Below are 57671 nucleotides of genomic sequence, written 5' to 3'. Positions count from 1 at the left end.
TGGTCAGGCGGTGTGGTGCGCCTTCCCCAGCAACAATGGCGATAGTTCTCAAACCCCTGGAATTTGGACAAGCGATCGCTCTGGTGTACTGGGTTATAATTCCGGTAATCGGAATCTGGGTGAGGCCGCAGGTAACTACACAAACGAATTCGGCGGAACTTCTAGTTCTTGTCCAGGTGCAGCCGGTGTAGCAGCCCTGATTATTGCCAGAAACCCAAATCTGCGTTGGGAGGAAGTGCGAGATATTATTAAACGCTCTAGCGATCGCATTGATCCATCTGGAGGTAAATATGATACAAATGGTCGCAGCCCTTTCTACGGTTACGGTCGAATGAATGCTCTCAAAGCTGTAGAATTGGCCAAGCCGACTCAGAGATCGCCCATTAGCATATTCAAAGCAGTCCAAGATATCCCGATTAACGACTTACAAACATCAACATTATCGTTGGCGATCGCTAATACCAGCCTTGTCAAATCCATCAAAGTTAATGTAGACATTGAGCATACTTTTATTGGTGATCTTGTAGTTACTCTCCTTCCCCCAGTGCAAATAGGCGTACTTCCGATCATTCTGCACGATCGTCAGGGTGGAGGTACAGATAATATTAAAACAACTTATGATGAGGTAAACACCCTTAAACTTGCTGCCTTTAAAGGTAAAAATCCCCAAGGAACCTGGACTCTGGAAGTTGCAGATAAAGCTGAGACAGATACAGGAAAGATTCGCAGCTTGACCATTGAAATTGAATTTTAATTGGGAGACAGTGCAGCCAGTCGTTGGAATGCCGATGGTACTGGACTATTTGCGAGGTGCTGGCGTATCACCTCGGCACACACCCCCGGACTTAACAACGAGGTATCGACTTCAAGGTCATAGATACCAGGGATGTGGACTTCACGTTGCCATAACTCAACCGGAGGTGGCACCGGGGAGTCGGCTGCACTTACTACGTTCCACTCCGTATTTTGTCGTCTTTTCATAATTATCTCGATGGGGCAGCGAACGCCTACGAACAAGACCGGCAATCCGTTTAAACGTCGGGCACTATCGGTTAGAATGCCCCGTTCCATTGCGTATGCGTCATGGTGTCCGACATCAACCACGACATTCAGTCCCAAGCGGCTATGGGCGGCGATGGATTCATACATGGCGCTGTACAGAATGGGAACGAGGGGTTCGAGATCCTGGCGTTCTCCCCCTGGCCGCAAACCAATCCCAGGCAGGTATCGTGCAGGAGTCATTTGCATAAATCTATCGACACCCAAGTTCATCCATACGCCATCAAACGTCTCCTGGATCAGTGCCACAATGCTCGACTTCCCTGATCGCGGGGTACCATTCAGGATGATAATCTGTCCTAGCTCCTGTGTCTGTCCCACCATCGCTCCTCCCATCCTTAGTAACTCTTAATAAATAGGCGGCGCAGTGGTTAAGAATGCGTTACCCCCAAGCGTAACGCACCCTACAAAACTGGTGACTTATCGAGTCTCCAATTCCCCATGCCCCATGCCCCATGCCCAGCGTAAGAGCGTCAATTAGCTTTGAGTCACAGGCTCTTTCGCCAAGAACTTCTCTAATTCTGTCAGCGCATCAGCATCAACCTTAGTTTGCATTGGGCAGAACTTCGGCCCACACATTGAACAAAACTCAGCAGTTTTATAAATGTCTGCTGGCAAAGTTTCATCGTGATATTCCTTAGCTCTTTCTGGATCGAGTGATAATTCAAACTGACGGTTCCAATCGAAGTTGTAACGCGCCTTAGAAAGTTCATCGTCTCTATCCCTAGCACCAGGGCGATGCCTAGCAATATCCGCCGCATGAGCTGCTATTTTATAGGCAATTAACCCATTTCTGACATCTTCGGCATTTGGCAGACCCAAATGTTCTTTAGGTGTTACATAACACAGCATTGCAGTACCGTACCATCCCGCCATCGCTGCTCCAATGGCTGAAGTGATATGGTCATAACCGGGAGCAATGTCTGTCACCAATGGCCCCAACACATAGAAAGGTGCTTCAGAACACTCTTCCATCTGCTTACGGACGTTGAACTCAATTTGATCCATTGGCACATGTCCAGGCCCTTCCACCATCACCTGAACATCATCTTCCCAGGCTTTGCGAGTTAGCTGTCCAAGGGTTTTCAATTCAGCTAATTGTGCTTCATCTGAGGCATCATGGGTGCAACCGGGACGCAGAGAATCTCCTAAACTGAAGGAGACATCATATTTTTTGAAAATCTCAATAATGTCTTGGAAGTGGGTATAAAGCGGGTTTTGTTTATGGTGATGTAGCATCCACCGCGCCAAAATACCGCCGCCGCGAGAGACAATACCAGTAATCCGATTTCTCACCAAAGGCAAATGCTCAATCAAAATCCCTGCATGGATGGTTTGATAGTCTACTCCTTGCTGGGCGTGCTTTTCGATGATATGGAGAAAGTCATCAGCAGTCAGATTCTCCATTGTGCCATGGACACTTTCTAAAGCTTGGTAAACTGGCACCGTACCAATGGGAATAGGTGAAGCCTTAATAATGGCGCTGCGAATTTCATCCAAATTACCGCCGCCTGTAGATAAGTCCATCAGGGTATCAGCACCATACTTTACCGCCAGATGCAGCTTATCAACTTCTTCCTGAAGATTAGAAGAGTTGGGGGAAGCGCCGATATTAGCATTTACCTTACATTTGGAGGCGATGCCAATAGCCATCGGCTCTAAATTAGTATGATTAATATTAGCCGGGATAATCATTCGTCCCCGCGCCACTTCCTCACGAATGAGATCGGCAGGGAGATTTTCGCGTTGGGCGACGTAGTGCATTTCTTCGGTGATAACACCTTGGCGGGCGTAGTGCATTTGAGATACATTACCCTGCCCACGCCGTTTAGCAACCCATTCTGTCCGCATATTATAATTCCTCGATAAACAGCTTCCCTCCGCTGGTATTACCCAGACTCAGGTGTTAAGGGTGTGATCTCAGCCTGGTTATGTAGGCACCCCTAGCATGGATGTAGTGTAGCACCTTGGTTGTATCTCAGAGCAAGGGGGTTAAAAATTTATGCTGTTTTTTCAGGGTACAGCGATCGCAGTTTTAACCCAGTTGAGGTTAGGTATAAAGTTGCGATGCCAACGGCGGGCGCAGCCATCGCTAAAACTAAACATCAGGGGAAGTTTACGGCGAAATACCTAAAATTGCTACGCACCTCCCCGCAATTTATCCAACACGCTTCGATCTTCTAATGTGGAAGTATCCCCAGATACTTCTTCTCCAGCAGCTAGATTCCGCAATAAGCGGCGCATAATCTTACCCGATCGCGTTTTCGGCAAAGCCTCTGTAAAGCGAATTTCTCCCGGACGCGCGATCGCACCAATTTCTTTGACAACGTGCTGTTTGAGTTCTCTATTCAGTTCCTCACTTTCCTGATAACTGCCTTCTAAAGTTACAAAAGCAACTATTTCTTCACCCTTGAGTTCATCCGGTTTACCCACTACCGCCGCTTCTGCAACTGCTGGGTGAGAAACCAAGGCTGATTCTACTTCCATTGTACCGAGGCGATGTCCTGATACATTCACTACATCATCTACCCGACCCATTACCCAGAAATAGCCGTCTTCATCAAGTCTTGCGCCATCACCAGCAAAGTAAATATAGTTACCATCCTTGGGAGGAATATGTTCCCAATAGGTGCGGCGGAAGCGTTCTGGATCGCCGTAGACTGTCCGCATCATTCCTGGCCAAGGATGTCGCACCGCTAGATAACCGCCTTCCTTATTGGGTACGGTGTTTCCTGATAAATCTACGATATCTGCGATAATTCCAGGGAATGGAAGAGTTGCTGAACCGGGTTTGGTGGGAATTGCTCCTGGTAGTGGTGTAATCATGATACCGCCGGTTTCTGTTTGCCACCAAGTATCAACAATTGGACAGCGATCGCCACCAATTACTTTGTGATACCACATCCAAGCTTCTGGGTTAATCGGTTCGCCGACGGTTCCCAGCAAACGCAATGAAGACAGGTTTCGCGCATTCGGATGTTGTTCTCCCATCTTAATAAATGCGCGAATTGCCGTAGGTGCAGTATAAAAAATATTAACGCCATATTTTTCAATTACATCCCATGTACAACCAGGATTAGAAGCACGGGACACACCTTCATACATTAAGGTTGTTGCACCGTTGGAAAGGGGACCGTAGACAATGTAGCTGTGTCCAGTAATCCAACCTACATCCGCAGTACACCAATATACATCTGTATCTTGCAGATCGAATATCCACTTGCTGGTTATATGGGTATATAAATTATAACCAGCAGTTGTATGTACTACACCCTTCGGTTTGCCGGTGCTGCCAGAAGTGTAGAGGACAAATAGCATATCTTCGCTGTCCATCGGTTCGGCGGGACAATCGGCTGATACACCTTTTTGTAAATCATGCCACCAATGATCGCGTCCCCCCAACTGCATATCAGTTTCTTGTCCAGTACGCTTGACAACTAGGACATTTTCGAGACTGGGAACAGCACCATCAGCTAAGGCTTTGTCTACCTGTTGCTTGAGAGGAACGATCACATCTTTGCGCCAACCACCATCAGCCGTGATTACCACTTTAGCTTGAACATCGATTAAGCGATCGCGCAAAGCTTCGGCACTAAAACCACCAAATACGACAGTGTGGGGTGCGCCAATTCTCGCACAAGCTAACATAGCGATCGCAGCTTCGGGAATCATTGGCAGATAAATACCAACGCGATCGCCTTTTTTTACACCTAGTTGCTTCAATACATTGGCGAACTGGCAAACTTCCCGGTGCAGTTGGGAGTATGTGAGGGTACGCGAATCACCTGGTTCTCCTTCCCAAATCAATGCTGCTTTATTTTTGCGCCAAGTAGTGAGATGTCTGTCAAGGCAATTGTAAGAAATATTAATTTTACCGCCAACAAACCACTTAGCAAAAGGCGGTTGCCAATCTAATACTGTGTCCCATTTTTGGAACCATTCTAATTCGGTTTCAGCCAAATCTGCCCAAAATTGCTGCGGATCGGCTTTGGCTTGAGCGTAGATACGCTGATAGTCATCCAAGCTTTTGATATGGGCGTTTTTTGAGAATTCAGAACTAGGATGAAAGAGGCGGTTCTCTTGTAGGATTGATTCTATAGTTGGTTGAGACATAGTTATGAGTGCGATCGCTATTGTTAGAGTCATCCTAATATATGTAGTGAGGCTGTCAGAAAATACATCGAAGATCCTGATCATGCTTCAAACTAAAAAGAAAATACCACTGCGACTCTGATTCGCTCGTTCCGGTTCCTTCTCAGCACCCTTGGTGGTCATCGCTTCCAACTTCCGACCCTTCGGCGTAGCTCAGGGCACCGCTTCCGACTTCTTTAATTGCTTGCCTGTTGTTAGCCACCATCTCCCGATAAATTTAGCTGCCCATAGACATTGATATTAAATGTAAATTGAATATCGATGTGGTTGTTCGTATATCCTGTGGGCAAAGGTGCAAAAGGTGCAGCTCGTTGTATAGCGTTGAGCGCCGCTTTATCAGTGAGGCTGAATCCAGAAGTTTGTGCGAGCTCGAGATTGCTTAGTTGCCCGGAACGGTTAATAGTGAAGTTAAGCACTGTTCGCCGGGAAGACTGGCTCACTTCTGGTAGCCACTGCTGCTTGACTCGTTGCTGAAGTTGGTTTAAGTAAGAGGTGATATCTATATTTTGACTGCTGGCATCAATACCAGAAGTGGCTTGACGATCGCGGTTGGAATTAGGTAAGGCTGCCAGATAATCACCGCTAAAATTCCGACTAGATACACCCACAGTACCACCCAGCAAGCTTGCTCCACCTGTTTTCCGAGATGAATGAGCTTGAGATCGTGTTTGTCCACTATTTAATCTAGTTCCCGACTGGCCTAAGTTCTTAGGATTGGGTACTGGTGGTATAGTTGCAGGTGCCGCAGCTACGCCCCTGGTAGACATCGCTGTTTTTCGCGGTAGGGCTGGTGATGGTGTAATATTAGGCACTACTGCTATTTTTTTTGGTTTGGGTGCTGGTGATCTAATCGCAGGTGCGATCGCTATTGGCTGTGGCTTGAGTATTGGTGATCTAATCGCAGGTGCGATCGCTGTTGGCTGTGGCTTGAGTATTGGTGATCTAATCGCAGGTGCGATCGCTGTTGGCTCTGGCTTGAGTACTGGTGATTTAATCGCAGGTGCGATCGCTGTTGGCTCTGGCTTGGGTGCTGGTGATTTAATCGCAGGTGCGATCGCTGTTGGCTGTGGCTTGGGTTGTTCAGGAGATAGATTTGGTGATTCCGCTTTCTGTTGCCTTGGTTCTGGTTGCAATATCTTTGCTGGAGATAAAGCTGTTGAGTCAAGAGGACTCTTGCTAGAGGCTTTATGTGCATCAGAATTAGTTGACTTTACAGCCGAAACAGGTCTTTTCGGTAAAGCTTTACCACCTGCAATTGAATCTTTAGTAGCCCGGAATGAGGTTTTTTGGGGTATGTGTGTTTCATTAGGATAAACTTCAACTACCTCAACTGGAATCTCTTCCTTAGGCTCAGGCGTAAAAGCTCTGAGCCAATATTTGCTCCCAATCATTAAAGTACAGTGTAGGAGGATTGAAATAACTAGACCTTGGAGCATCTGCCCTGGACGCACGCTCCGATAACGCTGAAATTCATGAGAAAAAGCCATATTATTATGCTTTCGCGTGATAGATAACAGCTTCAATGAGTTATTTTTAATTCATTCAGCACTCCTGAAAACATCAGTAAGTGTGTGTTGTCTGTCTCAAGTATTAATGTGGATATAGGCACAGTACAATAACTTGCATTATAGGAACTACTGATGAACCGCTCGAAAATAATTGCCATTCTTACAGGTGCGATTTCGATCATTTTAGCGATCGCCTACCTTATCCTAGTCCAACTGCTGGACTATCGGGACATGAAACCCGCTCCCATCAGCCAATTTGACCAAGCCCCTGCGATTATTTCTGATTATTGGCAGATTGACAAAATTACCGAAATGTAAATTAGATTTAGCAACACGCGGTAGGGGCAGATGCGCTTACCCTGTGTTCAGAAGTCGAGTGTTTCTATAAAATTTCTTTGAGAAAAATCAAAATTTTAAACTTGATTGCGATAATACGTTTAGCTAACTCAAACCTGTTTATCCTAAGAGTGTTAAAGTTCCCCGTACTACAAGCGAGTAGGGTCAATGACTGCTTCATTACCAGATAATTTGATCAGTTCCTCAAGCACTCATACTCTAGATATAGCTAGGCAAGAGTATCAATATAACTACACTCATATTCCATCTATTGCTATGGTGGATCAGCTTTCTCTTGCGGAAGAGTTCGCCACTAACTGGTATTTTTTATTAGCCCAGCAGTTACGAGTTATTTTTATTAATACCCTGATCGTCAACCGAGGCAATCAGGGTTCTAAATCGATTCGTGATGATGTCGAAAAGTTTATTTTAGAAGCCTTGCTCAAGGGAGCAATCCCAGTCCGAATCAGTATTCTGGCGAGAATCCTGCAAATTATCCCCCAGTTTTTACTTAAAGCGATATCCAAGGATGTTAGAGAACTCGACGATCTTTTCTTTCATATTCTTAAAGAAAACGGACTTGTGATCCTTAGAGATACTCTAAATCGGGTAATTACCCTTCTATATGAAGGACAGCCCACAGGACACGCAACCAGTCTCAAGGACTACGAAAATTTGTTTCCGGTGATTGGTGTACCAGCGATCGCCAAAACTTACCACGAAGATGAAGTATTTGCCTACATGCGAGTAGCTGGCTACAATCCCGTGATGATCGAGCGAGTAACCACTCCAGGCGATCGCTTCCCAGTCACAGACGAACATTACCAAGCAGTGATGGGAAATGACGATTCATTAGCAGCAGCAGGACTTGAAGGAAGGCTCTACTTAGCTGACTATAAAATGTTAGACGGTGCGATCAACGGTACATACCCGAATGAGCAAAAATATGTCTATGCTCCCCTAGCACTGTTTGCCTTACCCAAAGGCTCAGACTCCACCCGTCTATTGCGGGCGATCGCCATTCAATGCGGTCAAACCCCAGGATCAGATTATCCCATCATTACCCCTAACTCCGGTAAATACCCTTGGCTATTTGCCAAAACAATTGTCCAAATAGCAGATGCCAACTTCCACGAAGCGATTACTCATTTAGGAAGAACTCACCTGTTTGTTGGTGCTTTTGCGATCGCCACCTATCGACAACTGCCGCTTACCCATCCTCTAAGAATTCTGCTGCACCCGCATTTTGACAGCACCTTAGCAATTAACGATGCCGCCCAACGGATTCTCATTGCTCCAGGCGGTGGCGTCGATAGATTACTCTCAGCATCAATCGATAACGCTCGCGTTTTCGCAGTGCTTGGGTTACAAAGCTATGGTTTCAATAGTGCCATCTTACCCAAGCAATTCCAACAGCGCGGTGTGGATGATCCCAACCTATTGCCTATTTATCCTTACCGCGATGATGCACTATTAGTCTGGGATGCCATTACTAAATGGGTTTCAGACTACCTGAACCTTTATTACATCACAGATGAAGACATTCAGCAAGACACAGCCCTGCAAGCTTGGGCAGCCGAAATCTCAGCTTATGATGGTGGTCGCATCCGCGATTTTGGCGAAGATGGGAGTATCAAAACGTTCAATTACCTAATTGATGCCACTACACTGATTATTTTCACTGCCAGCGCTCAACACGCAGCCGTTAACTTTCCCCAAAAAGATTTGATGAGTTATGCCGCAGCCATACCAACGGCAGGTTATTTACCAGCCTCAACTCTCAAAAGAGAAGTTACTGAGCAAGACTACCTCAATTTGCTCCCCCCTTTAGATCAGGCGCAACGGCAATACAACATACTCAGCTTGTTAGGGTCTGTATACTACAACAAGCTGGGCGAATATCAGCAAGGATACTTTATAGACCAGAAAGTAAAACCATTCTTACATGCATTCCAGAGTAATCTTCAGCAGGTGGAAAATACTATTAAGCAACGTAATTTGCACCGTCCAACTTATGAGTATCTGCTTCCTTCTAAAATTCCTCAGAGCATCAATATCTAAATTGGGGACAAGGGGACAAGGGAGACAAGGGAGAATAACTTTATGCCCAATGCCCAATGCCCAATGCCCAATGCCCAATGCCCAATGCCCAATGACTCAAAGTAAATATTATGACACTTAAAGATAAAGTTCTCAAAGGTCACGATCGCCAGCTCTGGCTTGCACCTATACTAGCCAAAGTAGGTTATGACACTGCGATCGGTAAGTTTCTACGCTTGATTTTCTATTACATGGATGCATTAATCATGCTCAACGCATGGCGGGACTTTCTCTACATCCGTAAGGACAATATTGGCGACAAGTATTTTGCAGTAGACCAAGCAATTATGCATTCCTCTCACGCCCAGGTGAGGGAACTAATGCAAACCCAACCACAACTGCGGGGAAATGATTTAGGCATCATCAGAATATTAGCTCCTAGTTACCTACTCGATAATCCTCTGAGCTTGGGGACGAACGGTAACGAACACACAGGACTCCGTACTGTGTTCTTACAAGCCTTACCAGAACCGTCAGAGCAGATAGACTTTTTAAGCTATCTAGTTGAGCAAAGCCTGTTAGAGGCTGCTAGACAGGGTAAATTACACATCGGCAACGATTTGCCAAAGATCATGCTGTCGATTTTGCACCAACTGGTTTTTCAGATATCTTTATCTGAGGAAGAAATCACAGCATCAAGTAATTACATTAAAGGTATGCCTCTGGCATCATTACCAAATTTTATTAGCAAGTATCTGCTGGCAATATTAACAGCGCCAAAAATTCACCATCGTCAATATTTAACCAAGCGATATCAACAATCTACTAAATGGGCATCTTACTTTGAAACAGGCGCTCAGTATCAGTTGAACGAACACCAAATCGCTAATAGCCTTTTCGATATGATTCATCTTGCCGGTACTGCTGGTACGAGTGGGCTTTTGGGATCTGTTATTGGTGTTTTATGCTTGGATAATGCCCTCAGAAATAATGTAGTATCAGAAGTCAATGCAGTTTGGAATGGCAAGGAAAGTTTAGACTCAGACGCTCTAGAACAGTCAACACTTCTCAATCAAGTGATTCTGGAAACGGCTCGTCTCTATCCACCTGTGCGATTTGTTAGCCAACTCACCACTGAAGCGGGTGAAGTTGAGATTGCAGAACAAAAATGTCCATTCCAAAAAGGTACTCGCTTGCTTGGCTCTATTTTTACAGCTAATCGGGATACCAATAGATACCAAAATCCAGATAATTTTGACGTAACACGAAATTTTTCCGATATCTTATCTTGGAACGGTGAAGGGCATGAGCGAGCCTGTCCTGGTAAATCCTTATCAATTGGCTTTATCAAGATTTTCTGTTTACATCTGTTCAATAACTATCAATGGGACTCAATTACAGAAGTCAAGTGGGATTTTGAAAAAGTGACTGCCGTTACTCCTAATAGTTTAGTGTTACAAGGTTTTGCTCAACGATTGTGAGTAGTTAGTGCTGAATTATGAGTTGGTAATTGTTATGGCTTTTTGAGTTTGTCTTAATTACAAATTACAAATTAGTATGAGTGAATTAATCGAGAAAAAACAACTCAATAATATTGCAACCTGGATGATTCCAATCAAACAAACAAACTTGCCATCTGTCCTTAAAGGTGTGTTTTTTTTGGATGGCAATCCACTGCCAGATACTTGTATCACTATGTACAATTTAGAATGGGATACATACAACAGAGCTTTGGTATTACCAGTCTTTGCACCGTTGCAGTGGACTTTTCATAACTCGATTCCTGGGTGGATATTACTACGTTTAGTTCAATGGTTTGAGGTAAGTTACAAAATTCAGTTTGAAGATGAAACTTTGCAGCAAGCTCAAATCATACCTATTTTGCTAGGAATACCAATTTCAAGATCGATTGTAAATTTTACAATGTCCCAAGACAAAAATTCTCTCAATGGAGATATTTGGCACAGAAAAAACCTTTGGTTCGGCGGACTTTCTCCCGCTGGTGAGTATACTCTCCGTAGGGTTGTTGATGAAAATGGTCATTACACTCCAGCTTTTAACGATATGCTCCCCAGAGTTCCAAATGAGTGTTTAGTAATTGGAATAAACTCAAAAGACAACGCCTCTAGTAATATTATTAACAGCCAATTGCTCAGGTAAAAAAATGCAGTAGTAATCCCGATAGTGATATCTAAATTAGCTTATTGTCTCATAAAATCCGTTGATTCCTTACCTTCGGAATGTGAGCAGATGCAGTCCCTAAGCGATATACTTAACCTAAGTTGTCAAGAAAAATAGACATGACGAACTCTCCTGATAAGAAGAATCTGGCAGATAATGAACCGTATAAAATTTATGAATTTAAGAAAAACAACCAAGAAAAAATATCTGGTTATTTAGTAGTTAGTACTGCAAAACTCAATGTTGAGACAGAAGAATCTAACAACTATTTATCAAAAGTTATTAATCAAAACTTTTTTAATATTAATGATGGACAAGCTGAACCTTCAGCCCAAGAGATGCTTGAGAAAATTGCTGAAAGCTTACAATCAAGCCCAGAACCAGAAATTATTATAAACATTCATGGATATAGTTCGACACCATCGGATACAGAGACAGGCTGCAAAAAGATTTATGAATATGTCAATACACATATTCAGCAACCAAATAAGTATATTTTTATAGGATATAGATGGCCTTCTGAAAATCCTATAAAAACAGATGAATCTGGTTCCTTTGGGCAAAAGCTAATGAACGCCCTATATTCTCTACCAACTTTACTAGCTATCAATTTAGTTGTGGGACTGACAATTAGTATATGGTCTACCATAGTTTTGTTGTTCCTAAATATTTTGAGTAATAGCGCTGTCCACTTTTTCACCGTGTTGTTAATTTTATCTGGCATTGTATCTTCAATTATTTTGACATTAATTATTCTCAGAATATCTACTTATTTTCGTGATACTTATAGAGCGGTTAATTATGGTGTAACAGACTTAGTTGAATTGATCAGACAGCTTGATGTTACAGTAAAGTTACCCCCTAATAAACGCATTAAATTGTCATTTATTAGTCATAGTATGGGGTGTTTTGTAGTTACAGATGTAATTCGTATCCTCTCTGATGTTTTTGACGTTAAATCTATTAATAAAGAACCTAATTCAGATATTGGCAATGTATTTCGCTTAGGCAGACTTGTGCTAGTTGCACCTGATATTCCTGTAGAAACCATCTTGCCAGGACGAGCTAATTTTCTTCGTTCTTCTTTACGTCGGTGTGAAGAAGCTTATATCTTTTGTAATGAGGGAGACTTAGCGTTACGAATTACCTCCACTGCTGCAAATTACTTTAGTTTCCCTGCGCGAACTCGTATAAGTGGCTACAGGCTTGGTAATATCACAGTTAAGCATTTCAACAACAAAAATGATAAAGTTGGTCAGACACCCAGATATGGAGTTGTGAATTTTCAGAAACAATACTATGAGAAAGATTACACACTTGATAAACCTTATAACTATTTAGAAATTCGTTCTTCTAGTAGCGAACATAGAAGACTTGAAGAGATAACTGAAATTTCCGAAAATGAGGTTCAACCCGCAGATTTATTTACATATTTTGACTGTACAGATTATAAAGATGATCGAAGTCTTCAGATAGGAGTTGTTAGTTCTGCCCTCCAACAGCCAGCGATAGATTTTGGGAATTATATTTTACTAACTTTGGCATTTATTCGGAAGTCTATTAACAATAGAGATCCTCAAGGTGTTGATACCCACACAGGCTATTTTGAAGGTGGTTTTAGTCAAAAAGCTATCTACGAATTAGCTTTTTTAGGATTTCAGGGATTTTTAAAATCTTTATCAATTCAGGGAGATAAGGAAGCTCAAATTCGCGCTTTTTCTCAAAAATGCCAGGAAAAGCAAATTCAAGTTATTCTTGCACCGCAAATTTATCAACAAAAGACTCAAGATTAGACGAGACGGCTCAACAGTCGCACTGTCATAACGTGAGTTCGACTAAGCTCAATTCTCAATTGAGAGCATGGCAGATATATTGGCGGATTTAGTGTGAGTATGCCTTTAGATATACTCATATATGAATATGCTTTATCGCTCTCATCTCAGCAATTAGATGGTTGTAAAGAGATTTACCTGAGTGTTTTAATGATATTAAAAGATTACTTATATGTCAGCCTATTCTTAATAGGCAACCTAGTAATTTTGGTAAATTAATAATTTCTACCTAAGTGGCAATTTCAAATGATGCAAAATACATTAGTTGATAAAACCTTCCGTGACAGCGATGGCAAAATAGTTTTAGCTCAGATGCCAAATCTACCGATTATTGTTTGGACAGTAACCAGTTTACTAGCTCTAATTTTTACGAGTGGCAAAATCAATACAGTATTAGAAGTACTGGCAAATGGCTCCTTGTTTACTTGGGCTTGGCTGGAGTTATTTCAAGGTGTCAATTATTTTCGCAGAGCGTTAGGTCTTGCCGTATTAATTGGGATTATCGCATTAAAAATTAATAGTGATAACGGACTCACTAATTAAGCAAAATTATTTATATATCTTCGGCGAGAACTTTCATAATCGTTTGACTATTCATCTCACAGTTATCGAGATAGAGAACTTTCACCGAATTTTAGATTTTAAATTTTAGACTTCGGCATTAACGCTCACGCCGAAGTCTAAAATCCAAAATTGTATGACTATAGGCTGCGATCGCACCGAACACATTTTGCAAGTTGAGTTTCAAAATGGAGATGCTGATCAGTAGGGGCACAGCAATGCTCATTGGTGTCAACTTAAGCTAGAAATCGCTTGTTGACTTCCACGCCCGCCCAGAAATAAATTTCTTTGGCTTTTAGCCCAAGTCTACTGAAGTAGACTAAAGACTTTTCAGATTATTTAGTCATCTTTGGTAAGGTGTAGTGCTGATTGCAGATATGTTTCTAAGTTGCGTTGTCCTGCTTCTGTTTCCAGGATGTTTTTGATCAGTTTTATTTCTAGTCACTGACGGTTAATTAAGTATAAATCAGTAGTAGCAAAGTCTCTCCAGACACTTTCTCTAGTTGCAGCTAATTGCCGTCCAACCCAATCCATAAAGGCGAAAACCGCTTGAATGCGAATAACATAGCGGTTGGCGATGGGAAGCGATCGCTTTTCTAAAATTGGGTTAAACAGCATATCGTAGCTTTGATAGGCGATTCTGTCCCGTCCGTAATCAGAAAGCACTACCACCGTCCAAGGTCGCATAGTTCTGCGTCGTCCCGCCCGTCCCTTGCGTTGCAGAAATGAGGCCATGTCTCGCGATGCTTTGTGCTGGATGACACCTCTAACTTCTGGGTCGTTAAATCCCACTTCCAGAGATCAGTAGCCACAATCACATCTGCATTTGGCGTAACTCCGGTATTTTGGGAACTGGTGCGTCCAATATTCAAAGGAAGTTGCAAACTTCTGACTGTAAAGCTTGCAATCAGGGTCGGCGAAAGCTTTATTAAGTTTATTTGTTTAATCGTTGAGTTAAGATATCAGAGTGCGATCGGCCTTATAGTTAGTGCTGCGATCTGAGAAAATTAAAGTAATATTTAAAACTAAAAATAGCTTGATAATGGGGAAAGGACAAGAGGTAAAACATCTTTATCCTTTAAAGAGCCAAGTTTCCTTGGCAGACTACTGGAGGGTACACTACTGGTTCGGGTTCCCGCCTTAGTCGCGTCTGGGCTAAGGTGTTCAGCATTTGTCACAATAAGAGGACGGTTACATCACTTCCAGGAACTTGTCGGCAACAAAATCAGCCCCAGTGGCAAGTCGTGGATGACGACGGTCGCCAGCTGTGGAGATACACTGCCATAAATAGCATCTGGAATGAGTAGACAATAATGGATGAAAATAAACAGATAAACAACACAAGCCAGCAATTGGGTGAACCAACAGAGGTAAAGCAAGCAATGAAGAGTGACTCCCCAGCCCAAATTAATTTCAATGAATCTGGTAACGAGGTTACAGAGCAAGTGGCAGCCCAAACAAATGTATCGGGGGATACGGCTACTTTCAATCCAGAAAATGGCGGCACGGCAACCGAGAAAACTGAAGTGGAAACAGCAGCTTTGGCAGAATTGACTCAACAAATCGAGTCCCTGAAAACGCAATTAGAAGAGCGTAGTACTCAATATATGCGGATTGCCGCTGATTTTGAGAATTACCGGAAACGCACTAGTAAAGAAAAAGAAGAACTAGAAGCGCTGATGAAGCGGAACACGATTTTAGAATTGCTGCCAGTGGTCGATAATTTTGAGCGGGCGCGATCGCACCTCAAACCGCAATCTGATGGCGAAATGACCATGCACAAAAGTTACCAAGGCGTTTACAAACAATTAGTAGATAGCCTGAAGCGCTTGGGTGTAGCACCAATGCGTCCTGAAGGTGAAGAATTTGATCCTAACCTGCATGAAGCAGTAATGCGGGAACCTACGGATGAACATCCTGAAGGAAGAGTGTTAGAAGAGTTAGTGCGCGGATATTACTTGGGCGATCGCGTGCTGCGCCATGCAATGGTCAAAGTAGCTGCTCCCAAGGAAGATACACTTTCTGCACCAGAAGATCAGTCGAGTCAAGCCTTCAGTTAAGCTGTAGTCGTTCGCCTCTCTGACCAAAAGTGCCTGGGTTCTAGCAAGAACGAGCATCGCGTATCTAAACAACGACAAGGCTTTGGATAACTCTGTGTGTTTAAACTTATCTTTTGCTACCAGCAACAGGGGTTACACAGACGTTATCCGCTAGCCTTGGTTCAAAGCCACAAACTTAGTCCGCGACAGATTACAGCAGAAAAAGTCAGTAAAAATACTGGTAATTATGGGAAAAATTATTGGGATCGACTTAGGCACTACTAACAGTTGCGTTGCAGTTTTGGAGGGCGGTCAACCACTTGTGATCGCCAGTTCTGAAGGTGGACGAACTACTCCTAGTATTTTGGGATTTGGCAAGAGTGGCGATCGCTTGGTTGGTCAATTGGCAAAGCGCCAAGCCGTAACCAATGCCGAAAACACAATTTACAGTATTAAACGATTCATCGGTCGGCGTTGGGAAGACACTGAAACAGAACGCAATCGCGTTCCCTACAACTGTGTCAAAGGTCGAGATGATACTGTTGATGTCCAAATTCGCTCCAAAAATTACACGCCACAAGAACTATCCGCCATGATCCTGCAAAAGCTCAAGCAGGATGCAGAAAACTTCTTGGGTGAGGAGGTGACTCAGGCAGTGATCACCGTACCCGCATATTTCACAGATGCCCAAAGACAAGCAACTAAAGATGCTGGCACGATTGCAGGGTTAGAAGTCCTGCGAATCATCAATGAACCAACAGCCGCGGCTTTAGCTTTCGGATTGGAAAAGCAAGACCAAGAGCAGCTAATTTTAGTATTTGACTTGGGAGGCGGTACCTTCGACGTCTCGATCCTACAACTTGGGGATGGCGTTTTTGAAGTTAAGGTGACTTGTGGTAACAACCACTTAGGTGGAGACGACTTTGATAATGCGATCGTGCTTTGGATGATGGAACGCTTCGAGCAAGAGGAAAAAATCAACCTTTCCCAAGATAAGATGGCACTACAACGCCTGCGGGAGGCAGCAGAAAAGGCAAAAATTGAACTCTCCAGCACCGTCAATACCTCCATCAACTTGCCCTTTATCACGGCTGATGACACCGGGCCAAAGCATCTGGAGATGGAACTCAGCCGCTCTAAATTTGAAGAACTCACAGGAAAATTAATTGAAGCGACCATCGAACCAATGATCCAAGCGCTCAAAGATGCGGATATCAAACCACCAGCGATAGATCGGATTATTTTGGTAGGTGGTTCTACCCGTATTCCCGCAGTTCAAAACGCGCTAATTAAGTTTTTCAATGGCAAAGCTCCCGATCGCTCTATCAACCCTGACGAAGCTGTAGCATTGGGAGCGGCGATCCAAGCAGGTGTGTTGGGTGGCGAAGTCGATAATCTCTTACTATTGGATGTCACCCCTCTGTCCTTGGGAATTGAAACCTTGGGTGAAGTGTTGACCAAAATCATTGAACGCAACACTACAATTCCTACGAGTAGATCACAAGTTTTTTCCACAGCAGTTGATGGGCAAACCTCAGTCGAAATTCATATCCTCCAAGGTGAACGGGCAATGGCACGAGATAACAAGAGTCTCGGCAAGTTTTTGCTAGCCGGAATTCCCCCATCTCCCCGTGGTGTGCCGCAAATTGAAGTCGCCTTTGAAATCGATGTCAACGGCATCCTGAAGGTTTCTGCCCAAGACAAAGGTACAGGTAGAGAACAGAGTATTCGGATTACCAATACAGGTGGCTTGAGTACCAACGAAGTCGAACGGATGCGCCAAGAGGCCGAACTGTTTGCCGAAGAAGATAGAAAACGTAAAGAACTGGTTGAACTCAAAAACCAAGCAGATAATCTGTTGTTCAGTTACCAATCCACCATCAAGGATAATGGCAACCTTATCGGTGAACAGATGAAAACCTTGGCCAGTGAAAAAGTTTCACAACTCCAAGCTGCCATGATTGACTCCAGTGTTTCCACAGTGGAATTTAAACAGCGCTTAGACGACTTCCAACAAACCCTGCTGGCAATTGGTGCTGATGTCTACAATAGAGCTAACAGCCAAAGTGATGACAGTGAGGAGGCTTCAGCTAGTCTCTTAACACCAGAAATGGAGTCACCAATGAATGGCACACTAATAGCACAATTCAACTTTGATTTTGAGGAAGAAAATACCGCACAGGCTGATTATGAGGCGATAGATTAGGGGTTGGGCACTTGTACTGAGCGAACGCGAACAGCGTCTCGTAGAGAAGTCGTTGGCGCAGCCTCTGGTAGAGAAGTATTGGGCATTAGGCATTCGTTATTTTCTCTTTGTCCCCCTTGTCCCCCTTGTCCCCCTTGTCCCCCTTGTCCCCCTTGTCCCCCTTATCTCCCTCATCTCCCACTCCCCATCTCATAAAATTGATTATAAATTTAGTGAAGTTTCACAACACCCCAGCAGTTTGCTAGATTGTAGAAGCAAATTACTTTGGGCTAGGCAGTGCGCCAGTTCAGATACAATCCAAAGCATATGGGTGGTTTTCCACACCTAATGGTGCGGCTAGCTCCTCTGGTTGATGGGCGGGGTTTTCTTCTGGTACGTAGCACAATTGTAAAAGAGACAGCCGACTCCGCAGTGAGAAGTTTCAGCAGAGGCTTACAACCAGCTCTAAACTTCTATAGCTTTTGTCGTCTCCCACGAGGAAATCAACTGTTGCTCAAGATTTGTCGGTGATTTTTGTGAAAGGGAAAGGGTAAAATCAGTTATTAACAAAAATTAATTTTATCTTCTGCCTGACATTTCCCAAGCCGCCCTCTGAAGGACACTGCATTGCTCTTCTAGAGTCTTTAGGCAATAACGCCTTCCCGTAGGGTAGCAACTGACCGTGAGTGACGTTCTACTGCCCTTCTCCTGACGGAGACGCTACGCGAACGGGTGACGCTCCTAACGTCGCTAACGCTGCGCTAACGCCAGTCGCTAATGGGGAGCCACTGCGGTCTTGGGGTCTTCCCAAGTGAAGCAAGTGGCGTGGAAACCCCCTATTCCCGCGCAAGCTCACCTTCTGCTTTCTTCCTTCTAACTTTTACCTTTGCTATATGGCCCGCGACTATTATGAAATTCTGGGTGTCTCTCGTGACGCCGACAAAGAAGAAATCAAACAAGCCTATCGCCGTTTAGCCCGGAAGTATCACCCAGATGTGAACAAAGAACCGGGGGCGGAGGATCGCTTTAAAGAAATTAACCGCGCTTATGAGGTACTCTCGGAAGCAGAAACTCGCGGTCGTTACGATCGCTTTGGCCCAGAGGGTGTGTCTGGTGCTGCTGGCGCGGGCTTCCAAGATGTCGGCGATATGGGTGGTTTTGCCGATATCTTTGAAAGCATTTTTAGTGGCTTTGGTGGCGGTATGGGTAGTCCCACGCAACAAAGACGGCGCAGTGGGCCTGCCAGAGGTGATGACCTGCGGCTAGACCTGAAGTTAGACTTTCGGGAAGCGATATTTGGCGGTGAAAAAGAAATTCGCATTTCGCATCTAGAAAATTGTGAAGTCTGTAGCGGTTCTGGTGCTAAACCTGGAACTCGCCCTCGAACTTGTTCGACTTGTACCGGTTCGGGTCAAGTACGCCGTGTCACTAGAACACCCTTTGGCAGTTTCACCCAAGTCTCGACTTGTCCCACCTGTAATGGCACAGGGATGGTAATTGAAGATAAGTGTGATGCCTGTGATGGTAAGGGGGCAAATCAAGTCACAAAGAAACTCAAAATTACCATTCCAGCTGGGGTGGATAATGGCACACGCTTACGGATTTCTAGTGAAGGAGATGCAGGTCAACGTAGTGGACCGGCTGGGGATTTGTACGTTTACTTGTTCGTGAATGAAGACGAGGAATTCCAACGGGATGGCATTAATATTCTCTCGGAAATCAAAGTTAGCTACCTGCAAGCGATTTTAGGTTGTCGGTTAGAGGTAGATACGGTAGATGGTCTGGTGGAACTGATAATTCCAGCAGGAACCCAGCCCAATACGGTGATGAAGTTGGAAAATCGCGGCGTACCCCGCTTGGGCAATCCCGTCAGTCGTGGGGATCATATGCTGAACGTATTAATTGATATTCCTAACAAAGTAACCCCAGAGGAGAGGGAACTGTTGGAGAAGCTAGCTAAAATTAAGGGAGATCGCACTGGTAAAGGCGGTCAAGGATTCTTGGGAAATCTATTTAAGTAATGAAGCCCTCTGTTGTTTTAACTCCTGATGCTCAACTTGATTTACGCGGCACACCTTGCCCAATTAATTTTGTGCGGACAAAACTTCGTCTAGAAAAAATGCCATTGGGAGATTTGCTAGAAGTCTGGCTAGACCCTGGTGAGCCGATTGAGCAAGTTCCCGATAGTCTGACAATGGCAGGCTATCAGGTGGAACAAATTACAGATTGCACTAGTTATTTTTCTCTGTTAGTGCGCCGTCCAGTTGCTAGCCAATGACAGGTGAAAATTTTGCCGCAACTGGACAGTTGTTGGGTACGGTGGTTGCTGTACAGGCTAATTTTTACCGAGTACAGCTAGATGCAGAAGATGGGGAGATGAGGGAGATAAGGGAGATGGGGGAGCAATATCTTTCTCATCTTCCTTATCCCCCTCTCCTGCTTTGTACCCGGAGAACACGCCTGAAAAAAATCGGGCAACAGGTGATGGTAGGCGATCGCGTTGTCGTAGAAGAGCCAGATTGGGCTGGAGGACGCGGAGCGATCGCTGAGGTTTTAACCCGCCAAAGTGAGTTAGATCGTCCAGCGATCGCCAATGTCAACCAAATTCTATTGGTATTTGCCGTTGCTGATCCACCTTTGGAACCTTATCAGTTGAGTCGGTTTCTAATTAAGGCTGAGTCTACTGGTTTAGATGTGCTTTTATGCTTGAATAAAAGTGATTTAATTTCACCGCCAGAACAACAAAAAGTTAGCGATCGCCTCCTTGGTTGGGGCTATCAACCGATATTTATCAGCGTCAAAAATGGTATAAATACTGACCAAGCAGCCAGATATTTGAGCAATAAAATTACTGTAATTGCTGGCCCTTCCGGCGTGGGCAAATCCAGCTTGATCAATTCGCTGATTGACTCTCTTGAGCTGCGAGTCGGAGAAGTTTCTGGCAAACTGGCTCGTGGTCGTCATACCACTCGCCATATAGAATTATTTGAGTTGCCTAGCGGTGGAATGCTTGCAGACACTCCCGGCTTTAATCAGCCTGACATGGATTGTAACCCAGAAGAATTAATTCGTTATTTCCCAGAAGCAAGAGAGCGGTTAGCAGTTGCTAGCTGTCGGTTTAGTGATTGTCTGCATCGAGACGAGCCGGAGTGCGTGGTGCGCGGAGACTGGGAACGATATCAACATTATTTAGAATTTTTGGACGCTGCGATCGCTCATGAAACTCAGCTGCACCAACAAGCTGATCCAGAATCCACTATGAAGTTAAAAAGCAAAAGCAAAGGCAAAGGGCAAAGTCAATACGAACCCAAGCTAGAAAGTAAAAAATATCGCCGGATTTCCCGCAAGACTCAGTTACAGGACTTGCAGGAATTATATCGGGATGAGGATTAAGGAGTGCGATGTCTACGATGGTTACTGACTTGTGCCGAGCGTAGCCGAGGTAGCTTGCCGTACCACTTCGTGGAAGCAAGCTACGCGCAGCGTCTCGTAGAGAAGGGTCTCGTAGAGAAGTACGGGCTGCGCCTATGCAAAGGTTTGTCACGATAGCATGGATACAAACAGAAAAACTATCTTGTATGTCTCAGCCCCTTGCTGCCACCCCTAGTTTAGAAGATGTCACTGAGAGTATAATTTTCTCACCAGGCAACATCTATAGTGACGAACCCCCCTTGGAATCTGACTTACCTTAATCAATATTTAGTGATAGTTTTTTATAAGTCCCCAAGCCTTTTGCTCAAAAATAACTCTCGTGATGTTTCACCCAATTTTTCATCTTGCCTTCCCCGTCCGAGACTTAGAAGAATCTAAGAACTTTTATGTCACCACCTTCGGTGCCAAGGTAGGTGGTGTCCGTGACAAGTGGCTCGACATATTTCTGTTTGAAGCTCAGATTACTTTGCATGAACAACCCTCTGAGGTTTTACCGATGAGAGAACATGGCGTGCGTCACTTCGGTGCGGTTTTAGCGTGGAGTGATTGGGAGACGCTTGCAAATCGCCTTGATGAAATGAGGGTTCAGTTCAAGGTAAAGCCAAATGTTTCTGGTGTGGGTACCGACGCAGAGCAAGCGAAGATGCTATTAAGCGATCCGAGTGGAAATGCGATTGAAGTAAAGGCATACAGAAATCTATCTGTCGCCTAGGAGTTGAATCTGGTAAATTACGCTTTTTTACCCCAGATGGACATCTGGTAATATTGCCAGAAGAAGAAGCAAACCAACAGTTACAGCAAGCAAACCAACAACTAGAACAAGAACGTCAACGGGCTGAAAAATTGGCAGAACGCTTACGAGCCGCAGGTATTAATCCTGAGCAAATATTCTGAAAATAGAATTTTATTTCTAAACTAGGCATGGGAAAATAGTGCTATGAACCAAACAATATCTGATCAAGTCCGTTGGACAACCTCAGACTTAGAATTACTCCAAACTGACGAATGGAAGCGCTATGAAATTATTGACGGAGAACTATTTGTGACTAGAGCGCCTCACTGGAAACATCAAGGGACTGCGGGTAATATCTGCTTAGAATTACAAATTTGGTCGCGCTCTAGTGGGCTGGGGGAAACCCGTCAAACTCCCGGTATAATTTTTACAGATGCCGATAATGTCATACCCGATGTAGTTTGGATCAGCCATGAGCGTTTAGCACAATTGCTAGATGACGAAGGGCATTTGAGAGGTGCGCCAGAACTGATTGCCGAAGTGCTTTCTCCTGGGACAACTAACGAACGTCGAGATCGAGAAGCCAAGCTGAAACTATACTCATCCACAGGAGTCCAAGAATATTGGATTGCAAATTGGCAATTACAGCAGCTAGAAGTATATCGCCGAGAAGTTGCCCAATTAAAACTGATCGCAACCTTGCTGGCTGATGACGAAATCAGATCACCACTGTTACCAGGTTTCGGCGTTCGAGTTCAGCGTTTTTTTGGATAATTCTGGCCGCTCTTCAAACTCAACTTCATTAAAGAAGGTATAATTCAAAATTCAAAATTCACGCATTGTTCGCGTGGTCACTGAGCCTTGCCGTTCGCGCAGCGTCTCGTAGAGAAGAGAGTTTTAAGCAGGGATTTAAACCCCGATGGTTCCTGAGCTTGTCGTTCGCGTAGCGTCCCGCAGGGAAGGACTGTAGCTTGCTTCCCGCAGGGTAACTGAAGCTAGACGAAGGTGGCTCAAAAATAATTAATTATTAAACTGCCAAGGCGCAAAGCTCACAAAAGGACTGTAACTTAGAAACCCGATTTTTCTACTGCAACAAGCCAACCACAAACTAGAACTGAATGACAACTAGTCCAAAAATTGGCACAAGGCTTTTAACTCAATTGAAAACTGCTATATATCTACCTGACGATCGCCATAAAGTCTTAGAATATTGTTGATTTCTGCCCAACCTCTCGACCTTCAACTTACAAGTATCACCCCAAAATCACTATGGCTATCGGCTACGTCGCGCTTGTACTCCACGCACATCTGCCCTTCGTTCGTCACCCGGAAAGTGACTACGTGCTGGAGGAAGAATGGCTCTATGAAGCCATCACAGAAACCTACATCCCCTTATTGAAAGTATTTGAAGGCTTAAAGCGAGACGGTATCGACTTTAAAATCACGATGAGTATGACACCCCCTCTAGTGTCAATGCTTCGTGATCCTCTGCTTCAAGAACGCTATGAAGCACACTTAGCCCAACTAGAAAAACTTATACAACTAGAAGCAGAACGTAATGTCAATAATGGACATCTTCGTTATTTAGCCGAACATTACATTACTGAGTTTAAGGAAGCGCGTCAGCTATGGGAACGCTACAACGGTAACTTAGTGACAGCTTTTAAGAAGTTCCAAGACAGTAACAACCTGGATATCATCACTTGCGGCGCTACTCACGGCTATTTGCCGTTGATGAAAATGTATCCAGAAGCAGTGTGGGCGCAAATTCAGGTAGCCTGCGAACATTACGAACAAACCTTTGGACAAGCACCCAGAGGTATTTGGTTGCCGGAATGCGCCTATTATGAAGGTTTAGAGCGGATGCTAGCCGATGCTGGGTTACGCTACTTCCTCACCGATGGGCATGGCATCCTTTACGCCCGTCCGCGTCCACGCTTTGGTACTTATGCCCCAATTTATACAGAAACTGGTGTTGCTGTCTTTGGTCGAGATCAGGAATCTTCCCAACAGGTATGGTCTTCTGAGGTAGGCTATCCTGGGGCGGCGGAATATCGAGAATTTTACAAAGATTTGGGCTGGGAAGCAGAATATGAGTACATCAAGCCCTACATCATGCCCAATGGCCAACGGAAAAATACGGGGATTAAGTATCACAAAATTACTGGACGTGGTTTAGGGCTGTCAGATAAGGCACTCTACGATCCGTATTGGGCTAAGGAAAAGGCAGCAGAGCACGCTGCTAACTTTATGTATAACCGAGAGCGGCAATCGGAGAATCTCCATGCGATAATGGGGCGATCGCCAATTATCGTTTCGCCTTATGACGCAGAGTTATTTGGACATTGGTGGTATGAAGGACCCTGGTTCCTCGATTACCTATTCCGCAAGTCGTGGTATGACCAAGGAACATATCAAATGACCCATTTAGCAGACTATTTGCGAGATCAGCCAAATCAGCAAGTCTGTCGTCCTTCGCAATCGAGTTGGGGTTTCAAGGGTTTCCACGAGTATTGGTTAAATGAAACGAATGCGTGGATTTATCCGCATTTACACAAAGCCGCAGAACGGATGATTGAAATCTCCCACCTGGAACCAGAGGATGAGTTGGCGGCGAAAGCACTAAACCAAGCGGCGCGAGAATTATTATTAGCACAATCTTCTGACTGGGCATTTATTATGCGGACGGGAACAATGGTACCCTATGCAGTTAGACGGACGCGATCGCACCTGATGCGCTTCAATAAGCTCTACGAAGACGTTAAAATTGGCAAAATTGACAGTGGTTGGCTAGAAAAAGTCGAGTTAATGGATAATATCTTCCCCGAAATCAACTATCGCGTCTACCGTCCATTATAGTTTTACACAAACTAGGGTGGGCAATGCCCACCTTCTAGGGGTTAAATGAGTACCCAATAACCCCACAATTTTAAAACATCCTCTTAGGGACTACAACTAATGGATTGAATACCATTAGTTGAAACTAAAACATCTACTTTATATTCTGCTGGGCATGTTTCAATTGAGTTACCTTTTATAAGTTTGATTTCCTGTGAAAGCTGGCAACTTTTAAACTGTGCTTTATCATCAAAAGATATAGATTTTTCGGCTTGGCACTCAAAATTAGATAACCCGGAACTGGGGCTGGAAACCTGTACATTCATATCTTGACCAAGAATACAACTTGCCAACGAACCATTTTCATAATTACTAATTGTCCCACCTTCACATACAATTGACGCTTGAGCAGGCAGAGAAACAGCAAAATTGATTGAAAATAAACCTAAAGAAGAAGTTAAAACTGCCAAAACTTTAGACGAGAATTTCATAAAAAATACTGATTACTAGAATAAAAGTTGTTACTTCATTTATACTTGATTGCTATTAAACACTGATACAGCAAAGATACTGATCTTGCTTTAAAGTTTCTGTGAACGGTTTAGCTATCCGCTTATTTCGATTTGACGGCAAAACCGGAGAAGTTTACATTCTATCTGCGGATGAACTGCAAATTATTGTTTATCGCAATGGCGAATGGGATTTTGTCAATGAACCAGAATTATCAGCAAATGAGTTTTTCAGAGTTGAGAGCTTATGTCGTGGAAAACCGCGAAGACATTGAAGCTCTACGTTTTTTGATGAGCAAACGTGACCCTAATTATCCAAAGTATCCCATGCCTTTAACAGAAGCTGATATGCAAGCCCAAATGGAAATCATCAGGCGCAAGATTAACGGAGAGCTTTGAGATTATTGTCTAAGTTCAGTAATCATAATTAGGGTGGGTAAATTATACTCACCCGATTATTTTATTAACACTTTCGGTTAGCTAAAGGTTATCTGGATCAATATTTAATTCTCGGAGTTTAGCAGCTAATCTTTGCGCCTTTTCTTTAGTTTGCTGTCGAGCCTCCTCTAGAATTGTTAGATTACCTCATCTAATGAATTGATAAAAAAGCCATTAATCTATAACTACATCAGCTAGTAAATCATCCATATCATCGCTAATTTCTTGAGTATAAGGAATTAGCTCAGAAGGGTTATGCATAGCATCCTTCATCAGAAAATCAAGGAAAAGGCTCATTATAATGCTCTCATCTTCATTCATCAGCTTCATCAACATTATCGGTTTCTTTTCGCTTTGAACTGAGCTTAAAACTCTAACATATAAAAAAAGACAGGCAACAAGCCTGTCCTACAAGTAATGATTTAGCAGAGAATTTAGAAATTCATCTCAGCAGCTTGAACTTTCTCAACCTGCTTCTTCTTCAGCACTAGCATAACTTGAGCCAACATTACAAGAGCGATGAACGCAATCATCCATTTGACTCTAGAGGCGTCTTGCAGTACGATTTCTGCATCTTTTTGACCGAATCCACCGACGACGTTCGGGTTGTTGGTCAAAGCATCACCAGTCTTAACTGTTTGCCCTTCGGAAACAAGCAGTTCTGGTCCTAAAGGAATCGGATCAACGACAACATCACCAGATTCCGGTTGAATGTTTACTAGATATTTGACGTTACCATCTGCATCTTCCTCTTTGGCAATCTTGGTAATTGTGCCAGTAGCGGAAGCGTTGTAAACAGTGTTGTTGCTCTTTTCGCCAGTGGGATAAACTTGTCCGCGTCCCCGATTAGCACCTACGTGAACTGAATATTTACCGAAGTGGATGTTTTTATCGGTTGCGGGGTTGGGAGAAAGAACTGGGAAGACGATTTCCTGATACTGTTCACCGGGTAAAGGTCCGACGATGACGATGTTTTCTTTGTCTTCGCTGTAGGGTTGGAAGGGAGTATCGCCAACTTCTTTTTTAAGTTCCTCGGAAAGACGGTCTTCAGGAGCAATCTTAAAGCCTTCAGGTAGCATCAGGACAGCACCGACGTTCAAGCCAGCCTTGGAACCGTCAGCACCAACTTGCTGGGCGCCCAGATCGTAAGGGATTTTCACCACAGCTTTGAATACAGTATCAGGTAGCACCGATTGGGGAACTTCCACTTCTGTAGGTTTGGCTGCTAGGTGACAGTTGGCACAAACAATCCGCCCGGTTGGTTCGCGGGGGGTTTCAGGATAGGTTTCCTGTGCCCAAAAGGGATAGGCGGCAGCAGATTGGGGAAGGGCGAGATCGCTGGTGAAGTAGAATGTCACGGTAGCGATCGCTATGAGCAATATTTTGACGATCGCTCTAGCACTGCGAGTTAACCTCGCTATTAACAAAGCATTTCTCATCTCTATAAGGGCGACGATTGAATTAGTCATTAGTCATTGGGCATTGGGCATTGGGCATTGGGCATTGGTTATTCTCCCAACTCTCTCACTCCCTTACTCAGCACTCAGCACTCAGCACTGATTAAGACCACCAAGGGGCATCACCAGTGCGGAAGTCGGTTTCAGTCCAAGGGGTCAAGACAATTTTGTCGTCGTTTACATTGGTATGGGCCAAAGGCAGAGACAGAGGTGCTGGGCCGCGAATAACCTTACCAGTTTCGTTGTATTGAGAACCGTGACAAGGGCATTTAAACTTGTTCTCAGCAATGTTCCAAGGGACGACACAACCTAAGTGAGTGCAGATGGCGTTAATGCCATAATCTCTGATCGCCTCTTTGCTGTCTACCACAATATAGGTCGGATCTCCCTTTAGTCCTTGGACTAGGGTGCGATCGCCTGGGTTATGGCTTTCTAAAAATTTACTAACACTAACATCGTTACCCAACTCGTCTTTTCCAGTTGCACCGCCACCAGCAGCACCACTAGAGGGTGGAATAAAGTACTTGACAACGGGATACAATGCACCCAGAGCTACTCCAGTCACAGTCCCAAAAGTGAGCAGATTCATGAACTGACGCCGACCCATATCGGGCACGTCTGCTGATTCAGAAAATTGAGCCATAATCTACGCGCTCTTTGTGTATTTTGTTAAGCATTTTGACAAAAGTACTAGTGCTTGACTAACTCTTGTCTAAGTCGAAATGCTAGCGCTCACAACGATGCCAGACTTCTCTATTCCAAGATATATTTAGCATCTTTTCTGTTAGCATTACATTTCTTTATATCCTTATCATACTGGAGTCACGGAACTTAACATCATAACTAAATGTAAAATCTGATTGAGAAAAGCTATGACAGGACAGGAATTACGTCAGATGTTGCTTGATAAGTGGGGATATTCTTACGATGTCCAGTTGCGGCGGGTACAGGGAAAGATATTTTTGCAAGTCATGTGGAAATATCTGGAGCAAGCTTCTTTTCCCTTGAGCGAAGCGGAGTACCAAGAGCATCTTGATAGCGTTGCCAATTATCTTCATGCCTTGGGTGGATCAACACAAGTACAAACATTTATTACTCAAACACGCGATCGCCCCCGACTCGGCAAAGCTGTCAGCATTCCTCTCGATTTGGGCGATCGCGCTTCGGAATGGATATTATGACCCACTATTGGATTAACATTAATAAATTTCTGAATAATTACAGTATTTTTTATCCAAAAATAGGGGATTGACATGAGCCGCCAACCATTGCTAGACCCAAATCGTTCTTATACTTTTAGTAATTACTTTGAGTTAGGGTTTGCAGTTGACGATTTAGTTGCTGAATTTGGCTATTCCTTCGAGCGGAAATTTATTGATTTACCACAATATTCTGGCACATTAGACCGATTTTCTCACCTGAAACAGCGAATTGAGGAAGTTTTACCATACATAGATTTGGAGAACGAAGCTACACGCCGCCAAATGCTAATTGCGCCAATTGTTACCGATTTAATTCACTATTCCCGCGCTAAATTACGAATTGAATACACCATTAAAGTTGATCACCGACTTCAAGGTAATTTTAATTATTTCCTTAAAACACAAACTGATTTAATTATGATTGAAGCCAAGCAAGCAGATATAAATAGGGGATTTACACAACTAGCAATTGAGATGATAGCTCTTGATCGGTGGACTGATTCTACTCAAACAGAAATATTAGCAGCAGTAACAACAGGTAATGTTTGGCAATTTGGCAGATTGTATCGACAGACACAGTGTATTGAGCAAGCAATTAACCTTTATCGAGTAACCGAATTGGAAATAGTGGTTAGGATTTTACTAACTGCACTCATCAACTAAGTTGAGATTTTGGGAATTTGCAATTAAAGCAGTGCGATCGTTATTTACCTGTGAGCTTAACCAATCCAACACCACCGAAGTAAAGCGCTAAAACTGCTCCCGCTAAGAGACTTTGAGTTAGAGGGTCAGTAGAAGGTGTCAGAACGGCTCCTAAAACCACTGCTCCCATAATCACGTAACGCCAACCAGAAACCATCTGTTTAGACGAGACAATGTTTAAATTACCGAGTAACAGTTGGATGATCGGAATTTGAAATGCTAAACCAGTGCTGAATAACAGTAACAGCACAAATTCAAAATATTTATCAATTGACCAAAGTTGTTCGACAACATCTGCTCCGTAGCTGATGAAAAATTTCAACGCTGCGGGGATAAGCAGTAAATAGGCAAATACTAATCCCCCCGCAAACAGCACACTCGAACCCAAAACCACAGGCCCCAGTAAACGGCGTTCGCGGCGAGTCAGTCCTGGAACCACAAACTGGATAATCTGGTAAAGAATGAAAGGACTAGTAAGTATGATGCCTGTGTAGGCTGCAACTTTTAGGGAGACAAAGAAATATTCTCCAGGTGCAAGTTGGAGAAATTTTACTCCTTGTGCTGGAACCTCAAGTAACTGGACAATGGGCTTAACGGCAAAGAAACAGCCGATAATGCCCACTACTACGGCAATCAGCGAATAGAAAATTCGCTGTCGCAACTCTTCTAGGTGATCGAAAAGGGACATTTCGATTTCACCTGGCAACTCATCAAGAGGATCGGTGTCTGAGTTGTCATATCCTTCTGGGTCGATGTTGGGAAGGTTTACAGTATCTACGTCTTGTGAAGGCGTCACGTCGCTTCGCTCCGAATTCAAAATTAAAAATTTAAAACAATTGTCTCGTTCCCAGTCTCTGACTCTTAATGCATTCCGAGAGGGCTGCCGCCTCAAGACTTGCGGCACCGCAATGAGATGCATTTCCAGCCAGAGTCTAGAAACGAGATTTTAAAAGGGTTTTGGCTTAAGTTGACACCAATGTTCATGAATTGCCCCGGAGGGCGTGTAGTTTTGCGTAAGTCCTCAGCACTTTTAACTCAGCACTCTTCATTATTTTATCTGGGGAATGCAGCCACCAAGATATGTTTTTGGATGTTGCGGGTTTTTTGTCCTGTTTTTCGGGGTTGCATCTGCATAAGTTAGTAGGAAGCCATCTTGTAGGGAATGCCTAACCTAAAAAGAGGTGGAACCGATAATTTAGCAATCACGTCTTTGCGGGTAGTAACGCTGAGTAAATTGACACAACATCAACATATAATATTCAGTTTTAAAAATCCGGTTCATCAAGGTGGCATCTATATATAGATAGCGCAATCGGAAATTTTTAGTTGAGGTTGGGTATGAACCGGACAATTTGCATTGCCCTGATGGCATTGCCTGTTTATTTATACAATGTTGAGCTAGGCAATATTTGTAGTCGTGACGTGTCAATTGTCAAAAACCAGCTTCCGATGATGGCTGCTGTAATTGTTTACAGGACAAATACTCAGTCATGTATATTGCCGTGGCAAATATCAGCTAGAGATGACCAAACCGAAGATTGCCTTCGCGCGGGTACTTGCAAAGATTGATACTAATTCGTAATTCGTAATTCGTAATTACGGCAGTCCCATCATAAAAAAAAAAGAAAATTAATGGTTACAGAAAATCAACGCACAGTAGTGGTTACAGGAGCTTCAACAGGAATTGGTCAGGCGTCTGCTTTGCTTTTAGACCAGTTGGGCTTCTCTGTTTTTGCTGGCGTGCGTCAAGATGTTGATGCTCAAACACTGAAGCAGAAAGGGTCACAAAGGCTGATTCCGATTTTTTTAGATGTTACTGAGGCTGAGTCGATCGCAGCTGCGGTTGATCAGGTAACCAATGCTGTCGGTGATGCGGGGATTTTCGGTTTAGTAAATAATGCCGGCATTGCTGTCCCTGGCCCGTTGGAATTATTAGCGATCGCAGAATTTCAATACCAGATGCAGGTTAATGTTACCGGACAATTAGCTGTCACACAAGCATTTCTGGGTCTATTACGCCAGAGTCGGGGGCGAATTGTCAATATGGGTTCGATTTCTGGTAGAAGTCCTGCCCCGTTCATGGGAGCTTACAATGCATCAAAGTTTGCTTTGGAAGGACTCACTGATGTCATGCGGATGGAATTACGACCTTGGGGAATCTCGGTTTCTATTATCGAACCTGGTGCGATCGCTACTCCAATCTGGGAAAAGTCTTTAAGTCAATCGGAAATAGCACAGGAGGATTTACCAGAATCGGCACAAAATCTCTACGGTCAGGCGATGAATATTGTACGTAAGAAAATGCAGAATCTCGCATCTGGGGGAATTTCTGCCGATATTGTCGCTCAGGCTGTTGTCCATGCGCTGACTGCAAAGCAGCCTAAGACACGCTATCTTGTTGGACAAGATGCCAAAATTGGAGCTGTGCTGAAGCATATTTTACCGGATAAGCTGCATGACCGGATAATTTTATACTCAATGGGGTTGTAGGGTTGCCCTCATCCCCTAACCCCTTCTCCCAATATGGGAGAAGGGGAACTAGAGAATTTGCTCACCTCTCCCAATATGGGAGAGGGGCTGGGGGTGAGAGCAAAACTCATACACGTGTAGGGGAAAAGCCATGCTAAACCCCTACGAATGATGTGGTTTTTCACCTGAGACATATTTGATATTTCTTGTCAATGTGTAAGTCCTAAAAGTCATTATTTTAAGAAAAAAATCATCATTTTAAGAAAAAAGTCATCTTTTTAAGAAAGAAGTCATCTTTTTAAGAAAGAAATCATCATTTTAAGAAAGAAATCATCATTTTAAGAAAAAATCATCATTTTAAGAAAAAAATCATCATTTTAAGAAAAAAATCATCATTTTAAGAAAAAATCATCTTTTTAAGGAGTAAATGATGGCGTTAAGGCGTAACCCATCGCTTTCAGGAGTAAATTATTGCTTTCAGGAACAAATTATCTCTTTAAGGGCTAAATCTAGCGCTTACGCCTTAACAGAAAATACCAAATATCTGTGATGCAAAAAACCGGATCTGTCGTAGGGGTTTAGCATGGCTTTTCCCCTACTGTCAAGCGAAGTTTGAAGGGTAAAAGAACGAACCGCATTCGCAGGGCTATTTCATTCTCATCTATGACTTACGCAAAAGTAGACGCCCTCCGGGGCAATTCATGAATTGCCCCTACCTGAAAATAAGGGTTTCGGCTATTGTTTGCGTAAGTCCTGTCATCTAGTCCGCCTCAGAATGAATTCTGAGTCTAATAGCGAAAGTCGTCTAAAGACGACTAACAAAAGGTTATAGTCCGTTAAAACGGACTTTAGCTATGAGCCTCTGAACTTCAGTTCTGGGCGGTTTATGTCTAGAACGAAATAGCCCTGACCGCGTTCGCGTTCGCGTCTCCCCTTGGGAGAAGGACGCAAAGAACGCATTCGCGCAGCGCGATGCCCTGAGCTTGCCGTACCACTTCGTGGAAGCAAGCTACGCGCAGCGTCTCGTAGAAAAGGGTCTCGCAGAGAAGGAAGAAGGAAAGAAGATATATGCAATTGAGAACCGCTATATATTTAAGAGCGCTATCAAACTGTACTTAACAGTACCTTTTTTTGTGCTGGATATTTTTAATATTGATAAGAGTACCTTATTTAGTCAAGGAGCTTTTTGCTATTTGTACTTATAATAGTATTTTTACTTACTTAAAATTAAATATCAGCCTTGCCTTGTGCTAGATGAAACCTAAATATAAAAAATCATCCCGAATACTGCTAATTTAGCTAGTATTTTGAGTGAGATGTACTTAAATTAAGGAAGAAATTCCCTAAAACCAAATATATTTATTCAACAGATTTTTTCATCCCTATTCCTGAGTGAACTCGATTAGTTATGCTCCTAGATTTAGAAAGATTTTATCAGGCTTGCAATCCCAGCAGACCTCTAATTATAGGAAATGCCAGCGATCGCAGATACTATATCGATTTTGCTGCGGTGCGGGGTGGCAAAATCATTGAGGCTTTACAGCGCACGATCGCTCGCATCTCACCAGATGCTCCAACTTGTCAGCTATTTACAGGACATCTCGGTTGTGGAAAATCAACGGAGTTATTGCGCCTGAAAGCTGAGTTAGAGGAACAGCAATTTCATGTAGTTTATTTTGAGTCTACCCATGTCTTAGAAATGGCCGACGTGGATGTGACTGATATTTTGTTAGCGATCGCTGGCCAGGTGAGCGAAAGCTTAGAAGCGATGAAAATTAGGCTCAAACCTACCTACTTTACCAAGTTGTTTGGTGAAATTGTCGATTTCTTGCAAACGCCAATTGACATTGGGGTAGAAGCAGAATTATCTGTGGGAATTGCCAAAATTACAGCTAAAACTAAAGAAAGCCCCCAATTGCGGCGGCGGTTAAGAGATTACTTGGAACCGCGAACAGCAAATATTTTACAGTCAATTAATCAAGAATTGCTAGAACGTGCCACCAAGGAACTGAAAGCCAGGGGTAAAAAAGGATTGGTGGTAATTGTTGATAACTTAGATAGAGTAGCAATTCGACCTTTACCATCGGGGCGATCGCTGCCAGAATATTTATTTATTCAGCGTGGTGAACAGTTACGCAAACTAAATTGTCATGTAGTCTATACTATTCCCTTAGCGCTGACTTTCTCCAACGATAGCGCCGAACTTCAACATCGTTTGGGGGGAGGAGTCGCGCCAAAAGTGTTACCGATGATACCTGTGCGTTTGCGCTCTGGGGGGATTTTCCCACAAGGGTTAACAATGTTGCGGCAAATGGTGCTAGCTAGAGCTTTTCCCGACATTTTAGCTAGCGATCGGTTAGGCTTAATTACAGAAGTGTTTGATAGTTTGGAAACCTTAGATCGATTGTGCCTGATTAGTGGTGGTCATGTACGCGACTTGCTAGGGTTACTGTTTGACTGTCTGCGAGAACAAGATCCACCTTTTGACCGGGAGTGTGTCGAGTTGGTAATCCGAAGACAACGGGATTACCGAACTAATGCTATCGACCCTCATGAGTGGGAATTAATCTTTCAGGTAGTGCAACAGCAGAGAGTTAGAGGCGATATAGAATACTATACTTTATTGCGAAGTTTATTTGTATTTGAATACCGCGATCATCAGGGAGCTTGGTTTGCCGTCAACCCAGTTTTAGCAGAGACAGAAAAATTTAAGTCATGGTTGAACGACACCCACAAGCAGATGTAACAGCAGCTAACGAGCGTGCTATACGGAATTTGGGGAGAGCAATTGCCCTTTCTAACGGTCAATTCTCTCTGGTTTTGGTGTGCTGCAATTATCGAGTTTTGCAAGAGCAAATGCTGCAACAACTCGATGAACTCTCTTCAGGAGTACATCAGATTCAAAAGGTAGTTTTGCCGCATAATGCCAGAAGTCTTTACACAAGTATTCATTTACAACTGCTAACTGAAAAGAATCTGCCATCGGCGTTGATGATTTTGGGTTTAGAGTCAGTAGATGGACTTGATGATTTACTGAGGTCTATCAATCATATTCGTGATGAATTTCGCAAACGTCATCCGTTTCCGATGATTGTCTGGGTGAATGAGGAAGTGTTGCAAAAGGTAGCGCGTTTAGCACCAGATTTTGCTAGTTGGGCGGCGACACCGATTAAGTTTGAAATGACAACTGAGGCATTGCTGCAATTTCTGCAACAGGAAACTGACTCTTTATTTGCTACGGTGTTACCAAACGATGCTGCACAACACCAACGTCCTGAAGTTGCAAAGCATTATTCTACTGTGGAGCAAGTCTGGAAACATAGCTATGAACTCCACTTTGCCATTAAAGAGTTACACAATCGTGGTATTACCTTAGAGTCAGAATTAGAGGCTAGTTTAGAATTTGTTTTTGGTCTAGATGATTATATTAGCGATCGCATTCATCCAGCTTTAAAGCATTTTCAGCAAAGCTTGGAAGTTTGGCAAAAGTTGGCAAAAGGAAGGGATGAGGGGGATGAGGGGGATGAGGGGGTATTTTCTTTGCCTATGCCTCCTAATCGGCCATCTCCTCTACTTTTACGACAGGGAATTTTACTGTTTTATATTGGGCTGTGTTATTGCCGTTTTGCAGAGCAAAATCAAACCGAAAACCGCCGTCATTGGTACACAGCTAAATCTTATTTTCAGCAATGCTTAAATGTTTTACAAGTGGCTGGACGTTTAGATATAGTTGCTGGATTTATCAATCAACTCGCTGAAGTTTTGCAATATCTGCAAGAGTGGGAAGAGTTGCAGACGGTTGCTCAAAAGTCTCTGGAGTTACATCAAACTTATGGTAGTCAAATTGAATTAGCTTGTGACTACGGTTTTCTGGCGCAAGTGGCTGTACAGCAGTCGCGCTGGGTACAGGCGAGTATATTAGCACACGTATCACTGCTGAAATTAGGTGAGGCGCAAAAGCACAACGACCCTTACAACTGCTTATTTCCATTATTATTGGGGCAAATTTACTATTTAATTTTGGCGAAAGCCCAGCGAAATTTAGGTGAGTTAAAAATAGCGCGTGAATACCTGGATAAGGCGACAAAAGAACTACCAGCAGCCTTAGAAAGCAGCGCTCATCAATACGATGCCCATCGTTATATTCGCTTATTGCGGAGACTGCGATCGCTCTACTTTGAAGAAGGGCGCTATCTGGAAGCCTATTATATTCGACAGAAACGGCGTTCTGTTGAGCAACAGTACGGTTTTCGGGCTTTTATCGGTGCAGGACGCTTGCAACCGCAAAGACAGGCGACAAATCCAGCATTAATGTCACCTTCTGGGAGTAGTAGCGTTGCTTTAGAAATTGCCGCTTCTGGTCGGGAGCGTGATATTAATAACTTAATTGGCAGAATCAGCCGTGCTGATCAAAAGCTGACGGTAATTCACGGTCAATCAGGGGTGGGTAAGAGTTCGACTGTCACGGCGGGTTTAGTTCCAGCATTGCAAAATCGAGCCGTTGGCGATCAAATAGCCGTGCCTGTGGTATTGCAAGTTTACACCGATTGGGCGCGAGAATTAGGAAAATCTCTAAGTGAGGCGATGTCTAGTGACGCATCCCTTGCCGTGTATGCTGATATGAAGCCAGAAGTAGCTATTGAAGCGGAAGCTTTAGCTTACTATGCCCAACCGATGACGATCTTGAGAATTTTACAGCAACTAAAGGAAAATGCTGATCAGCATTTGATCACAGTTTTAATTTTTGACCAGTTTGAAGAATTTTTCTTTGGTTATAGCGATCGCAATCAAAAGCAAGAGTTTGATAAATTTATTAGTGACTGTCTCAAAATCCCCTTTGTGAAAGTTATCCTTTCCTTGCGAGAAGATTATTTACATCGTTTATTAGATTTTAAACATCTTTCCGCACTGGAAGCGATTAATCATAATATTCTCGACAAGCATATTCGCTACCAGTTAAATAACTTTACGCCAGAATATGCGAAAGCAATTATCCGAAAATTAACAGAGCGATCGCAGTTCAATTTAGAATCGGCTTTAATTGATGCCTTAATCGAAGATTTATCAACAGAATTTGGAGAAGTCCGCCCGATTGAATTACAAGTTGTGGGAGCGCAAATTCAAGATGAGCGCATTACTACACTAGAAGAATATCAGCCATATAGACCGAATAAACTCATTGAGCGATATATTAAGGAACTGATTAAAGACTGCGGCCCAGAGAATGAACGAGCCGCGTTACTCGTCTTATATTTATTAACAGATGAAAGTAACAACCGACCTTTTAAAACTCGTGCTGAATTAGCGGTGCAGCTAGCAGAGTTAGAAGATGCTGAGAAATTAGACTTAGTATTAGAAATTTTAGTGCGTTCCGGTTTAGTGGTACTATTCCCTGATGTACCAGAACGCTATCAACTGATTCACGATTATTTAGTATCGTTGATTCGCTACCTGCAACAACAAGAATCGAGCTTACAGGTACAACTGAACCAGCTACGCCAAAAAGTAGAACAGAGTCAAGCTGAGATTGAACGACTTAAAAGCGAACTTAGTCAAAATAAACAGCGTTCTAAATTGGTAGATTCTCATCCCCAACCGGGTTTGGACTTATTAACAGAATTGCGAGAGTTACACAAACGGGAAGAATTGAGTCAGTTAGAAATTGAGCATTTGCGAGCTGAACTTAAAGAAAAAGAGTTAACAGCTAAACTCGCAGAAAGCCAAAAGAAACAAAGGATTAGTGAAGCTCAATTAAATCGTTCGTTGAAAATGGCACTAACTGCTTGTGTTCTCGCCATATTAGGATTAAGTGTTTCCATAGTCACAGCAGTAGATAGCGAAATTAAAACCCTGAGTGCATCCAGTGAAGCCCTTTTTGCTTCCCAAAAAGGTATTGATGCTTTAAAGGAAGCTTTAAAAGCAGGAAGAAAATTGCAACAAACAGTCTGGGTAGATTCCAATACAAGAGAGGAAGTACAAACAGCACTTTATCAAGCAGTTTCCAGCGTCAGAGAATATAACCGCTTAGAAGGGCATATCTCTGGGGTAAATAGTGTTACATTTAGCCGCGATCGCACTTTAATTGCTTCAGCCAGTGCGGATAATACAATTAAACTCTGGCGTCCCGATGGTAGCTTGGTTAAAACCTTGTCGGGACATGATGATGTAGTTAATAGCGTCAGTTTTAGTCCTGATAGTCAAATCATTGCTTCCGCCAGTCAAGACAAGACAGTAAAACTGTGGAATCGGGACGGTCAACTGCTTGCTACTCTATTAGGGCATCAAGCTGTGGTAAATAGTGTTAGTTTCAGCCCAGATGGTCAAATTATTGCTTCGGCGAGTTCAGACAAGACAATAAAACTTTGGAGTCGGGATAACAAGCTGATCAAAACTTTGCAGGGACATGATGGTGCAGTCTTAAGTGTCGCTTGGTCGCCCAATGGTCAAACTATTGCTTCCGGGAGTGCTGACAAGACGGTGAAATTGTGGAGTCGGGATGGTAAACTGCTCAAAACCTTCCAAGGACATGATGATGCAGTCAAAAGTATAGCTTGGTCGCCTGATGGTCAAGCGATCGCTTCTGCTAGTTTAGACCAGACAATCAAACTATGGAATCTGGAAGGTAAACTACTGCGAACCTTATCGGGGCATAGTGCTGGAGTTACCAGCGTCAGTTTTAGCCCTGATGGTAACACGATCGCTTCTGCAAGTACCGATGAGACAATTAAACTTTGGAGTTTTGAAGGTGTGCTGCTGGGAACCCTGAAGGGACATAATAATTGGGTGAATAGCGTCAGTTTCAGCCCAGACGGTCGCACCCTTGCTTCTGCAAGTCGGGATAAAACTATTAAACTCTGGTATTGGGATGATGTGTTATTGCGAAAGCCGAAAGCTGATAATGATGACTGGGTAACTAGCATCAGTTTTAGCCCAGGCGATCGCACCTTAGCAGCAGCGAGTCGAGACAAAACTATAAAACTTTTCAGTCGAGACGGTAAACTAATCCGTATTTTCACGGGGCATCAGGGTCAAGTTTGGGGCGTGAGTTTTAGCCCCGATGGTCAAGCGATCGCCTCGGCTAGTAAAGATAAAACGGTGAAGCTTTGGAGTCTCGACGGTAAACTACTCAACACCTTGCAAGGTCATAATGGTGCCGTCTTAGGTGTTGCTTGGTCGCCTGATGGGAAAGTAATTGCCTCGGCTAGTAAAGATAAAACAGTAAAACTTTGGAGTCGGGACGGTAAACTGCTTAATACCTTGCAGGGACATCAAGACGCGGTGAATTGGGTAAGCTTTAGCCCTGATGGTAAATTGCTAGCCTCAGCCAGTGATGACAAAACCGTGAAAATCTGGAGTGTAGATGGTAAATTACTATATACCTTAACTGGTCATAGCCGCCGAGTAAATGGGGTTGCTTGGTCGCCTGATAGTCAGGCGATCGCTTCAGTTAGTATTGATAGCACAGTGAAGATTTGGAGTCGAGACGGTGATTTGCTAAATAATCTCGCTGGCGATGGCGATAGTTTTATCAGTGTCAGCTTTAGCCCCGATGGTAAGACTCTAGCAGCCTCCAGTGATGACAAAGTGAGGATTTGGAACCGAGAAGGGACATTGCTGATTGCTTTGAAAGGTTACAAGGATGAGTTAACCAGCGTCAGTTTCAGCCATGACGGTAAAACTTTGGCTGCGGGTAGTGCTAACGGTACGGTGATTTTACAGAATTTGGCGGATATCCAACTGGAAAAATTACTGACACGGAGTTGCGATTTACTACACGATTATTTGCAGACTAATCAGAAGGTAATGAAAAGCGATCGCGCTTTGTGTTCTGGTAGGTGATAGCCTATTTGATTATCGAATGAATTTACTTTTTCGGTAAGAATGTCGAGGATAACGTTGCTGTCTACCAAAACGGTCATGGATTGTCGTCGCTGCGGGTGAGGGTGATGATTTGTTCAGTGGTGAGGTTTCCAGCAGCGCAACCCCGCATGGTATCAATCCATGTTGAAATTTTATCGGCAGGTTGTATTTTCTTGAGGTAGAGGCGATCGCCTTCGATTTCAAACGCTAATTCTACGTCGGGAGAAATGTTTAGCACCTCTCGGATTTCAGAAGGGATGGTAATCTGACCGTCAGCTGTAATCCGCATAGTGTGTTTGTTGTTCAAGCGTTCTTATGTCCTCATGTTAATGTTGAAGTGTTTAGCTAATAGCTCCCCTGCATTTCTATTTTCCATATTTCCCACTATTTTAATTATCTTGTGAGACGATTAAAACGCGATCGCGCCTTGTATTCTCGTAAGTGATGAACCAGACTTAAAGTGATGATTCTATGACTCAATCAATCATCAGTTGCAACTCCTCTCCAACTGTTTGATTTGCTGTTCTTGATATTTTTCAGGAACGAAACTGTAACCAAACTCAGAACACTTGGACTTGACAATTTTGGTTAATTCAACGTTATCTTCTTTACGATTACCATTCTTAAACTTGATAAAATTTTTCTCATCAGCCCCCTTAGCTCTCCTGATTGTATAGCTCATTCCATAGCTTCCTATCTTTTGCAAGTTGCTCTTGGAGATATTTAAGCTGATCATCCATAGCTTAGTTCCTCCGCAACTTAGCAATTAACTGTTCCCAAGCAGACTTAATGTTGAAACCACTTCCAAACTCCAACTCACCTTCATACTCCACAAGCATCGGCACAATCGGTAGAGTTATTTTTAATTTATGTTTGGCATCTAGCTCAGGATCTTTGATGATTTCAGCTACTGCTACACTATTGAGAGACAAAGTAGGAATTCGTTCTTCTAATGCTGCTAACATCTGTTGCATTTGTTGCTCTGAAATCAAGTTTGCTTCCAGTGCATCTATTAGGTTCTGAATTAAAACTAATTGTGTTTGGTCTAGTTGCTGAGTAATAGCACTAATTATGGCTCGTTCGATAGCATCATAGCGGTTTAATAGAGCTTGACGCATTTGATTCTGATTTTCATAAATGGCAATTTGACCATTTAGTAAAACGTTTAACTTCGCATCCATCTGCTGCAATTGGCTTTCGACTTTCTGCATCTGAGCATTTGGAGTATTTGATAATTCTTGGTCTAGTTCAGCGTACTCTTGCTTGTAGCGAGCAAGTGAATCCCATTGCCGCTCAATTTCCTGGCGATACCCAGCCTTGACACGAGGGTTTGTCTCGTAGCGCAATGCTTCTTCAAACTCCTTAAGCAGTTCTTGGTCTTTGCTAATGTGTATTTCCAAATCTCGTAGTCTCTGAGAAAAGCCTGGAGAGAGCATAAGGTTAATTCTTTACTTCCTGGATAGCTAACTTTGTAAATCGCAGATAGATTAAGTAAACTTAACAACACCTGTTTTTTATTCGGAACTCAATTGAAATGAAGCCATAGCGTAATTACCGTAAGTCCTTTTTAGTGTAGCAATGTCTCGCAGGCGCAGGGCGCGATCACATCCGACAAAATGCTTGGCTGATCAAGTGAAGTTAAAAGCGATCGCATCGCACTACATCACCAATTGCGTAGGCGTAGCCCGTCGTAGACATCGCCTTTTGTTACCCAACCTCAAGCCGTTGTTTCAGAACTACGGCAGGAAAATCAGCCAGAACTCATAGACAAAGCTGTACATCTTGGTAGCATTGAGTCAAGTACCCGTCAGCAAGGGAGCGAGGGCGATGTATGCAACCGTCACACAACCACTGACTTTTGAAGAGTTTCTTGCCTGGGATGATGGTTCAGGCAGAGAGTTTGAGCTATTGGATGGGATTCCTGTGCCATTATCAGAACCAAATGCAAATCATGAGGATTTGATCGAGCGACTGTGTGCCTACTTAGAAAATCACTGCCAAGAAAATGACCTGCCTTACGTGTCGCGCCAGTCCAAGCAGGTTCGGCTCAAAACAGCACCAGCAGAAAAGGAAAAAAGCCGGAAAGCAGATATTGTCATATTTGCAAGAGTTGAATGGCAGAGGATGAAAACTAGCTCTAGTTCTGCTGCTGCATATATTCCACCACCCGGAATCATTGAGGTCGTTAGCAACAACTGGAAGGACCACTATCTGACAAAACTTGCTGAATATGAAGATTTGGGCGTTTTCGAGTACATCATTGTGGACTACGCTGCTTTTGGTGGCATTCGGTTCATTGGCTCTCCGAAGCAGCCAACCATTACAATCTACCAACTTGAAGGTGCAGAGTATTTACCCCCAAAGGTATTTCGAGGGCAGGATCGAATTGATTTTAGATTGTTTCCGAATATTCCCTTAACGGCTGAACAGATTTTTGCAATGAGTCGCTGATTAGCAACGAACAAATTTATTCTAGTGGTCTTCTCGCCACGATCGCCCAACGGTAATCAAATGTGGTGTAGCTAGCTACATTATTTACACAGGTTGTAGATTGAGCGATGTCTACGACGGGCGTAGCTGCGGCACCTTTTCTATTTTTTAGAAAGAGTCAAGCGATCGCCGCGAAAGTTTTCACTGGCAAACAGTAACAAAAACTGTTATTATGATGTCTATTCTTGTTATAAGGAAATAGATACATGAATATTTCCCTTACTCCTGAGTTGGAAGCATTCGTCCAAAGACAGGTTGAGTCCGGCTTGTACCATTCTCAAAGTGAGGTGATTCGGGAAGGATTGCGTCTTTTGAAACGTTTTAACGACCATTCCGAGGAATATAAATTGTGGCTCAATGAGCAAATTGCTATCGGTCTTTCCGAGCTTGATAATGCACAAGGTCTTCCCCAAGAAGGTGCGCGGGAGCGTATCCGCAACAAGGCGCGACAATTGATGAAAAAACCGTTGTGACGAACCGGAAATCTTATATTCTCTCGCCACAAGCGGAAAATGACCTCGCGGGAATTTATGCCTATATCGCGCGAGATAATTCGGATGCCGCCGAACGGATGCTGGACAAGCTTCTTTCCGCCTGTGATTTACTGACAGACAGCCCCGGAATCGGACAGTATCGTTATGACCTGACCCCCCTTCATGTCCGCTTCTGGTTAGTACAGCCTCGTTATTTCCTGATATACCGAGGTGAAAACCCTGTTGAAATCGTGCGAGTTCTGGCAGCAAACATGGACATTGCGCGGGAACTCACCGGAGAATAAACGTTCCGTTTTGGAAAATTTTTAGTCTCAAATCATACCACAAAACTTTTTTGTAAGAGGTCTATTATGTAATCCAACATTTTAGATGCTAAAAAATAAAATCCCTACGACCTACTATTAGTCAAGCTCTTAGGGATTTTGTGATCACGGGACTAGTGCGGCTCGAACGCACGACCTGACGCTTAGGAGGCGTCCGCTCTATCCAACTGAGCTACAGCCCCAAATAGGAAGCATATATAATCATAGCAGTAGTTTTAGCGAGATTGCCAACAATTATCCCAAGAACCGCCGCCTACTTCTAAACCACAAAGAAAACTTTCTGCTTTGAGGATTATTTGAGATTTTCTGCCATTTAATTCTCGTAACTCTAAATTTAACTTTCCTTGCATGGTGTCTCGGCAACAGTATCTTAAACCTTCCTCTGTAGGCGCACGTAGAGGTGTACCAGGTAAATCGGTGGTTCCTGTCAACTCAATTTCGTAATTGGAATTACTAGCTTTCATTTGCCATCTGCCCCAAGGCTGAATTTCCCAGTCTACTTGTGAATTCCAGGGAACGAATTCATAAAACTTGCCTTGATAGTGCAAGCCAATCATCGCTACAGATTCCATCCACCACAGCACACCACGTCGTCCACCGCCAGCAGTTAATGCTAAGTCGGGTTCGCCCTCGAAGCAATTACAGTTTATCCAAAACCATTTTTGGGGAAAAGCACCACCCCAATTTTTCTCGCCGTAGGCTGGGGCGTTGGTGAATTCGTAGATTTTGCCATTCCAGTCAATCTTCCCACTAGCTAAACCGTGAGCCATCAAAATTTGCCATCCCGGTTCAAAAATCTGCAAGAATGACACCCAGCCTGCGGTTGATTGCTGAATGCTATTTTGATTCCCCCAACCGTATACGGGTTGAATTTCGTACTGCCAACGGCAATAATTATTGGTGGCGCGATCGCAAATTATTCCCTGATTTAAGGTGGCTGTAGCTTGATATCCTTCTTGAACATGATGCTCAAACTCTGCTGGCAGCAAGTATAGGGGAGAAACTTGCAAATCCGTTTTACCCCAATGACCTAAACCCAGGACATCTCGACTACCCCAAAATTTCTTCACATCAGGAAAAGTACGGCATAAATACTCATCATCGGGACCGAGAACTTGGGCTGCACCGCCGCTATGGGGTTTACCGCCGATGGGGTCTTCAATAGAGTACATAAAGGCGAATGTTTGCCCAATTTCCGGTAACGTGACGCGGTAATACCAGCCTTCAAAGAAGCGGCGACTACTACCATCCCAGTGATAACCAGAATGGGGCGTTTGAGTTGATTGGAGAAGATTTAGGGGAATAGTTAACATAGAGTTATATAGTTGCCGATTTTTTCAGTATGCGCGATCGCTTCGATATCAATTATGCTTATGAAATTCTGGGGCTAGAACCTGGGGCATCGCCAGTACAAGTGAAGCGAGCTTACCGTAAACTGGTGAAAATTTGGCATCCCGATCGCTTTCTTGAGCCAAAGCAAAAACAGGAAGCTGAAGAAAAAATCAAATCAATCAACGTAGCTTACAACAAACTCAAATCTGAAAGTCCATCTGAGCCTCCCACTAGTGAAAATCCATCCTCATCTTCGCCTATAAATCCCCCAAAAATATCTGTCAATCGTTGGGATGCAGAAACTTTCTATACTTTGGGAGTAGAGAATGCTACAAAAGAAAGATATGAAGATGCGATCGCAGATTTTACCCATGCAATTCGTCTCAATCCTCACTATATTGACGCATATAAATATCGTGGGCTAGTTTGCTCTCAACTGGGATACGAATATAGAGCCGCTTCAGATTTAAATAAAGCTGCACAAATCGAACAAGAGTTAATAAATCCGGGCGCTGCGCGGACATCACGATCAGTTAGATATACATCTAAACCTAGACCTCTAGTAAAAAGATTTTGTCAAGGGATAAAAAGTTTACTGCGGCTAAATCGGCGTTGGAGATAAAAAGCGAATATAATTTAAGACGCTTCAGATGGCGACACCATATCTTGAGTTAGATAGTACTTATAATTGGGAATACTAAGTGTAGTAAGATTTGCTGCTGATTTTTTAGTATTCCTAGTATGAGCGATCGCTTCGATATAAATCATGTTTACAATATCCTTGGGTTAAAACCAGGTGCATCTGTTGATCAGGTCAAACAAGCTTATCGTCAGATGGCTAAAACTTGGCATCCAGATTGTTTTCTCGAACCGCAGCAAAAACTAGAAGCAGAAGAAAAAATCAAAGAAATTAATCAAGCTTATGCAAGGTTAAAATCTTATCAGCCAAGTGAGATAAATCAATCTGCTTCCACTTCGACCAAAATTGATTTCACTTCATATAATGCTGAAAGTTTCTACAAACTGGGCATAGATAAAGCTCAAAGAGGAAAATATACTGAAGCAATTGAAGACTTTAGCAAAGCAATTCGTCTAAACCCCAACTACTTTGAAGCCTATAAATATCGAGGGCTTGCTTGCTCGAAACTGGGATATGAAAATAGAGCCGAGTCTGATTTTAGAAATTCTATACAACTGGAACTGAAACAGAAAAAAGCAGCACCCAAACCTACATCTCCACCGCCACCACCCAAATCTACATCGCCACCGCCAAAGCCAGCAACTCCACCACCTAAATCACAGTCTCAACCTTCACCGTGGAAATGTATACACACCCTGACTCATCTGAACTGGGTTTTTACAACTGCAATCAGTCCAGATGGGCAAACTTTGGCTAGTGGAAGTAGTGATAATACTATCAAAATTTGGGATCTCGACACAGGTAAATTACTACATACTATCAGTGGACATACAAAATGGGTAAGATGCCTAGCTTTTAGCCCAGATAGCCAAACTCTGATTAGTGGCAGTGATGACAGCAGCATCAAGATTTGGCAAGTGTCTACAGGTAAATTACTTAACACCCTCAAAGTACATTCAACCCCAGTTTTTTCTGTAATCATTAGTCCAGATGGTCAGACTGTCCTGAGTGGCGGTAGAGACACCACTATCAAGATTTCCCATATAGAGATGGGACAATTGCTGCACGTCCTCAAAGGTCATTCTTACTTGGTTTACTCCCTTACCATTTGCCCAAGGCAGCAGATTTTAATCAGTGGTAGTGGAGACAATACCATTAAGATGTGGAATTTGAAGAGTAGAAAACTGCTGCAAACTATCAATGGGCATTCAGGTTACGTGACTTGTGTGGGCATTAGCCCTGATGGACAAATTTTAGCTAGTGGCAGTTATGACCAGACTATCAAGTTATGGAACATTAATACAGGTAAGCTAATTAACACACTTGCCGGACATCATAATTATGTTTGTGCGATCGCTTTTAGCCCTGATGGTCAGCATATTGCTAGTGGTAGTGCAGATCATACTGTGAAACTATGGGATGTTAACACGGGACAAAATCTTTACACTTTGGATAACCATTCAGATTGGGTTCACTCTGTCACTTTCAGTCCTGATGGCAAAACTTTGGTTAGTGGTAGTCGAGACAGGACAATCAAGCTTTGGCGATGCGATATCTAACGAGAAATTGAAAATTTAGATGATTTCAGTAAATTGCTAGATTTTGTCTCAAAAAATTAGATAACAGCTTAAGAACATCCATCTTTGGGATACTGTTTCTTTAGATTAAGTATTAACTCCTTAGAGATAGAGCCACTTGCTGATCACAGAGGTTATACTGATAAGTCTCGATAGTTGAGTAGCAAATTAAACTCACTATTTATCAGCAACATACATTTTTCGACTGATTAAAACCTCTTGTTTTTACAAAGCTTTAGTTTGTCAATATCTTATCAAGGAGTGAAATCAACAGCTATGCCTATTCCTACCAATAAAGGCGAAAGCGAAAACAGTGAAGTTAAGAAAGATACTTACACCGATAGTAATGGTAATACTCACACCCACCTGACACAAAGCACTGAAACATCTAAAACCAACACACCTGATCCCAACTCTTACCAAAAAGGTTACGTACAAGGTCGAAATACTGAGCATACCAATCAGCAAGCTGATTTAGCTGATCGTGATAATAACAATGCTAATGGTGGTTTGGTGTTGGGTATTGTTATTACTTCCGTGCTTGCTTTGGTTATAGGTGGGGTCTGGTACTTCAGCCAGCAGAATAACGCACCGGTTAACAATATTGTCCCAGTCGCGGTTCCTGTACCGAGTAAGAGTAGTTTAACCCCTAGTGCATCTCCTCAACCACGAACGACAATCATCGAAAGAACCAGAGAAATACCTGTTGTTGTTCCTGTTCCTGTTCCACAACAGCAGGTTACACCTTCATCTCCACCTCGCCAACCGAATATTAACATTACTGTTCCACCCCAGCAGCCTGCGGCAGTAAAAGCACCTGTAACCCAGCCAACCCCGAAAGCGGCAGAAACTCCGGCGACGAGTCCAACTAGTATTACTCCGACTCCGCAGAACAAGGACGATACTTCTACTAATACTGTCGCTCCAAGTACGAAAAGTGACACCTCTAAAACCACTCCACCTCAATAAGTAGACCAGTCAAACAATAGACTTCTTGCATAAATCAAAAAAAGAACCCCATCCCGCCTTTGACTTACGTCAAATTCTCCCCTAAAAGCCTGCGGGGAGGGGTGTTAGGGACTTTTGCAAGAGGTCTAATATTTGGGAATTGTTGCGATAAATTAATGGTATTTAAGTTTAGTAAAGATATGGTGTTGCTGAATAAACATAGGCTAGATTAAGAGCAAGGTACAAACAGGTTAAAAGTTAAACAAAAACTTTCAAGTTAGAGCCTGTGCCTCCTGCTCTAATATTGTTGCGTAGGCATAGCCCGTCGTAGACATCGCTCTGAAGTTGTGGCATCCATTGAATGTATTTTTACCTTGAGTTCAATGAGTTGTTTTGGAGGTTTGAGAACGCACAGCCCGAAAATGCCTAACTTCAAATGTCAGGATGTGCAATTCTGAGTATAGCGAGCGCGAATGCTGTCCACCTTAATTAGTTGAGTTATTTACTTCTGAATTCTCCAATCTTCAAGAAACCGCCCCAAGCTGCTGAGATTTATCCATCGTAGCTTCCGGCGGTTTCTGCTTTGAGTTAATTAAAAAGTTCAGAATTGTTAATCACTAATTAAGGTAATTACAGTCACTTCTGGCGGACAAAATAGGCGTCCTGGTTTATAAGTTCCTAAACCCCGATTAACATATAGTTGATTTTTTTCCACCTTGTGAAACCCTTGCGCCCACTCCCAATATCGCACTACTTTAGAACAGTCTCCCAGGAAAAATATTACCCAACGCCGTAATTTTTTGGGAATTTGTTTGAGGAGCTTTTTATAATAGAATACTACAGGGCCAATGCCCGGAATGACGATGTGACCACCGTGGGTATGACCAGATAATTGCAAATCTACGCGCCATTGTTGTAATATCTTGGCTGTATCTGGGTTATGGGATAAAACGATGCGGGGTGTAACCGAGTCTAGTTGATTCATGACTGATGCGGGCTGGAATTCCCGTGACCAATAATCAGCTAGTCCTACTAATGGTAATTCTTTTCCTAATGGATAGGCGATTTCATTCCAAAGCACATGCACCCCAATGCTAGTTAACGCCTGTGTAACTTCTGCTTTTGAGTGGCTGTAATAGATATCGTGATTACCAAGTACGGCGTAGATACCATAGCGACTTTGCAGATGTTTGAGTCGAAGCACCAATTGGTGAATTGGCGTCGGATCGTCAGTTACGTAGTCACCAGTTAATAGAATTAAATCTGGTTCAGCTTCGTTAGTAAGTGCGATCGCTTTTTCTAACATATCTTCCGACAGCCGCAAACCATCGTAGTGAAAATCTGACAACTGCACTAACGTTGTACCTTGTAAAGATGCTGGAAGTTCCGCAATCTTAACCGTTATTTTATCTACTCTTAAATGTCCCGTAAACAACCAATGCATAAGGCAACCGATACTCCTCATACCAGCGTTTACAGCTTACCAAAAATTAAAATACAACTTGAGTAACTGCAATAATTTATGTCACAGAGTCCAGATACAATTAACTAATTGATTTATTTGAAATCCCTGAATTTAGTTATCGGGTTTTCCTTCTGCTTTCTGATTCAGCTTGTAGTGTGATTATAGTAACTTCTGAGCGGCAAAATAAGCGTCCTGGGAGGTAAGTTCCCAAACCCCGATTGACATATAGCTGATTTTTTCCTAGCCGATGGAAACCCTGTGCCCATTCCCAATGGCTGACTACAGAAACATTTACTTGCAAAAAAGGGACTAGACGCCGCAGTTTTCTGGGTATTTTTTTTACAAGCTTTTCGTAAAAGAACGCCATAGGGCCAATTCCGGGAATCACGATTTGACCACCGTGAGTATGACCAGATAATTGTAAATCGACTCGCCAGGATTGTAATATCTCCGCCGTATCTGGGTTATGGGATAAAACGATGCAGGCGGTGTCGGGGTTTAACTGGTTCATAACTGGTACAGGATTAAATTCTCGTGACCAACTATCCGCCAGTCCAACAAGTGGCAATTCTTTTCCTAGTGGATAGGCAATTTCGTTCCAAAGTACGTGAATTCCAATGCTAGTAAGGGCGTCTGTAACTTCTGCTTTTGCGTGTCTGTAATATATATCGTGATTGCCAAGAACAGCATATATACCACTGCGACTTTGCAGATGTTTGAGTCGAAGTGCCAGTTGGTGAATCGGTGTCGGATCGTCAGTTACGTAGTCACCAGTTAATAGAATTAAATCTGGTTCAGCTTCGTTAGTAACTGCGATCGCTTTTTCTAACATATCTTCCGATAGTCGCAAACCATCGTAGTGAAAATCTGACAACTGCACCAGTTTCTTACCTTGTAAGGATGCAGGCAACCCTGCAATGTTAACCGTCAATTCTTCTATACTCAACGGTCCAGATAACAACCAATGCATAAGACGTTTAATAAACCTTAATCATAGCGCTTACAGCTTAACTGAACATTATCGCTTTGTGTGTAGCGACTAATGCAACTTATTGAAAATTTCATGAAAGTTGGAAATTTTAGTGTATTTATACTTGTTTAAATCAAAAATAAATTTACTATTAATTTACGTTAAAAATACTACTTGCTTTTGGTTGGGTGTGCGATCGCTTTCCAGATTCCTGTATAATTTAGAGTGCGATCGCACTGTCAGAAACTACTGCTATAAACATAGAAAAATCTACACTTAGCGATCGCTAATCTTCCCATAAAATTTTTAGTAATATCTGTCCCAAAATCGAGCCTAATACAAAAATTCCCCTCTAACCTGACGGTATAGAGAGGTTAGACGGAACGTCGTAACGCAATGACATCAACCTTGATCTGTCGCTATGCCGTACTCTTGGCGCTAACACACCCTACGATTAATGGATATTATTTTAAGCGATCGCACGGCATTAGATTACCACTAATTCTTATTTGATTTATCAGTCATTAAAAAAACAGCGCCAGCCTGTCATTAGGCTGGCGCTATTTTTTATTTAATTCAGAAATAACAATAGTTAGATGAATTGGCTAAATCTTCCTGATTCATTAACTGCGACTTTGTTTTTATACAGCACTGCGGTTAGTTATTAAGTTCCACACGAAAACCGCAATAATTGCACCAAGAACTGCTAGCGCAATACCAGGAATGCTAAGAGTAGGGGCTGCTAAAGTTAATGTTCCCGTACTGAAGAAGACACCTAAACTACCGCCAACAAAAGCACCGATGACTCCTAGCAAGATTGTTCCTAGAATTCCGCCACCTTGATGACCGGGGTAGATAGCTTTTGCGATCGCACCAGCAATTAAACCTAAAACAATCCAAGCAATAATATTCATTGTTATTAATTTCGTAGACTTTTCTTACCCACGACTACATATTATCAATCTTAATCTGTTGACTACATCTACCATCAGAATTAATTATTTATATCCATAAGGAATACCCTAATTGCTACTAGGTTTTTTGATATCCGCTCCCATTGAGGTAGATAATCAATTAAAAAAAGCTCCTAGTAGGTCTTCAACTAGGAGCGTATCAAACTATTGCTTGGTAATTGGAGTATATGCCTTTTAATTAAGTTGCTCCTCTACTAGAAGAATTAAGCTTAATTTTCAAAGACTGTCTCTAAAGTAATGTAAAGTCAGCAAAATCAGGCGATATCTACGACGGGCGCTCTTAAATGGGCGTGAATAATTAGAGGGTTGTAGTAAAAGCTGAAGCCCTGACTACAAGCCAGTTTAAGTATTTTACATTACGTAACTTAGTTTGATTAATTCTTACCTACTTAGTTGTAGCAACCTTCTTACCAGGATTCCCCACTTGGGCATCGCCAGGATAATTGAAAATTAGGTATTAGGAAAACTATTCTCTAGTCCCCATTCCCAGTTAAAATGCCTAATCAAATTTGGTTATCACAGTTGCAAAAATATCGAGCGATCGCAGTCATCCGCGCCCCGAAAATCGAACTGGGACAGCAAATGGCAATGGCTGTAGCATCTGGGGGAATGCAGTTAATTGAAATTACCTGGAATAGCGATCGCGCTGGGGAATTAATCAGTCAACTACGCTCACAATTACCAACCTGTACCATTGGTACTGGTACACTATTCAATGTGCAGCAGCTACAATCTGCGATCGCATCTGGGGCGCAATTCCTCTTTACACCCCACCTTGATTTGGCAATGATTCAAGCAGCACAACAAAAAGATGTGCCGATCATCCCAGGATCGCTGACTCCTACAGAAATTTTTACCGCCTGGAGTCAGGGCGCTAGTTGTGTAAAAGTGTTTCCTGTGCAAGCTATGGGAGGGGCTGATTATATCAAAAGTTTGCAAGGGCCGCTGGGTGAGATTCCCTTAATTCCTACTGGCGGCGTGACTCTGGAAAATGCCAAAGAATTTTTAGAAGCCGGAGCGATCGCTGTCGGTTTGAGCGGTGGATTATTTCCCAAAAAGCTTGTCACAGAGGGAAATTGGGAAGCGATCGCATCTGGGGCAAGAAAGCTAATGCAACAGTTAGCTTAACTTAGAATCAAATCATCAAAAACTCACGTCTATTAAAGTAGTAGATAGGGAAATAAAGGTGAAAACTGATAAGTTTCCCAATACCCGATGATTTGAGTGTGAGTGTATCTAAAATGAAAATACTGATTTATCCTGACTGGGTGCGTCGCTTACAAATACTCTTTACTGGTACAGCACTGTCCTTAAGTGTTTTTACTACTACTGAAACGAGTGAAGTTTGGGCGAATTCCAAAAATGAAGTGATTGCACAAACAATCCAGACATTACAACAATCGGATCAGCGCTGGATTCAAATTAATCTTTCAAAGCAACGATTAATAGCTTGGGAAGGTGACAGAGTTGTTTATGGAAGCGCTATTTCCTCTGGCAAAAAATCCACTCCCACTCTTATTGGTACTTTTAAGATTCAATCAAAGTTCAAAACTACACAGATGCAGGGAGAAAACTACAATGTTCCCAACGTTCCTTATGCAATGTTTTACCAAGGTAATTACGCTATTCACGGAGCTTACTGGCGTAAGACATTTGGTACTCCAGTCAGCCACGGCTGTGTGAATATAGCACCTAAACATGCTAAATGGCTATTCGAGTGGGCATCAGTAGGGACACCAGTAGTTATCCAGAAATAGTAGGTGAAGCAGCGAAAAAGCAATTTAGGTAAAATCATAAATAACAACAAATCAAGACAATTAAGTAATTCCCAGCATAAAATCTTGCTGGGAATCTTCGGAGTCGGAATTACTGAACTTGAAATAAAATATAGAAAAGGGCATTAAACAATTTGCCCAAGAAAATAAGCGTAAATCCTGATAATTCCTCTGTGAAACTACAAATGCAAACAAGAATTCGGGAAAAGTTTGCATTTAGGTATTTAAATGACAGATTTTTTGTAAAAGTTGTCCTTTGTAATTAGTCATTAGGAATGTGGATTAAACAAAATGCAAAACTTCTATTTCGCAGGGTGGGTTACGCACCCTGCGAAAGTTGCTCTTGATTAAATCCGTGTTCCTTAGTGAATAACAAATGACAAATGTGCAAATTGGACGCAGATTAGCTTAGAACTTGTCTTGAGAAGCCTTAGCGGATGAATTGCGTAAATCCTCCACAGAAAGCGAGTAGCCGATCTGGAAATTTGTAGTGTTCCAGAAAACTACTTCACTTGATGATTTTTGCGTAGTTTAGAAGATGAGGCATAATGCAAACCTGGATTCAGAATGGTGGAATTCGTTCCTCTGGAACTTTTTGTACAGGCGTGGCGCTGATGGTGGTGACTTTATTTTCTTGGTCATCACCGTTAACAGGTACACCCAACTCGACTACAGCAACAGCCACGTCAATCGATAATATCAGGCAAACATCCCAACCTCGCTGGATTGAAATTGACCTGTCAGAGCAACGCTTACGTGCGTGGGAAGGTAAAAAACTTGTTTATTCATACCGAATTTCTGGAGGTAAGCGATCGACTCCTACACCCATAGGTAGATTTCGGATTAATTCTAAGTATCGCACTCACCGGATGCGAGGTAGCGGCTACAACATTCCTGACGTTCCTTACACAATGTATTTCTACAGAGGCTATGCCATCCACGGTGCTTACTGGCATAACCGTTTTGGGACTCCAGTCAGTCATGGTTGCGTAAATTTACCTGTTAAACAAGCTCACAATCTTTACAGATGGGCTTCAACGGGAACTTTAGTAGTGGTGCGGAAATAATTTCTAATTCCTAATTAAGCTGTCGCGTCTGTAATAGGACTTATATCATGTCCGCTTGATTACTTATTAAACCCGAAGAACCCCAAAGAGCCAAAGCTACGCTTCGTCTCCCCTAAGAGCTTGCGGGGAGGGGTTGAGGGTGGGGTGCAATGACTGTGGGAATCATAACTAATTATTCGGACATGATATTACGCAAAACTACACGCGCTCTGGGGCAATTCATGTAGCTTTAGCTGACCGCAGGGACGCATATTGCATGCATCCAAACGAAAAATGAAAAAATCCCCTAGCTAGAAGTCAGGGGATTTTCAAACTTGGTCTATTAAATAGTTAGAGGATTATTTTTTAGGTGAGATGAGCATCATCATGTTTCGCCCTTCTTTTTTTGGCGCTTGCTGAAGCTCACCATAAGGCTCCAAATCCGTTGCCATTCGCTTGAGCAATTCTTCTGCTAAGTCGCTGTGTTGAATTTCTCGACCCCGGAACATCACAGTGGCTTTGACTTTATCGCCATCTTTTAAAAAGCGCTCTGCTTGCTTAACACGCACGTTATAGTCGTGTTCTTCTATTTTGTAGCGCATCTTAACTTCTTTGACATCAGCCGTGTGCTGCTTTTTCCGGGCTTCCCGCGCCTTTTTTTCCTGCTCAAACTTGTATTTCCCGTAGTCCATAACCCGACAAACCGGCGGGTCAGCTTTGTCACTGATTAGCACCAAATCTACCTGTTTTTCTTCTGCTAGTTGCAGTGCTTCCTGTGGGGGCATAATTCCCAGTTGGGCACCGTCAGTGTCAATGACCCGAATTTTTGGGAAGCGAATTCGTTCGTTAATTTGGGGCAGTTCGCGAGTTCTTTTCTTCTCAATCACAGCCATTATGATTTCTGGGATCTGTTAATGAAGGATTTGGTGTGGTCTAAATTGGTATGCCTCAGAGGCAAAATACTGAAATAACTCAGAACGTGAAAAAATAGTCTACACTTCTAGGGTAGCTAATTCAGAAAACAGTTGCATCGTTGGATTTGTCATTCTACTGACTCTGAGAGAATTTCTCTGCAATATTTAATCTAAATTACACAATCTCGACTCATGTTAAATATTATTACAATTATTAGCCTTGCACTTGAGTGTAAGGCGGGCTAGGCCTAAGCTCACTGCAACAATTGGCTTGGGGGATTGAGGGGAGTTTGGGGGAGTTTCAGCTGATTTTGGTACGGTGGTAATTATGCCAGCTGGCGCGATCGCCTGATCCAAAGATTGGGTGAAATCTCTCAAGTTGAAATTCAGCTTTTGGTGGTGCAGCAATCTCGCCGGACGCTTTATACTGCGATTCGGGAAAGCAATGAATGCCTTCCCATACTTCGTATGGGAACGAGGAAAACCTCATCAAGCTAGGTTTTTAGGACTTGTGTGTGTTGAGGCTAACTGGGTCAATTTCATGGAAGATTCCTACGAGTTAATTGAGTCAGAGACTCAATGAATGCGTTTCCATACGGAGTATGGGAACGAGGAAAAACGAGGAAAAGCTCATTAAACTAGGTTTTTAGGACTTGTGTGTACACCATAGCCTCAGAGGCGAGAGGCTTTGAATTTTAACTCCCATTCCCTCTCTTCGAGACGCTGCGCGAATGTAGGGAAGGGGCTGGGGGTTAGGTTTTTCATATAATGTAGAAAAATCAAAGTTTTATAATAGAATTTCACGCTGATAAATCGGAGGTAAGTGTGACCACTGCGGTACACTGGCAAGAACGGGTTGGTAATCAAAGGGATTGGGTTTGGCGCGGCTGGCAAACCCGCTACACTTATATTCGCCCTAGCCAAAATCACCACCAGACAACACCCCTGATATTGCTACATGGCTTTGGCGCTTCCATTGGTCATTGGCGACATAATTTAGAGGTGTTGGGTGAACATCACACAGTTTACGCCATAGATATGTTGGGTTTTGGCGCTTCGGAAAAAGCCGCAGCTAATTACAGCATTGAGTTCTGGGTAGAGCAGGTTTACGACTTTTGGAAAACATTTATCCGTCAACCAGCGATATTAATAGGTAATTCCAACGGTTCACTGATTTCTATGGCGGCCGCCGCCACCCACCCCGATATGGTGCGGGGTATGGTGATGATGAGTTTACCCGACCCCTCATTAGAGCAAGAAGCAATTCCCCCTGCGCTGCAACCACTTGTCAGAGCAATTAAAAATATTGTGGCTTCGCCGTTGATTCTTAAACCTGTGTTTAACTTCGTGCGCCGTCCTGGGGTGCTGCGTCGCTGGGCTAGTATTGCTTACGCTAACCCAGAGGCGATTACCGATGAACTGATCGAAATTTTAGCACAGCCTGCCCAAGATAGAGGTTCGGCGAGGGCTTTTAGTGCTTTGTTTAAAGCTGCGATCGGAATTAACTTTAGTCCTAGTGTCAAGACAGTATTACCAACCTTAACAATTCCGATGCTGTTAATTTGGGGACAAAAAGATCGATTTGTTCCTCCAGCCCTGGCTAGCCAATTCGCCCAATACAACGAGAAATTGGAACTGCTGAAATTGGAGGATGTAGGGCATTGTCCCCATGATGAATGTCCAAAACAAGTCAACCAAGCTATTTTAGATTGGATTGAGAGATGGATTGACGTAGGCGAAGCCCGCCGCAGGCATCGCTAACCGTTAGTTATTCCCTAAATGTGATAGTTTCTGTGCTATGGGGTAAGCAGTGCGATCGCCATGATTGAATTTTTTAATTTCTAATTCCTTAACACCTAGTCAATCGCGGCTTGGTTAATGTCAACATCTGTAGCACCATTCACAGAACGAGCTACAGTAATCATTTGGTTGAGAATTTCTTGACTAGGAACCTTACCTTTCAAGACTACAGTGCTGCCTGTCTGAGCAACCCAAAGGGTATCAACATCGTCGAGTTGGGGGTCTTCATCAAATGCCAACGCTACCCGCTTTGCTAAACCACTTTGGTCGTATTCTCCGTTTAATCCCAGACGTTCGGGCGGTATCGATTGCGTATCAGTATCGACACTAGTACTACTATCTTCTACTGTAGCCTGTGCAGTCGGATTTACTTCTGCATTTTGAGGTTTTTCCATTCCAAATAGTCTTTTTAACCAACCCATATAAACTTTTCTCCGATTAGAGGCTCATCAAATCTGACTATAAAAGCTTTCCAAAAATGCCGCATCTGCCAATGAAAAGATATGCATCAATGAAATTCCGGCTTGCAGTATGATTTCTGGCCAATTTCTCTCTAGAAAATGCAATGAGTGCAACTATTAAGTTTAGAATAGAAGGTCGCACTGACTTTTTTAGTGCGGTAGTACGTCTAGCGTAGCCCTTAGCTAGTGTCTGCGTTCCTCAATTCCTGCTCTAGCCTCTGTTGGCGAAGATGAAACATACTCTTTCAGTTCTGGTAGAAGATGAGGCGGGTGTTCTTTCCCGCATTTCTGGTTTATTTGCGCGTCGCGGCTTTAATATTGAAAGCCTTGCTGTTGGTCCTGCTGAACAAGGAGGAGTCTCCCGAATTACGATGGTTATACCTGGTGACGATCGCATTATCGAGCAACTCACCAAGCAACTGTACAAGTTAGTCAATGTCCTGAAAGTACAGGACATTACCGAAACCCCTTGCGTCGAGCGGGAATTGATGCTTTTGAAGGTGAATGCTAGTAGCAGCAATCGCTCAGAAGTGATTGAACTGTCTCAGATTTTCCGGGCGCGAGTCGTGGATGTGGCGGAAGATTCTCTTACCTTAGAAGTTGTGGGAGATCCAGGTAAAATGGTAGCGATCGTGCAGGTGTTGCAAAAATTTGGTTTGAGAGAAATCGCCCGCACTGGCAAAATTGCCCTGACTCGTGAGTCGGGTGTGAATACCGAGTTACTCAAGTCTTTGGAAGCAAAGGTTTAGTTGGGAACTTCCAATAAAGGCTCGTAAATAATCAACTTGTGGGGGCGAACATCTGTGCGTCCCTAAAGTCTGTTGCATCCATAGACGCGCACCGATGAGTCAGTGAGTTAGCGGGTTTCCTGATTTATAGCAACCGAAGCATAGATTAGGACATAATAGAAGTAAATGACCTTCAAAAAC

56 protein-coding genes, 1 tRNA gene and 1 riboswitch (1 of these 58 running past the window's edge) are annotated in these 57671 nt (G+C 43.1%); of the genes, 35 read left to right on the top strand and 22 right to left on the bottom strand.

Annotated elements, in window-relative coordinates:
• Positions 1 to 754: the 3' end of a S8 family serine peptidase gene (locus tag HWQ38_RS09840; RefSeq protein ID WP_292792722.1), read on the top strand. Its footprint begins 1235 nt before the window's first position; the window shows 754 of its 1989 coding nt (coding positions 1236-1989); the start codon falls outside the window, past its left edge; its stop codon occupies positions 752 to 754.
• Here the strand turns inward: HWQ38_RS09840 and HWQ38_RS09835 are convergent.
• From HWQ38_RS09835 to HWQ38_RS09820, 4 genes are all read right to left on the bottom strand, one after another.
• Positions 751 to 1383, bottom strand: coding sequence for a hypothetical protein (locus tag HWQ38_RS09835; protein ID WP_292792720.1), 633 nt, complete (start codon positions 1381 to 1383; stop codon positions 751 to 753). The genes HWQ38_RS09840 and HWQ38_RS09835 overlap by 4 nt on opposite strands.
• A 153-nt stretch (positions 1384 to 1536) precedes the next feature.
• Positions 1537 to 2910 (bottom strand): phosphomethylpyrimidine synthase, encoded by a 1374-nt coding sequence (gene thiC / locus HWQ38_RS09830; RefSeq protein WP_292792718.1) that lies wholly within the window; start codon positions 2908 to 2910, stop codon positions 1537 to 1539.
• A 7-nt stretch (positions 2911 to 2917) separates the two neighbouring features.
• A riboswitch (TPP riboswitch) is annotated at positions 2918 to 3014 on the bottom strand.
• 184 nt (positions 3015 to 3198) lie between these two features.
• The gene (gene acs / locus HWQ38_RS09825; RefSeq protein ID WP_292792743.1) at positions 3199 to 5172 is read right to left on the bottom strand and encodes an acetate--CoA ligase; all 1974 of its coding nucleotides are present in this window, start codon (positions 5170 to 5172) and stop codon (positions 3199 to 3201) included.
• 233 nt (positions 5173 to 5405) lie between these two features.
• The gene (locus HWQ38_RS09820) at positions 5406 to 6698 is read right to left on the bottom strand and encodes an energy transducer TonB (protein WP_292792717.1); all 1293 of its coding nucleotides are present in this window, start codon (positions 6696 to 6698) and stop codon (positions 5406 to 5408) included.
• A gap of 153 nt (positions 6699 to 6851) precedes the next feature.
• On the opposite strand from HWQ38_RS09820, the gene HWQ38_RS09815 reads away from it, so the two are divergent.
• The 6 genes from HWQ38_RS09815 to HWQ38_RS09790 all read left to right on the top strand — a co-directional run bounded on the left by HWQ38_RS09815 (position 6852) and on the right by HWQ38_RS09790 (position 13651).
• Complete coding sequence (locus HWQ38_RS09815) at positions 6852 to 7037, top strand: hypothetical protein (protein ID WP_292792715.1); 186 nt, start codon at positions 6852 to 6854, stop codon at positions 7035 to 7037.
• A 186-nt stretch (positions 7038 to 7223) separates the two neighbouring features.
• Positions 7224 to 9116 (top strand): lipoxygenase family protein, encoded by a 1893-nt coding sequence (locus HWQ38_RS09810; protein ID WP_292792713.1) that lies wholly within the window; start codon positions 7224 to 7226, stop codon positions 9114 to 9116.
• A 110-nt stretch (positions 9117 to 9226) separates the two neighbouring features.
• Positions 9227 to 10576, top strand: a complete 1350-nt coding sequence (locus tag HWQ38_RS09805; RefSeq protein ID WP_292792711.1) for a cytochrome P450 — start codon at positions 9227 to 9229, stop codon at positions 10574 to 10576.
• Between the two features lie 76 nt (positions 10577 to 10652).
• Complete coding sequence (locus HWQ38_RS09800; RefSeq protein ID WP_292792709.1) at positions 10653 to 11255, top strand: hypothetical protein; 603 nt, start codon at positions 10653 to 10655, stop codon at positions 11253 to 11255.
• Positions 11256 to 11395: 140 nt separating this feature from the next.
• Entirely contained in the window at positions 11396 to 13069 is a 1674-nt protein-coding gene (locus HWQ38_RS09795) for an alpha/beta hydrolase (protein WP_292792707.1), read from the top strand.
• A 288-nt stretch (positions 13070 to 13357) separates the two neighbouring features.
• On the top strand, positions 13358 to 13651 hold the full coding sequence (locus HWQ38_RS09790; protein ID WP_292792741.1) for a hypothetical protein: 294 nt from the start codon (positions 13358 to 13360) through the stop codon (positions 13649 to 13651).
• 118 nt (positions 13652 to 13769) lie between these two features.
• On the opposite strand, the gene HWQ38_RS09785 is transcribed toward HWQ38_RS09790, so the two are convergent.
• Together HWQ38_RS09785 and HWQ38_RS09780 are read right to left on the bottom strand one after the other, a co-directional pair.
• The gene (locus HWQ38_RS09785) at positions 13770 to 13895 is read right to left on the bottom strand and encodes a hypothetical protein (protein WP_292792705.1); all 126 of its coding nucleotides are present in this window, start codon (positions 13893 to 13895) and stop codon (positions 13770 to 13772) included.
• A gap of 215 nt (positions 13896 to 14110) precedes the next feature.
• The gene (locus HWQ38_RS09780; RefSeq protein ID WP_292792703.1) at positions 14111 to 14461 is read right to left on the bottom strand and encodes a hypothetical protein; all 351 of its coding nucleotides are present in this window, start codon (positions 14459 to 14461) and stop codon (positions 14111 to 14113) included.
• A 518-nt stretch (positions 14462 to 14979) separates the two neighbouring features.
• On the opposite strand from HWQ38_RS09780, the gene grpE reads away from it, so the two are divergent.
• From grpE to HWQ38_RS09735, 9 genes are all read left to right on the top strand, one after another.
• Positions 14980 to 15729, top strand: a complete 750-nt coding sequence (gene grpE, locus HWQ38_RS09775) for a nucleotide exchange factor GrpE (protein ID WP_292792739.1) — start codon at positions 14980 to 14982, stop codon at positions 15727 to 15729.
• A gap of 226 nt (positions 15730 to 15955) precedes the next feature.
• The gene (gene dnaK / locus HWQ38_RS09770; RefSeq protein WP_292792701.1) at positions 15956 to 17914 is read left to right on the top strand and encodes a molecular chaperone DnaK; all 1959 of its coding nucleotides are present in this window, start codon (positions 15956 to 15958) and stop codon (positions 17912 to 17914) included.
• A gap of 872 nt (positions 17915 to 18786) precedes the next feature.
• Positions 18787 to 19914, top strand: coding sequence for a molecular chaperone DnaJ (gene dnaJ, locus HWQ38_RS09765; RefSeq protein WP_292792699.1), 1128 nt, complete (start codon positions 18787 to 18789; stop codon positions 19912 to 19914).
• Positions 19914 to 20171 carry a sulfurtransferase TusA family protein gene (locus tag HWQ38_RS09760; RefSeq protein WP_292792697.1) on the top strand — a complete coding sequence of 86 codons (258 nt, stop codon included), beginning with the start codon at positions 19914 to 19916 and terminating at the stop codon, positions 20169 to 20171. The genes dnaJ and HWQ38_RS09760 overlap by 1 nt, the downstream gene beginning before the upstream one ends.
• Complete coding sequence (rsgA, locus tag HWQ38_RS09755; protein ID WP_292792695.1) at positions 20168 to 21286, top strand: small ribosomal subunit biogenesis GTPase RsgA; 1119 nt, start codon at positions 20168 to 20170, stop codon at positions 21284 to 21286. The genes HWQ38_RS09760 and rsgA overlap by 4 nt, the downstream gene beginning before the upstream one ends.
• 361 nt (positions 21287 to 21647) lie before the next feature.
• The gene (locus HWQ38_RS09750; protein ID WP_292792693.1) at positions 21648 to 22037 is read left to right on the top strand and encodes a VOC family protein; all 390 of its coding nucleotides are present in this window, start codon (positions 21648 to 21650) and stop codon (positions 22035 to 22037) included.
• Positions 22038 to 22090: 53 nt separating this feature from the next.
• Entirely contained in the window at positions 22091 to 22219 is a 129-nt protein-coding gene (locus HWQ38_RS09745) for a hypothetical protein (RefSeq protein WP_292792691.1), read from the top strand.
• Between the two features lie 43 nt (positions 22220 to 22262).
• Complete coding sequence (locus tag HWQ38_RS09740) at positions 22263 to 22832, top strand: Uma2 family endonuclease (RefSeq protein ID WP_292792689.1); 570 nt, start codon at positions 22263 to 22265, stop codon at positions 22830 to 22832.
• 495 nt (positions 22833 to 23327) lie between these two features.
• A complete protein-coding gene (locus HWQ38_RS09735) occupies positions 23328 to 24917 on the top strand; it encodes a glycoside hydrolase family 57 protein (protein WP_292792687.1) in 1590 nt (529 codons plus the stop codon).
• 83 nt (positions 24918 to 25000) lie between these two features.
• On the opposite strand, the gene HWQ38_RS09730 is transcribed toward HWQ38_RS09735, so the two are convergent.
• On the bottom strand, positions 25001 to 25366 hold the full coding sequence (locus HWQ38_RS09730) for a hypothetical protein (protein ID WP_292792685.1): 366 nt from the start codon (positions 25364 to 25366) through the stop codon (positions 25001 to 25003).
• A gap of 192 nt (positions 25367 to 25558) precedes the next feature.
• Here HWQ38_RS09730 and HWQ38_RS09725 point away from each other — a divergent pair, with 192 nt between their 5' ends.
• Positions 25559 to 25804, top strand: a complete 246-nt coding sequence (locus HWQ38_RS09725; RefSeq protein WP_292792683.1) for a hypothetical protein — start codon at positions 25559 to 25561, stop codon at positions 25802 to 25804.
• A 213-nt stretch (positions 25805 to 26017) separates the two neighbouring features.
• Here the strand turns inward: HWQ38_RS09725 and HWQ38_RS09720 are convergent, their stop codons facing one another.
• The 3 genes from HWQ38_RS09720 to petC form a co-directional block, all read right to left on the bottom strand.
• Entirely contained in the window at positions 26018 to 26140 is a 123-nt protein-coding gene (locus tag HWQ38_RS09720; protein ID WP_292792681.1) for a hypothetical protein, read from the bottom strand.
• A gap of 137 nt (positions 26141 to 26277) precedes the next feature.
• The gene (gene petA, locus HWQ38_RS09715) at positions 26278 to 27282 is read right to left on the bottom strand and encodes a cytochrome f (RefSeq protein ID WP_292792737.1); all 1005 of its coding nucleotides are present in this window, start codon (positions 27280 to 27282) and stop codon (positions 26278 to 26280) included.
• Between the two features lie 121 nt (positions 27283 to 27403).
• A complete protein-coding gene (petC, locus tag HWQ38_RS09710) occupies positions 27404 to 27943 on the bottom strand; it encodes a cytochrome b6-f complex iron-sulfur subunit (protein WP_292792679.1) in 540 nt (179 codons plus the stop codon).
• Between the two features lie 229 nt (positions 27944 to 28172).
• On the opposite strand from petC, the gene HWQ38_RS09705 reads away from it, so the two are divergent.
• Together HWQ38_RS09705 and HWQ38_RS09700 are read left to right on the top strand one after the other, a co-directional pair.
• Complete coding sequence (locus HWQ38_RS09705) at positions 28173 to 28481, top strand: DUF3067 family protein (RefSeq protein WP_292792677.1); 309 nt, start codon at positions 28173 to 28175, stop codon at positions 28479 to 28481.
• 72 nt (positions 28482 to 28553) lie between these two features.
• On the top strand, positions 28554 to 29165 hold the full coding sequence (locus tag HWQ38_RS09700; RefSeq protein ID WP_292792675.1) for a hypothetical protein: 612 nt from the start codon (positions 28554 to 28556) through the stop codon (positions 29163 to 29165).
• Between the two features lie 40 nt (positions 29166 to 29205).
• Here the strand turns inward: HWQ38_RS09700 and tatC are convergent, their stop codons facing one another.
• The gene (gene tatC, locus HWQ38_RS09695) at positions 29206 to 30000 is read right to left on the bottom strand and encodes a twin-arginine translocase subunit TatC (protein WP_292792673.1); all 795 of its coding nucleotides are present in this window, start codon (positions 29998 to 30000) and stop codon (positions 29206 to 29208) included.
• 542 nt (positions 30001 to 30542) lie between these two features.
• Between tatC and HWQ38_RS09690 the strand changes: the two genes are divergently transcribed.
• From HWQ38_RS09690 to HWQ38_RS09675, 4 genes are all read left to right on the top strand, one after another.
• Entirely contained in the window at positions 30543 to 30773 is a 231-nt protein-coding gene (locus HWQ38_RS09690) for a hypothetical protein (RefSeq protein WP_292792671.1), read from the top strand.
• A gap of 63 nt (positions 30774 to 30836) precedes the next feature.
• Positions 30837 to 31694 (top strand): SDR family NAD(P)-dependent oxidoreductase, encoded by an 858-nt coding sequence (locus tag HWQ38_RS09685; RefSeq protein WP_292792669.1) that lies wholly within the window; start codon positions 30837 to 30839, stop codon positions 31692 to 31694.
• 1387 nt (positions 31695 to 33081) lie between these two features.
• The gene (locus tag HWQ38_RS09680; RefSeq protein ID WP_292792667.1) at positions 33082 to 34419 is read left to right on the top strand and encodes a P-loop NTPase fold protein; all 1338 of its coding nucleotides are present in this window, start codon (positions 33082 to 33084) and stop codon (positions 34417 to 34419) included.
• Positions 34389 to 39512, top strand: coding sequence for a hypothetical protein (locus HWQ38_RS09675; RefSeq protein WP_292792665.1), 5124 nt, complete (start codon positions 34389 to 34391; stop codon positions 39510 to 39512). Before HWQ38_RS09680 ends, HWQ38_RS09675 begins: the two co-directional genes overlap by 31 nt.
• Positions 39513 to 39588: 76 nt before the next feature.
• Here HWQ38_RS09675 and HWQ38_RS09670 read toward each other — a convergent pair whose 3' ends face one another.
• From HWQ38_RS09670 to HWQ38_RS09660, 3 genes are all read right to left on the bottom strand, one after another.
• Positions 39589 to 39822, bottom strand: coding sequence for an AbrB/MazE/SpoVT family DNA-binding domain-containing protein (locus tag HWQ38_RS09670; RefSeq protein WP_292792663.1), 234 nt, complete (start codon positions 39820 to 39822; stop codon positions 39589 to 39591).
• A gap of 198 nt (positions 39823 to 40020) precedes the next feature.
• Entirely contained in the window at positions 40021 to 40215 is a 195-nt protein-coding gene (locus HWQ38_RS09665; protein ID WP_292792661.1) for a hypothetical protein, read from the bottom strand.
• 61 nt (positions 40216 to 40276) lie between these two features.
• Complete coding sequence (locus HWQ38_RS09660; protein WP_292792659.1) at positions 40277 to 40969, bottom strand: hypothetical protein; 693 nt, start codon at positions 40967 to 40969, stop codon at positions 40277 to 40279.
• Positions 40970 to 41111: 142 nt separating this feature from the next.
• Here HWQ38_RS09660 and HWQ38_RS09655 point away from each other — a divergent pair, with 142 nt between their 5' ends.
• The 4 genes from HWQ38_RS09655 (at position 41112) to HWQ38_RS09640 (ending at position 42801) form a co-directional block, all read left to right on the top strand.
• The gene (locus tag HWQ38_RS09655; protein WP_292792658.1) at positions 41112 to 41300 is read left to right on the top strand and encodes a hypothetical protein; all 189 of its coding nucleotides are present in this window, start codon (positions 41112 to 41114) and stop codon (positions 41298 to 41300) included.
• A 24-nt stretch (positions 41301 to 41324) separates the two neighbouring features.
• Positions 41325 to 41984 carry a Uma2 family endonuclease gene (locus HWQ38_RS09650; RefSeq protein ID WP_292792656.1) on the top strand — a complete coding sequence of 220 codons (660 nt, stop codon included), beginning with the start codon at positions 41325 to 41327 and terminating at the stop codon, positions 41982 to 41984.
• Positions 41985 to 42229: 245 nt separating this feature from the next.
• Complete coding sequence (locus HWQ38_RS09645) at positions 42230 to 42496, top strand: type II toxin-antitoxin system ParD family antitoxin (RefSeq protein WP_292792654.1); 267 nt, start codon at positions 42230 to 42232, stop codon at positions 42494 to 42496.
• Entirely contained in the window at positions 42493 to 42801 is a 309-nt protein-coding gene (locus tag HWQ38_RS09640) for a type II toxin-antitoxin system RelE/ParE family toxin (RefSeq protein WP_292792653.1), read from the top strand. Before HWQ38_RS09645 ends, HWQ38_RS09640 begins: the two co-directional genes overlap by 4 nt.
• Before the next feature lie 147 nt (positions 42802 to 42948).
• Here HWQ38_RS09640 and HWQ38_RS09635 read toward each other — a convergent pair.
• Together HWQ38_RS09635 and HWQ38_RS09630 are read right to left on the bottom strand one after the other, a co-directional pair.
• A tRNA-Arg gene (locus HWQ38_RS09635) sits at positions 42949 to 43022 on the bottom strand.
• Positions 43023 to 43055: 33 nt separating this feature from the next.
• Positions 43056 to 44153, bottom strand: coding sequence for a tocopherol cyclase family protein (locus HWQ38_RS09630; RefSeq protein ID WP_292792651.1), 1098 nt, complete (start codon positions 44151 to 44153; stop codon positions 43056 to 43058).
• Between the two features lie 29 nt (positions 44154 to 44182).
• Here HWQ38_RS09630 and HWQ38_RS09625 point away from each other — a divergent pair, with 29 nt between their 5' ends.
• From HWQ38_RS09625 to HWQ38_RS09615, 3 genes are all read left to right on the top strand, one after another.
• On the top strand, positions 44183 to 44794 hold the full coding sequence (locus HWQ38_RS09625) for a DnaJ domain-containing protein (protein WP_292792649.1): 612 nt from the start codon (positions 44183 to 44185) through the stop codon (positions 44792 to 44794).
• Between the two features lie 119 nt (positions 44795 to 44913).
• Positions 44914 to 46371: a DnaJ domain-containing protein gene (locus HWQ38_RS09620; protein ID WP_292792647.1), complete on the top strand. Its 1458-nt coding sequence runs from the start codon at positions 44914 to 44916 to the stop codon at positions 46369 to 46371.
• A gap of 294 nt (positions 46372 to 46665) precedes the next feature.
• A complete protein-coding gene (locus HWQ38_RS09615) occupies positions 46666 to 47358 on the top strand; it encodes a hypothetical protein (RefSeq protein WP_292792645.1) in 693 nt (230 codons plus the stop codon).
• Positions 47359 to 47947: 589 nt separating this feature from the next.
• Here the strand turns inward: HWQ38_RS09615 and HWQ38_RS09610 are convergent.
• The 3 genes from HWQ38_RS09610 to HWQ38_RS09600 form a co-directional block, all read right to left on the bottom strand.
• Entirely contained in the window at positions 47948 to 48781 is an 834-nt protein-coding gene (locus tag HWQ38_RS09610; RefSeq protein ID WP_292792643.1) for a metallophosphoesterase, read from the bottom strand.
• A 136-nt stretch (positions 48782 to 48917) separates the two neighbouring features.
• Positions 48918 to 49772, bottom strand: a complete 855-nt coding sequence (locus HWQ38_RS09605) for a metallophosphoesterase (RefSeq protein ID WP_292792641.1) — start codon at positions 49770 to 49772, stop codon at positions 48918 to 48920.
• Positions 49773 to 50413: 641 nt separating this feature from the next.
• Positions 50414 to 50686 carry a GlsB/YeaQ/YmgE family stress response membrane protein gene (locus HWQ38_RS09600; RefSeq protein ID WP_292792639.1) on the bottom strand — a complete coding sequence of 91 codons (273 nt, stop codon included), beginning with the start codon at positions 50684 to 50686 and terminating at the stop codon, positions 50414 to 50416.
• Positions 50687 to 51241: 555 nt separating this feature from the next.
• Between HWQ38_RS09600 and HWQ38_RS09595 the strand changes: the two genes are divergently transcribed.
• The 3 genes from HWQ38_RS09595 (at position 51242) to HWQ38_RS09585 (ending at position 53588) form a co-directional block, all read left to right on the top strand.
• The gene (locus HWQ38_RS09595; RefSeq protein ID WP_292792637.1) at positions 51242 to 51874 is read left to right on the top strand and encodes a bifunctional 4-hydroxy-2-oxoglutarate aldolase/2-dehydro-3-deoxy-phosphogluconate aldolase; all 633 of its coding nucleotides are present in this window, start codon (positions 51242 to 51244) and stop codon (positions 51872 to 51874) included.
• 113 nt (positions 51875 to 51987) lie between these two features.
• Positions 51988 to 52503, top strand: a complete 516-nt coding sequence (locus HWQ38_RS09590; protein ID WP_292792635.1) for a L,D-transpeptidase — start codon at positions 51988 to 51990, stop codon at positions 52501 to 52503.
• 566 nt (positions 52504 to 53069) lie between these two features.
• Positions 53070 to 53588, top strand: a complete 519-nt coding sequence (locus HWQ38_RS09585) for a L,D-transpeptidase (RefSeq protein ID WP_292792633.1) — start codon at positions 53070 to 53072, stop codon at positions 53586 to 53588.
• A gap of 338 nt (positions 53589 to 53926) precedes the next feature.
• On the opposite strand, the gene infC is transcribed toward HWQ38_RS09585, so the two are convergent.
• Positions 53927 to 54460 carry a translation initiation factor IF-3 gene (infC, locus tag HWQ38_RS09580; protein WP_292792631.1) on the bottom strand — a complete coding sequence of 178 codons (534 nt, stop codon included), beginning with the start codon at positions 54458 to 54460 and terminating at the stop codon, positions 53927 to 53929.
• A 322-nt stretch (positions 54461 to 54782) separates the two neighbouring features.
• Positions 54783 to 54971 carry a hypothetical protein gene (locus HWQ38_RS09575; protein WP_292792629.1) on the bottom strand — a complete coding sequence of 63 codons (189 nt, stop codon included), beginning with the start codon at positions 54969 to 54971 and terminating at the stop codon, positions 54783 to 54785.
• Between the two features lie 335 nt (positions 54972 to 55306).
• On the opposite strand from HWQ38_RS09575, the gene HWQ38_RS09570 reads away from it, so the two are divergent.
• Entirely contained in the window at positions 55307 to 56242 is a 936-nt protein-coding gene (locus HWQ38_RS09570) for an alpha/beta fold hydrolase (RefSeq protein WP_292792627.1), read from the top strand.
• A gap of 95 nt (positions 56243 to 56337) precedes the next feature.
• On the opposite strand, the gene HWQ38_RS09565 is transcribed toward HWQ38_RS09570, so the two are convergent.
• Positions 56338 to 56703 carry a phospholipid-binding protein gene (locus tag HWQ38_RS09565; RefSeq protein ID WP_292792625.1) on the bottom strand — a complete coding sequence of 122 codons (366 nt, stop codon included), beginning with the start codon at positions 56701 to 56703 and terminating at the stop codon, positions 56338 to 56340.
• 269 nt (positions 56704 to 56972) lie between these two features.
• On the opposite strand from HWQ38_RS09565, the gene ilvN reads away from it, so the two are divergent.
• Complete coding sequence (ilvN, locus tag HWQ38_RS09560; RefSeq protein ID WP_292792623.1) at positions 56973 to 57491, top strand: acetolactate synthase small subunit; 519 nt, start codon at positions 56973 to 56975, stop codon at positions 57489 to 57491.
• The last annotated feature ends 180 nt before the right edge of the window (positions 57492 to 57671 follow it).

This window comes from Nostoc sp. NMS7, from assembly GCF_017115085.1.
GTDB lineage: Bacteria > Cyanobacteriota > Cyanobacteriia > Cyanobacteriales > Nostocaceae > Nostoc.
The sequence above is the reverse complement of the archived record's forward strand: the minus strand, read 5'-3'. Positions and strand labels throughout refer to the sequence as shown.

Bases quoted from the DNA above. Each gene is read 5' to 3' on its own strand.
- HWQ38_RS09815 (WP_292792715.1), top strand. From the start codon at position 6,852: ATGAACCGCTCGAAAATAATTGCCATTCTTACAGGTGCGATTTCGATC.
- HWQ38_RS09665 (WP_292792661.1), bottom strand. From the start codon at position 40,215: ATGAGCTATACAATCAGGAGAGCTAAGGGGGCTGATGAGAAAAATTTT.
- HWQ38_RS09810 (WP_292792713.1), top strand. From the start codon at position 7,224: ATGACTGCTTCATTACCAGATAATTTGATCAGTTCCTCAAGCACTCAT.
- rsgA (WP_292792695.1), top strand. From the start codon at position 20,168: ATGACAGGTGAAAATTTTGCCGCAACTGGACAGTTGTTGGGTACGGTG.
- HWQ38_RS09645 (WP_292792654.1), top strand. From the start codon at position 42,230: ATGAATATTTCCCTTACTCCTGAGTTGGAAGCATTCGTCCAAAGACAG.
- HWQ38_RS09655 (WP_292792658.1), top strand. From the start codon at position 41,112: ATGTCTCGCAGGCGCAGGGCGCGATCACATCCGACAAAATGCTTGGCT.
- HWQ38_RS09725 (WP_292792683.1), top strand. From the start codon at position 25,559: ATGAACTGCAAATTATTGTTTATCGCAATGGCGAATGGGATTTTGTCA.
- HWQ38_RS09735 (WP_292792687.1), top strand. From the start codon at position 23,328: ATGGCTATCGGCTACGTCGCGCTTGTACTCCACGCACATCTGCCCTTC.
- HWQ38_RS09720 (WP_292792681.1), bottom strand. From the start codon at position 26,140: ATGAGCCTTTTCCTTGATTTTCTGATGAAGGATGCTATGCATAACCCT.
- HWQ38_RS09600 (WP_292792639.1), bottom strand. From the start codon at position 50,686: ATGAATATTATTGCTTGGATTGTTTTAGGTTTAATTGCTGGTGCGATC.
- HWQ38_RS09625 (WP_292792649.1), top strand. From the start codon at position 44,183: ATGCGCGATCGCTTCGATATCAATTATGCTTATGAAATTCTGGGGCTA.
- HWQ38_RS09790 (WP_292792741.1), top strand. From the start codon at position 13,358: ATGCAAAATACATTAGTTGATAAAACCTTCCGTGACAGCGATGGCAAA.
- HWQ38_RS09675 (WP_292792665.1), top strand. From the start codon at position 34,389: ATGGTTGAACGACACCCACAAGCAGATGTAACAGCAGCTAACGAGCGT.
- HWQ38_RS09575 (WP_292792629.1), bottom strand. From the start codon at position 54,971: ATGAGGTTTTCCTCGTTCCCATACGAAGTATGGGAAGGCATTCATTGC.
- HWQ38_RS09685 (WP_292792669.1), top strand. From the start codon at position 30,837: ATGGTTACAGAAAATCAACGCACAGTAGTGGTTACAGGAGCTTCAACA.
- HWQ38_RS09630 (WP_292792651.1), bottom strand. From the start codon at position 44,153: ATGTTAACTATTCCCCTAAATCTTCTCCAATCAACTCAAACGCCCCAT.
- HWQ38_RS09565 (WP_292792625.1), bottom strand. From the start codon at position 56,703: ATGGGTTGGTTAAAAAGACTATTTGGAATGGAAAAACCTCAAAATGCA.
- HWQ38_RS09620 (WP_292792647.1), top strand. From the start codon at position 44,914: ATGAGCGATCGCTTCGATATAAATCATGTTTACAATATCCTTGGGTTA.
- dnaK (WP_292792701.1), top strand. From the start codon at position 15,956: ATGGGAAAAATTATTGGGATCGACTTAGGCACTACTAACAGTTGCGTT.
- petC (WP_292792679.1), bottom strand. From the start codon at position 27,943: ATGGCTCAATTTTCTGAATCAGCAGACGTGCCCGATATGGGTCGGCGT.
- HWQ38_RS09800 (WP_292792709.1), top strand. From the start codon at position 10,653: ATGAGTGAATTAATCGAGAAAAAACAACTCAATAATATTGCAACCTGG.
- HWQ38_RS09680 (WP_292792667.1), top strand. From the start codon at position 33,082: ATGCTCCTAGATTTAGAAAGATTTTATCAGGCTTGCAATCCCAGCAGA.
- HWQ38_RS09820 (WP_292792717.1), bottom strand. From the start codon at position 6,698: ATGGCTTTTTCTCATGAATTTCAGCGTTATCGGAGCGTGCGTCCAGGG.
- HWQ38_RS09795 (WP_292792707.1), top strand. From the start codon at position 11,396: ATGACGAACTCTCCTGATAAGAAGAATCTGGCAGATAATGAACCGTAT.
- HWQ38_RS09590 (WP_292792635.1), top strand. From the start codon at position 51,988: ATGAAAATACTGATTTATCCTGACTGGGTGCGTCGCTTACAAATACTC.
- HWQ38_RS09660 (WP_292792659.1), bottom strand. From the start codon at position 40,969: ATGCTCTCTCCAGGCTTTTCTCAGAGACTACGAGATTTGGAAATACAC.
- dnaJ (WP_292792699.1), top strand. From the start codon at position 18,787: ATGGCCCGCGACTATTATGAAATTCTGGGTGTCTCTCGTGACGCCGAC.
- HWQ38_RS09595 (WP_292792637.1), top strand. From the start codon at position 51,242: ATGCCTAATCAAATTTGGTTATCACAGTTGCAAAAATATCGAGCGATC.
- HWQ38_RS09805 (WP_292792711.1), top strand. From the start codon at position 9,227: ATGACACTTAAAGATAAAGTTCTCAAAGGTCACGATCGCCAGCTCTGG.
- HWQ38_RS09690 (WP_292792671.1), top strand. From the start codon at position 30,543: ATGAACCGGACAATTTGCATTGCCCTGATGGCATTGCCTGTTTATTTA.
- HWQ38_RS09700 (WP_292792675.1), top strand. From the start codon at position 28,554: ATGAGCCGCCAACCATTGCTAGACCCAAATCGTTCTTATACTTTTAGT.
- HWQ38_RS09760 (WP_292792697.1), top strand. From the start codon at position 19,914: ATGAAGCCCTCTGTTGTTTTAACTCCTGATGCTCAACTTGATTTACGC.
- HWQ38_RS09670 (WP_292792663.1), bottom strand. From the start codon at position 39,822: ATGCGGATTACAGCTGACGGTCAGATTACCATCCCTTCTGAAATCCGA.
- HWQ38_RS09835 (WP_292792720.1), bottom strand. From the start codon at position 1,383: ATGGTGGGACAGACACAGGAGCTAGGACAGATTATCATCCTGAATGGT.
- HWQ38_RS09610 (WP_292792643.1), bottom strand. From the start codon at position 48,781: ATGCATTGGTTGTTTACGGGACATTTAAGAGTAGATAAAATAACGGTT.
- ilvN (WP_292792623.1), top strand. From the start codon at position 56,973: ATGAAACATACTCTTTCAGTTCTGGTAGAAGATGAGGCGGGTGTTCTT.
- petA (WP_292792737.1), bottom strand. From the start codon at position 27,282: ATGAGAAATGCTTTGTTAATAGCGAGGTTAACTCGCAGTGCTAGAGCG.
- acs (WP_292792743.1), bottom strand. From the start codon at position 5,172: ATGTCTCAACCAACTATAGAATCAATCCTACAAGAGAACCGCCTCTTT.
- HWQ38_RS09785 (WP_292792705.1), bottom strand. From the start codon at position 13,895: ATGAGCATTGCTGTGCCCCTACTGATCAGCATCTCCATTTTGAAACTC.
- HWQ38_RS09585 (WP_292792633.1), top strand. From the start codon at position 53,070: ATGCAAACCTGGATTCAGAATGGTGGAATTCGTTCCTCTGGAACTTTT.
- HWQ38_RS09615 (WP_292792645.1), top strand. From the start codon at position 46,666: ATGCCTATTCCTACCAATAAAGGCGAAAGCGAAAACAGTGAAGTTAAG.
- HWQ38_RS09750 (WP_292792693.1), top strand. From the start codon at position 21,648: ATGTTTCACCCAATTTTTCATCTTGCCTTCCCCGTCCGAGACTTAGAA.
- HWQ38_RS09740 (WP_292792689.1), top strand. From the start codon at position 22,263: ATGAACCAAACAATATCTGATCAAGTCCGTTGGACAACCTCAGACTTA.
- infC (WP_292792631.1), bottom strand. From the start codon at position 54,460: ATGGCTGTGATTGAGAAGAAAAGAACTCGCGAACTGCCCCAAATTAAC.
- HWQ38_RS09705 (WP_292792677.1), top strand. From the start codon at position 28,173: ATGACAGGACAGGAATTACGTCAGATGTTGCTTGATAAGTGGGGATAT.
- HWQ38_RS09605 (WP_292792641.1), bottom strand. From the start codon at position 49,772: ATGCATTGGTTGTTATCTGGACCGTTGAGTATAGAAGAATTGACGGTT.
- thiC (WP_292792718.1), bottom strand. From the start codon at position 2,910: ATGCGGACAGAATGGGTTGCTAAACGGCGTGGGCAGGGTAATGTATCT.